This is a genomic window from Streptomyces sp. NPDC086147, from assembly GCF_040702165.1.
Taxonomy (GTDB): Bacteria; Actinomycetota; Actinomycetes; order Streptomycetales; family Streptomycetaceae; genus Streptomyces.
In genome coordinates this window covers 1-57,671 of sequence record NZ_JBFBJO010000004.1, presented here as the reverse complement: position 1 = coordinate 57,671, position 57,671 = coordinate 1, and the positions used below count along the sequence as shown (strand labels likewise).

Below are 57,671 nucleotides of genomic sequence, written 5' to 3'. Positions count from 1 at the left end.
CCCCTCACCCCCGCCCCGTTCGTGCTGCGCCTCTGTCTGCACCTGCTCATGGCGGGCCTGCTCGTCCTGGCGGCGGTGCGGGCGCACTCGGCCGCCGGGACGACGGCGGCGGCGGTGACGGGAGCGGTCTACGCGGCCGGGTCCTGCCTCCCGGCGGTACGGAACTCCCGGCGGGCGGCCGGCGTCTGGCTGGGGGTCCTGGGGGCGTCCTGGCTGGTGATGCTCTGGCTGACCCCGGAGGCGCTCTGGGTGGCGTTCCCGCTGTACTTCCTCCAGCTCCACCTGCTGCCCGCCCGCTGGTCGCTGCCTGCGGTGGCGCTCACGGCGGGCGCGGCGATCCTGGCGTACGTGGGGCACGGCGCCGCGCTCAACCCGGGGGCCTTCATCGGGCCGCTGCTCGGCGCGGCGGTCGCGGTGGCGACGGTCCTCGGCTACCAGGCCCTCTACCGGGAGAGCGAGCGGCGGCGCCGGCTCATCGAGGAGCTGATCGCGACGCGGGCGGAGCTGGCGGCGGCGGAACGGCACGCGGGGACGCTCGCCGAGCGGGAGCGGCTCGCGCGGGAGATCCACGACACGCTCGCGCAGGGCCTGTCCTCGATCCAGCTGCTGCTGCGGGCGGCCGAGCGGATGCTGCTACCGGGCTCCCCCGCCGCCGGGCACATCGAGCGGGCGCGGCGGGCCGCGCAGGACAACCTGGCGGAGGCACGGCGCTTCGTGCGGGCCCTGACGCCGTCGGACCTGGAACACGGTTCGCTCGCGGCGGCCCTGGAGCGCCTGTGCGAGCCGGGCGCGGAAGCCGGTCCGTACGGGCCGGGGGCAGGGCCCCGGGTCCGGTTCTCGGTGAGCGGGACGCCGGTGGAGCTGCCGACCCCGTACGAGGTGGCGCTGCTGCGGATCGCGCAGTCGGCCCTCGCGAACACGGTGCGGCACGCCTCGGCCTCGCGGGCGGAGATCACCCTGTCGTTCATGGACGCGTCGGTGACCCTGGACGTGGTCGACGACGGGAAGGGCTTCGAGCCCGGTTCCGTGCGCCCCTCGTCCGAGGGCGGCTTCGGGCTTCCGGCGATGCGGTCGCGGGCGGAGTCGCTCGGCGGCACGTTCACCGTGGAGTCCGCGCCGGGCCAGGGCACCGCCGTCGCCGTCTCCCTGCCGCTGTCCGACAGGGGTTCCCTTCCCGCCGGAGGTTCCGCATGACCATCCGCCTTCTGCTGGCCGACGACCATCCGGTGGTACGGGCGGGCCTGCGCGCGGTCCTCGACACCGAGCCGGACTTCGCGGTCGTCGCGGAGGCCGCCACCGCCGAGCGCGCGGTGGAACTGGCCGCCGCCGGGGGCGTGGACGTGGTCCTGATGGACCTCCAGTTCGGCGCGGGGATGCACGGCTCGGAGGCGACGGCGGCGATCACGGCGGCGCCGGGCGGTCCGAAGGTGCTGGTCCTGACGACGTACGACACGGACGCGGACATCCTGGCGGCGGTGGAGGCGGGTGCCTGCGGCTACCTCCTGAAGGACGCGCCGCCGGAGGAGCTGGCGGCGGCGGTCCGGACGGCGGCGGCCGGGCAGTCGGCCCTCGCCCCGGCGGTGGCGCACCGGCTCATGGACCGGATGCGGACCCCGGCGGAGGCGCTGACCAAGCGCGAGCTGGAGGTGCTCCAGCTGGTCGGCGAGGGTCTGTCGAACCTGCAGATCAGCAAGGCGCTGTTCCTGAGCCAGGCGACGGTGAAGTCCCATCTGGTCCACGTCTTCGCGAAGCTGGGCGTGGACTCCCGCACGGCGGCGGTGGCGGCGGCGACGGCGCGGCGGCTGATCAGGCGGTGATCTCCCGCTTCCGGCCGGGCGCTTGACGCCCCCTCAGTTCTCCGTGCCCCGCTCCGGCGGCGCGCCGAAGAGTTCGACGGCGCGGCGGACCCCGGCGAGGGCGCCGGAGAGGGCGCTGACGGAGCCGACGCAGCCCGCGACGATCAGCAGGGAGCGGCGCAGCCGCCGTACCTCCGGAGCGCCGCCGAGCGCCATGGCGTCGAGCGCCGCGAGCTCTCCCTCCGCGATCTCGCGGTCGGCGAACTCGGCGCGGTGCGCGGCCAGTTCGCGCCGGAGCCGGGACACGGCCGACCGCAGTTCGGTCACCCTGGGGTCCACGCCCTCACTGCCCACCGGCCTCTGCTCCACGCTTCGCAACATGGTTCTCCCCCTCGCACGACACTGTGCGCAGAACTCCACACCCCGAGCACGCGGAACGCCCCGGACCGCCCCCTCCGGACGACTCCGGACGGCGGTCGGGCGCCGCGAGTCGGGCCAGTTAACTCCTTCGCCACCCCCCGCGCCACCCCCCGCAAGGCTGATTCGGGCAACCGTGTGTTTCCGTCCGGATGCGGTATGCAGTCTCCATGACGACTCAGGAAGACCGAACCGACCCGCTCGCCTCCGACCGCGCCCCCGTCGTGGCCGGTCTGCTGCTCGCCGCCGGGGGCGGGCGGCGGCTCGGGGGCCGGCCCAAGGCGCTCCTCGTCCACCGGGGCCGGCCCCTGGTGGAGCACGCGGTGGGGGTGCTGCGCGCGGCCGGGTGCGAGGTGGTGCACGTGGTGCTCGGGGCGTCGGCCGACGCCGTGCGGGAGCGGGCGGAGCTGCCCGGGTGCGTCCTGGTGGACAACCCGGAGTGGGCGGCGGGGATGGGCTCCTCGCTCCGGGCCGGGCTCGCGTCGCTCGCCGCCGATCCGCGCGGGGTGGACGCGGCGCTGGTGTCGCTGGTCGACCAGCCGGGGATCGGGGCGGAGGCGGTGGCCCGGGTCCGGGGGGCGTACGGCTCGCGGGACTCGCTCGCGGCGGCCTCGTACGACGGGCGGCGGGGGCATCCGGTGCTGTTCGGCGCCGGGCACTGGGCGGGCGTCGCGGAGACGGCGGTGGGTGACCGGGGCGCGCGGGACTATCTGGCGGCGCACCGGGACGCGATCACGCCGGTGGACTGTTCGGACGTGGCCGAGCCCTATGACATCGACACCGAGGCGGACCTGAAGCGTCTGGAGTGAGGCCGGAGCGGGCATCGCGGAACGGGCGCCTCCCGGTGGGCGACCGGGAGTGAGCGGCCTGGCACTGAGCGCCGTGTTCTGTCGATCCGGAGAATCTCGACATCAACAAACCATTGAACTTCCACCATGAGGAAACTAGTATCCACTGTTCAGAAGCGCCTGCCAGCCCAGAAGGCGCTCGCGGCCGTATCTCGGCTTCGGTGGCACTCCGTGCCGTCCCGTGACGCCCGGCGGCCGCCTGGCACCGCCCGCGAAGTCCGCTGAAGGAAGTGACAGTTCATGTCCGCACCAGCGCCGTCCCCCCTGGCCGTCGTCGACGCCGAGCCCCTGCCGCGTCAGGAGGAGGTGCTCACCGACGCCGCCCTGGCCTTCGTCGCCGAACTGCACCGGCGGTTCACCCCGCGCCGGGACGAGCTCCTCGCCCGCCGGGCGGAGCGCCGCGCCGAGATCGCCCGCACGTCCACCCTGGACTTCCTGCCGGAGACCGCCGCGATCCGCGCCGACGACTCCTGGAAGGTCGCGCCGGCCCCGGCGGCCCTGAACGACCGCCGGGTCGAGATCACCGGTCCCACCGACCGCAAGATGACGATCAACGCGCTCAACTCCGGCGCGCGGGTGTGGCTCGCCGACTTCGAGGACGCCTCGGCGCCGACCTGGGAGAACGTGGTCCTGGGCCAGCTCAACCTGATCGACGCGTACACCCGGAACATCGACTTCACGGACCCGCGCTCCGGCAAGTCGTACGCCCTCAAGCCCGCCGAGGAGCTGGCCACGGTCGTCATGCGGCCGCGCGGCTGGCACCTGGAGGAGCGCCACCTCGTCCTCGACGGACGGCCCGTTCCCGGCGCGCTCGTCGACTTCGGCCTGTACTTCTTCCACAACGCCCGGCGCCTGATCGACCTCGGCAAGGGCCCGTACTTCTACCTGCCGAAGACGGAGTCGCACCTGGAGGCCCGCCTCTGGAACGAGGTCTTCGTCTTCGCCCAGGAGTACGTCGGCATCCCGCAGGGCACCGTCCGCGCCACGGTCCTCATCGAGACCATCACGGCCGCGTACGAGATGGAGGAGATCCTCTACGAGCTCCGCGACCACGCGGCCGGCCTGAACGCGGGCCGCTGGGACTACCTCTTCTCCATCGTCAAGAACTTCCGTGACGGCGGCGCCAAGTTCGTCCTGCCGGACCGCAACCTGGTCACGATGACGGCCCCGTTCATGCGCGCGTACACCGAACTCCTCGTGCGCACCTGCCACAAGCGCGGCGCGCACGCGATCGGCGGCATGGCGGCCTTCATCCCGTCCCGCAAGGACGCCGAGGTCAACAAGGTCGCGTTCGAGAAGGTCAAGGCCGACAAGGACCGCGAGGCCGGCGACGGCTTCGACGGCTCCTGGGTCGCCCACCCCGACCTGGTGCCGATCGCGATGGCCTCCTTCGACGCCGTCCTCGGCGAGAAGCCGAACCAGAAGGACCGCCTGCGCGAGGACGTCTCCGTCGCGGCCGGCGATCTGATCGCGATCGACTCGCTCGACGCCAAGCCCACCTACGACGGCCTGCGCAACGCCGTTCAGGTCGGCATCCGCTACATCGAGGCGTGGCTGCGCGGCCTGGGCGCCGTCGCCATCTTCAACCTGATGGAGGACGCGGCCACCGCCGAGATCTCCCGCTCCCAGATCTGGCAGTGGATCAACGCGGGCGTCGTCTTCGAGAACGGCGAGACGGCCACCCCGGAGCTGGCCCGCGAGGTCGCCGCCGAGGAACTGGCCGCGATCCGCGCCGAGATCGGCGAGGAGGCCTTCGCGGCCGGAAAGTGGCAGCAGGCCCACGACCTGCTGCTCCACGTCTCGCTCGACGCGGACTACGCGGATTTCCTGACCCTTCCCGCGTACGAGCAGCTGGTCGGCTGACCCGGCCCGCCAGACGCAGCAGATACGGCTGATCCGGCCGCCCGCACAGTCGTCGGACAGCTTTTCGGACGGGCCCCGCTCCCGGTGTCGCACAGCACCGGAAGCGGGGCCCGTCCCCTTTTCCCGGGCGTCAGGGCAGGGCGATGCCGAGCGGGCCGAGGACGTGTTCCGCCTCGTGCCGGTCCGCCTCGGCCATCGCGCGGACCAGGGCGGCGGAGCCGCCGGGCCAGGCGGCAGCCGCCCTGTCGAAGGCGGCGCGGCGGGACTCCAGGGGTCCCTTCTTGGCGGGCAGCGCGTCGAGGACGTGCAGGGCGCGGGCCGAGGTCGGCACCTGGATCGGGTCGGCCTCCTCGCCCCGGTCCTCCAGGACCCGGAGGGCGTACGCGCCGAGCACCGGGTCGCGGAGGGCGGCGCGCAGCACCCCGGGCGGGGCGGTGGCGGTGTCCAGGACGGTGAAGAGCCTCCGGACGGCGGTCGCTTCGGAGGTGCCGGCGTGGACGGTGCCGAGGGCGTCGAGCAGCTCGGTCCAGGCCCGGTCGGTGTCCACGCGCGCGTGGAGCCAGTCGCCGAGCACGCGCGCGGCGACGGACGCGGACCAGCCTGCGGCGGCGGCGACCAGGACGGACGCGGGCCAGGCCGCGGCCTCGGCGGCGTCGGGTGCGGCGACCCCGCGCACGCCGAGCAGGTAGCGCACGGCGCCCGCGCCGCGCGGGGTGAGCCCGAAGGCGTCGCCGCCGCGGAAGGCCAGGCCGGTGGCGGCGAGCCGGTCGAGGACGACGGCCAGGTCCCGGGCGGGTCCTTCGAGCCGGGCGCGGTCGGCCTCGTTCAGCTCCGGGGTGCCCAGGAGCCGGACGAGCTCCGGCACGGGCGGGACCGCGTACGCGTCGGGCGCGCCGTCCGGCACCGGGACGGGCAGGTCCTCCAGGGCCGGGTCGACGGTCCAGTCCTCGTACTCGGCGGCCTTGCGGGCGACGGACTCGGCGGAGCAGCCGCGCTGGTAGACCACGTAGAGCAGGTGGGGTGCCTCGCCCCCGTACGGTTCGAACTCCTCCTCGGCGAGCTCTTCGACGGCGGCGAGGAGGGTGTTCGCGTCGTCCTCGACGCCCTCGGGGGAGCCGGGCTCGATCGCGGGCGGCGGGGGCACGGGGGCGGCGGGGTCGCCGTGGTGGTCGAGGTGCTCGTCCAGGAGGGCGTCGGCCAGGACGAGATGGGGGAAGGCGTCGGGGCCGGGGGCGTAGTGCGCGTACGGCCCGGCGAGCTGCGCGGCGAGTCCGGCGGCGGTCCACCGGTCCTGGAGGGCGGTGGCGACCTGTCCGATGCCGGTCGCGACGGCGTGGTCCGTGAGCAGCGGCCCGACGGGCGGCGGCGCCTCGGCGTCCCGTACGTACGCGCGCGTGAGGGCCTCGGTGAGCAGGACGTCCGCGAGGGCGGTCCGCCCCATGAGGTCGGCCCGGCGCACGCCGTCGGGGAGGGGCGCGCCGTCGAGGGCGGCGAGCCTGCGCCGTACGTCCTCGGGGTCGGCGAGGTCGGCGCCGCAGGTGCGCAGGAGGGAGGCGTACCAGCGGTGCCAGGTGAGGTTCCCGGGGTCGTTCATGGCCCGTTCGAAGTCGGGCCCGGCCTCCGCGACCACCGCGGCGATCCGCTCGGCGCGGTCGCCGTCGAAGCGGGCGGCGAGCGCCCCGAGCACGGCCGGGTAGAGCGCGAGCTCGCCGGGCGGCACGTGCACGAACGTCGGCAGGTCCTCCACGAGGAGCTGCCGCGTCAGCTCGGGCGTCGGCTCGGGCACCCCCGTCCCCCGGTCGGCCCCCCGGAGCGCGAGGAGCCCGAGCACCGCCTCGGCGGCACGCGCGAACGCGGGGTCGCGGTGCTCGGGTGCTCCGTCGACGAGTTCGAGGAACCTATCCAGCCCGGTGTTGGTGAGAACGGTCTCGGCCACGCTTCCCAGGGTAGTTCCGGGTGGGTGGTTCCGGGCTGCAAGGAGCAGCGCGCAGGTGTGTCGCCGCAGTTCGGGGGCGTCTCAGCGCACGACCACCGTCCTCGGTGCCGAGAAGTCGCCCCAGGTGCCGTCGGGGAGCCGGGCGCGGAGGGTGAGGGTGTAGCGGGTGCCCGGGGGGTCGGTGACCGGGAAGGTGTAGGTGGCGCGGCCGGGGGGTGGTGCGGCGCCCCAGACGATGGTGGTGGCGAAGCGGCCGTTGAGGTGGAGTTCGTGGTGGGTGACCGGGGCTCCCGTCTGCGGCGGGGTCCAGGTGAGGGTGATCTCGCCGCCCTTCGCGGCGGTGGCGGCGAGGTCGGTGGGGGCGGTGTTGGAGGGGGCGCCCGGGGCCGGGGCGGTGGTGAGGTCGACCGCGTTGCTGTCCGGGGAGGAGTTCTCGGCGGCGTCGCGGGCGCGGACGGTGAACGCGTAGGCGGTGCCGGGGCGCAGGCCGGTGAGGCGGGCGTCGGTGGCGGTGCCGGGGACCGTGTGGACGCGGGTGTCGGCCTGGTAGACGTCGTACGCGGTGACCCGGGTGTCGTCCCGGGCCGGGGACCAGCGGAGGGTGGCGGCGCGGCCGCCGTCGGGGGCGACGCGGAGGCCGGTCGGGGCGGTGGGGGGCGTGCGGTCCTCGGCGGCGGCCGGGAGGGTGGTGGCGGCGACGGTGGCGCTGGGGGGCGAGGTGTTGCCGGCGGCGTCGCGGGCGCGGACGGTGAAGCGGTGGGGGGTGGCCGGGTCGAGGCCGACGACGTCGGTCATGAGGGTGGTGGCGGGGAGGTCCTTGACCTTGCGTCCGTCGCGGTGGACCTCGTAGCCGGTGACGGCGCGGTCGTCGGTGGCGGCGCTCCACATGACGTGGACGGTGGTCGAGCTGCCCGAGGTGGCGGTGACGCCGGTGGGCGCGGTGGGGGCGCGGGTGTCCTCGGGCTCGGCCCCGGCGGTGGAGCAGGCGGTGAGGGCGAGCGCGAGGAGTGCTGCCGGGGCGAGCAGGCGGCGTGGGGGGAACGGGCGTTGCACGGTACTGCCTCCGTCCGTCGGAAAGGTCCAGACCTATATCGCACAGTCGGGGCGGGCCCGACAAGGGGGCGTTGTCAGTGGGGTGCGCTTCACTGGAATCGTCACGTTCCGTAGTCGAGTTCTGGGGGAAACATGACGGACCGTACGACCTATGTGTCGCTCGCCGGGGTGCGCCGGCGCGGCTGGACCGACGCGATGGTCCGGGACCTGCTGGGCACGCCCGACGTGCAGGGCCGCGACCCGCGCCGCTGGTCCCTCGCGCCGGTGCGGCTCTATCTGCTCGCCCGGGTGAAGACCGTGGAGCGGACGCCCGAGTTCGCCGGGGCCGCGGAGCTCTCGCGGGTCCGCTCCCCCGCCACCGGGGCGTACGCCGAGCGGCGGCGGGCCGCCGTCCTGGCGGCGATCCGCGCGGAGCCGATCGAGGTGCCCCGGCTGCCCGGCCCCGAGCTGGAGCGCCGCGCCGTCCGCCACCGGCACCTGCTGGGGGCCCGGAGCCCGGGGGCGTCGGAGCCGGACGGCGGGGGCGGTGGTGGGAGCGCGGTGCGGACGGGCCGGACACCCGGCCCGGAGGGCGGGGGCGGGGTGCGGAGGGCCGGGGCGCCCTCCGGGACGCTCGTGCGGTGGCAGGTGAGCTATCTGCGGCACGCCCTCTCGCGGTACGAGGCGCTGCTCGACGGCCTATACGGCGAGACCGGGCGCGGCGAGGCCGAACGGCTGCTGCGCAGGCGCCTGTACGAGGCGATCGGCGCCGCGTACCCGCCCCTGGCCCGGGAGTGCCGGCGCAGGATCGCGGTGGAGGGGTGAACGGGGCCGCCGGGACGGGCCCGTTCGGCCGTCACTCCGTCAGCAGGCGGGCCAGCGACCGGCAGGCGGCCGGGACCGGGGCCACGATCCGGACGGCGCAGCGGGTCCGGAGCTCCTCGGCCGCCTCGCCGAGCGGGCCGCCGCCGATGACGACGGTGCGGGCCCCGTCGCGTTCGGCACAGGCGCGGACCGCCCGTTCCAGGCGGTCGAGGAGGACCGCCGGGTCGGCGGAGAGGCGTTCGGGGGCGCCGGCGGTGAGCCGCAGGCCCGTGTACCGGCCGGAGAGTCCGAGCTCGGCCACCCGGGCGGTGATGGCGTCGGCCAGGAGCGGGGTGGTGGTGGCGATGCCGAAGGGGGCGCCGTCGGCGGCGGCCTCCAGGAGCGCCGCCTCGCCGAGGCCGGCCACGGGGAGTCCGGTCGCCTCGCGCAGGACGGCCAGGCCCGGGTCCCCGAAGGCGGCGACGAGGAGGGCGGCGCAGTCGCCTCCGGCGGTGGCGGCGACTCCCGCCGCGAGGACCTCGGGGGCGGCGGCGCGCAGGGCGGCCGGGTCGGTGAGCATGCGCGGGCCCCGGGCGACGGTCACGCCCCGGACGGGGAGGGCGGGCCCCAGGGTCCGCCGGGCGATGGCGGTCATCATCGCGGTGGTGGTGGCGGAGGTGTTGGGGTTGATCAGGACGACGGTCCCGGCCGCCCTCTCGGCGCCGGCTGTCCTTCCCGCACCGGCCGGCGCTCCGGCCCCGGCCGCCCCGACCGTCCCCGTGGCACGCGGGGCTGCCCCGGGCCCCGCCGGGTGGGCGGGGGCCGGGGCGGCCGGTGGGGCGGGTTTCCGGTTCAGTGGACGTGCGCCGCCTTCGCGGTGCGGCTGCCGGAGATCTCCTCGCCGGGCTCCATCGGCGCGGTGACCTCGTCGTCGTCCCGGCGCCGGCCCAGGTGGTTGAAGACCACGTTGAGCAGGACGGCGGCGACGCAGCCGGTGGAGATGCCGGAGTCCAGGATGATCTTCGCGGTCTCCGGGAAGGCGTGGTAGAACTCCGGCGCGGTGATCGGGATGATGCCGACGGCCAGCGAGACCGCCACGATCAGGACGTTGTTGTCCTTCTCCAGGCCCGCCTTGACGAGGGTCTGGATGCCGCTGGCGGCGACCGAGCCGAAGAGGACGACGCCCGCGCCGCCGAGGACCGGTCGGGGCACGACCGAGATGAGCGAGGCGGCGACCGGCGAGAGGCCCATGAGGACCAGGAAGCCGCCGCCGCAGGCGACGACGAAGCGGCTGCGGATCCGGGTCATGGCGACCAGGCCGATGTTCTGGGCGAAGGCGCTGCACATGAAGCCGTTGAACAGGGGGCTGAGCGCGGAGCCGAGGGTGTCGGCGCGCAGTCCGGCGGCGATGGTCTTCTCGTCGGCGGGCCGCTCGACGATCTCGCCGAGCGCCAGCATGTCGGCGGTCGACTCGGTCATGGAGACCAGCATGACCACGCACATGGAGATGATCGCGGCGAGGGCGAACTGCGGGGCGCCGAAGTGGAAGGGGGACGGGAAGCCGACGATGTCCGCCTCGGTCACCGGGGAGAAGTCGGTGACGCCGAACGGGATGGCGATGAGGGTGCCGATGACGAGGCCGACCAGGACGGCGACCTGCTTGAGGAAGCCGCGGGTGAAGCGGCGCAGCAGCAGGACGACGACGAGGGTGATGCCGGCGAGGGAGAGGAAGGTCGTCGAACCGTAGTCCTTCGCCTGGGGGTTGGGTCCCTGGGCCCAGCCGAACGCGACCGGGAGGAGGGACACGCCTATGAGGGTGATGACGGTGCCGGTGACGACCGGCGGGAAGAACCGGACGAGCCGGGAGAACCAGGGGGCGGCGAGGAAGCCGAGGAGTCCGGCGACGATGATCGCGCCGAAGATCACGGGGAGCGCGTCGGCCTTGTTCTCGGTGGTGTCGACGATAGCGAGCATCGGGGCGACGCCGGCGAAGGTGACGCCGTTGACGAACGGCAGGCGGGCGCCGATCTTCCAGACGCCCAGGGTCTGGAGGAAGGTGGCGAGGCCTGCGGTGAAGAGGCTCGCACCGGTGAGGAAGGTGAGTTCGGTGCCGGAGAGGCCGACGGCCGCTCCGACGATCAGGGGCGGCGCGACGACGCCCGCGTACATGGCGGCCACGTGCTGGAGGCCGCTGGTGAGCATCTTCACTGGGGGCAGCGTCTCGTCGACCGGATGCTTCTCGCGGTCTTCGGGGGCGGAGCCTGCGTCTTGTGCATTGCGAACCTGGGGCTTGGCTGCCACGGCGGTTCCTCCGGTCGGTTACACGTCGGCGGTGACGCGGGTGTCTGGGAGGTGGTGCGATGCGGTGCGGGTGCAGGAGGTGCGGCTCGTTGCGGGAGGGCCGGGGGGCCGGCGGGCGGTTCCCCGGTGCGGAGTCCCGACGGGCGGGGCTCCGGGAGGTGGGGCGGTGCGGCCGCGGAGGGGACGCGGCGCGTGGCCGGGGTGCCCGGTGGGGGCACGGGCACGTGTCACCGTCCCGAGAGGTGCCGTAGGTCTTCTGCGTACGACACCTCCCGGTCGGGCTGCCGCGGATCCCGCTCGGATCCGCGGCGACCGGCCGAGGGCCGTCCCCCTCGGCCGGACTCCGTGGGGAGGGTCAGGCCTGGGCCGCGATGCGGGCCAGGCGCTGCGCCTCCGTGCGCGCGTCGCGCGCGATGGCGTCCTCGTCGACGGTCAGCAGGCGGTCGTTCTCGACGATCTGCTTGCCGTTGACGAAGGAGGCCGTGACCGGGGCCGCCGCGCCGAAGACGATGGCGGTGACCGGGTCGGCGATGGTCGAGTGGCCGAGGCCGTCGATCTTCCAGAGGACGAAGTCGGCGAGCTTGCCGGCTTCGAGGGAGCCGATGCTGTCGGCGCGGCCGAGGACCTGCGCGCCGCCGTGGGTGCCGAGGCGCAGGGCCTGGCGGGCGTTGAGCGCGGCCTCGCGGTGGGCGCCGAGGCGGTTGATGAGGAGCGCGTTGCGCAGCTCGGTGTGGAGCTCGCCGGACTCGTTGGAGGCGGTGCCGTCGACGCCGAGGCCGACGGGGACGCCCGCCGCGAGCATGTCCGGTACGCGGGCGATGCCGGCGGCGAGGCGCGCGTTGGAGGAGGGGCAGTGCGCCACGCCCGTCTTCGTGCGGGCGAAGGCGGCGATGTCGGAGTCGTTCATGTGGACGCAGTGCGCCATCCACACGTCCTCGCCGAGGAAGCCGGTGGACTCGAAGTAGTCCGTCGGGCCCATGCCGAAGAGCTCGTGGCAGAACTTCTCCTCCTCCACGGTCTCCGAGCCGTGGGTGTGCATGCGCACGCCCAGGCGGCGGCCGAGCGCGGCGCCCTCGCGGAGCAGCTCGGTGGAGATGGAGAAGGGGGAACAGGGGGCGACGGCGACCTGGGTCATCGCGTCGAAGGAGGCGTCGTGGTACCGCTTCACGGTCTCCTCGGTCGCGGCGAGCGCGCCCTCGGTGGTCTCGACGGCGAAGTCCGGCGGCAGGCCGCCGTCCTTCTCGCTGCGGTCCATGGAGCCGCGGGCGAGGGTGAAGCGGACGCCCATCTCGGAGGCGGCGCCGATGATGGCGCCGGAGAGGTCGCCGGAGTTCACCGGGTAGACGTAGTGGTGGTCCATGGCTGTGGTGACGCCGCCGCGGGCCATCATCGCCAGCGAGCCCCGGGCTGCGGCGCGCACCATCTGCTCGTCGATCCGCGCCCAGGTCGGGTAGAGCGCGACCAGCCAGTTGAAGAGGTTGTGGTCGGTCGCCAGGCCGCGGGTGATCCACTGGTAGAAGTGGTGGTGGGTGTTGACCAGGCCGGGCGTGACCAGGTGACCGGTGGCGTCGATGCGCCGGACCACGTTCTCCAGGCCTTCGGGGGCCTTGCCGGCGCCGATGGACTCGATCCTGTTGTCGGCGACGACGAGGTACCCGGAGGCGTACTCGGTGTCGTTCGCGTCGACGGTCGCGATCGCCGCGTTCTCGACGACGATCCGCTGGGGGGCTGCCGAAGGTGCTGCCATGGCGGTGCTTCCTTCATTCCTCGGGGGTGGTGTGGGCACGGCAGGACCCTAGGAGGATTTGAGTGCCGGGGCCGTCTGACGGCTCCGGGTGCCGAGATGGTGGAAGAACAGGTTGAGCAGGACGGCGGCGAGCGCGCCCGCGCTGATGCCGGAGCCGAGCACGGTCTGCGCCCAGGCCGGGAAGCCGGCGTAGAAGGTGGGTGCGGCGAGCGGGATGATGCCCGCTCCGAGCGCGACGGCCACCAGGATGATGTTGGAGCTTTCGTCGAGTCCGGCTTCCGAGAGGGTGCGGATGCCGCTGACCGCGATCGAGCCGAAGAGGACGATGCCGGCGCCGCCGAGGACGGGCATCGGGACCGTGGAGACGACCGCGCCGAGGACCGGGAAGGCGCCGAGGACGAGCAGGGCGCAGCCGGCGGCGGCGACCACGTACCGGGAGCGGACCCGGGTCAGCGAGACGACGCCGACGTTCTGGGCGAAGGCCGAGGTCGGGAAGCCTCCGAAGACGGGGCCGAGCAGGGTGGCGATGCCGTCGGTGCGCAGGCCGCGGGTGATGGTCCGGCCGTCGGTGCGCCGCTCGCAGATCTCGCCGAGGGCGAGCATGCCGGCGCTGGACTCCGTCATCAGGACCAGCATCACGATGCAGAGGGAGAGGATCGCGGCGGGCTGGAACTCGGGGGCGCCGAAGGCGAAGGGCGCGGGCAGGGCGGCGACGGGGGCCTCGCGCAGGGCGCCGAAGTCGGCCATCCCGAAGGGGATCGCGGCGAGGGTGCCGATGAAGAGGCCGAGGAGGAGGGCGATCTGCCTGACGAAGCCCTTGCCGAAGCGCTGGAAGAGCAGGATGACGACGAGGGTGAAGCCGGCGAGGGCCAGGTACTTCATGGCGCCGAAGTCGGCCGCGGTCCGGTCGCCGCCCTGGGCCCAGGCCACGGGCACGGGCATCAGGGTGACCCCGATGAGGGTGATGACGACACCGGTGACGAGCGGCGGGAAGAAGCGCAGGAGCCGGCCGAAGAAGGGCCCGACGGCGAGGCAGAAGACTCCGGCGACCATCACCGCGCCGTAGATGGCGGGCAGTTGGTGTCCGGGGGCGCTGGTCTCGGCGATGGCGAGCATCGGGGCGATGCCGGCGGACGAGGCGGCGTTGACGAACGGGAGCCGGTTGCCGGCGAAGCGTCCGGCGCCGAGGGTCTGCAGGACGGTCGCGCAGCCGGCGATCAGGAGGCCGGCGGCGATGAGCCGGGTCATGCCGGCGGCGTCCAGGCCGACGGCCTGGCCGATGATGAGCGGAGGGGTGACGACGCCGGCGTACATGGCGGCGATGTGCTGGAGCGCCGCGGGGACGAGACGCGAGGCGGGGAGCTTCTCGTCCACCGGGTGGCAGGGGGCCGGGGAGGACGAGGGGGTGGAACACGGGCCTTCGGCGGTTGCCGGCCCCTTTGCAGGCTGTGCCATGGGAAGGTTCCCTCCGGTCTGGTGCGGCCCCCGCCCGACTGCGGGCGGGCGGGGGCCGGTCACTCAGATGCCGCTTAGAGGTTGGTCATGTCGACCGGGATCTGCGCCGTGGCGCCGTCACGGAGGACGGTGGCCTCGATGAGGCCGTACATGCGGTCGGCGGCGTAGTAGACCTCGTTGTCGTTCTTCAGGCCGAAGGGCTCGAGGTCGACCAGGAAGTGGTGCTTGTTCGGGAGCGAGAAGCGGACCTCGTCGATCTCCGAGCGGTGGTTGATGATCCGGGTGGCCATCTGGTAAAGCGTCTGCTGGAGGGAGTACGAGTAGGTCTCCGCGAAGGCTTCGAGCATGTGCTTCCGCGTCTGCTCGTAGGACCGCTCCCAGTTGGGCATGCGCTGGTCGTCGTCGGTCCAGTTGAAGCGCCACCGGCCGGACACCTGGGTGGCCAGGATGCGGTCGTACGCCTCCTGGAGCGTCGTGTACTGGTCCTTGATGTAGCCCCAGAACTCCGAGTTGGTGGAGTTCATGACGACGAGGTCCTTGAGGCCGGAGATGACCTCCCACTTCTCGCCGTCGTAGGTGATCTGGGTGACCCGGGTCTCCTGGCCCTTGCGGGCGAAGGAGTGGTTGACCTCGTCGGAGCCGATGAACTTGGAGTTGGCGTCGGAGGAGGCGATGCGCTCCCAGCTGTACTCCTCGATCCGGATCCGGGCGCGCTTGATCGGCTCCTGGCTCGTCACGAAGTGGCGGGCGAGGTGGATGCCGAACTGCTCGGCGGACTCGATGCCGTACTCCTTGGCGAACGCGAAGACGGTGTTCTTCGTCGTGTCGGTGGGGAGGCAGTGGGCGTTGGAGCCGGTGAGGTGGACGTCGCTGAGGTCGCCGGAGAGGGCGACGGAGACGTTGAGGTCCTTGATGTGGTGGGTGGCGCCGTCCCGCGTGATCTTGACTACGCGGTTCTCTGCTTTGCCGTACTGGTTCTGGCCGAGAATCGTGGGCATGTCTGCTAGCTCCCTCGGTATACGGAGTAGCCGAACGGGTTGAGCAGCAGCGGTACGTGGTAGTGCTCGCCCGGTGTGACGGCGAACGTGATCGCCACCTCCGGGAAGAACGCACCGCTGTCCCTTACGCGGGGGGCGTCCTGCTGCGCCTCGGCTTGCTTCTTCGCACTGTGCTGGGTCGAGAAGTACGTCTCGGTCTCGAAGTCGAGGCGTACGTGGGTGGTTCCCTCCGGCAGGGCCGGCAGGTCCTTGCAGCGCCCGTCCGCGTCGGTGGCGGAGCCGCCGAGCGCGGTCCACTCCGCGTCGGAGCCGGCGCGGGCCGCGAGTGCGACGGCGACGCCCTCGGCGGGGCGGCCGATGCTGGTGTCCAGGATGTGCGTGGACACCGAGGCCGTGGTGTCGGTGCTCATTGCGGAGCTCTCTTCCTCTTTGCTCTTGCGGGACTCCTGCGAGTCCTTACGGGGCCTGCGGGCCCTCGGTGAGACGGGTCAGCCGGATGCGGTTGATCTTGCCCAGTTCGGTGCGGACGATCTCGCGCTCCGCCTCGGGCGAGTTGCCGATCCGCTCGCGGACCGCGTCGCGCATCTGTTCGCCGCTCCTGCCGGTGGCGCAGATGAGGAAGACATGACCGAACCTGTCCTGGTAGGCCAGGTTGAGTTCGAGCATCTCGGCCTTGAGCTCCTCGGAGGCGCCGGCCATCCCGCTCTGCTCGCGGGAGGAGGTCGGGTCCCCGGCCTTCGGACGACCGATCGGCGGGTGCCCGGCCATCGCCTCGGCCAGATCCTCGGCGGTCAGCTCGGCCATGGCGGCGTCACTGGCGAGGAAGAGGGCTTCGGCGGTGGCGTACGGGCGCCGGGCGAGGATCCTGCTCCCCCACGCCGAGCTGGAGCACACCTCGTGGAGCGCGGCGAGGGCCTCGCTGTCCGCCGAGGTGTTGAACCGGGCCAGGCCCGGTGTCGTACCTGAAGTCACGGGAAGCCTCCGTGGCTGTTTTTCGCTGTGCGTCGGACGGGCTGCGGATAGCTAACGCCCTCCACAACACAACGTCAACACTTTGTTGAAAAGTCGGTGACACAAAAGCCGTCGTCCCGACATGCGGACGACGGCTTGTGAACACACATGATCAACTAGTCGGCCTTGACGACCTTTTCCCTGTTCAGGGCGGTCTCGCGGTTGAGGTAGTTGTACACGGTGAAGCGGCTGACGCCGAGCGCGCCCGCCACCGTCTCCACCCCATGGCGCACGGAGAAGGCTCCGCGCGCCTCCAGGAGCCGGACGATCTCCTGCTTGGACTTGCGGTCGAGCTCCGCGAGCGGCGTCCCGTGCCGCCGTTCGAGCGCGGCCAGGATGTGGTCCAGGGACTCCGAGAGCTGCGGGAGGCGCACGGCGAGCACGTCCTCCCCCTCCCAGGACAGGACGACGTCGTCGGGCTCGGCCAGCTCGGGGTCCAGCAGCTCGGCGCCCATGGCGTCGACCAGGGGCTTCACCGCGGCGATCAAGGGGTGTTCGTTCACTTCCCGTCCTCCCCGATCACGTTGACCTGGAGCGAGACGCGCGTGGCGCCGGCCGCGAGCGACTCGCGGAGCAGCGCGTCGACGGCGGTGAGGACCGCGTCGGCGCCGCCCTCCGCCGTGTTGCCGAAGGGACCGACGTCGACCGCGTCCAGGTCGGCCGACTGGATGACCTCACGGGCCACGACCGCGTGCGCCGGCGCCTCGTCGAGGTCGAACGGCTCGGTCGTGAACTCCACTCTCAAACGCACCATGACCCCAAGTTACGGCCCTTCCCCGGGCCCGCGGGAGCCCCGGACCTGCGGGGACCTCTTGACAAGCGCGGCGACCTGCTTGCAACATTCCGTCAGACAGAAACTTACTTCCGCGATACGGAAGGAGCGCCTACCCCTCATGGGATACTCCGATCAGCGCTTCGATGTGAACCTGTCGATCCTCTTCACGGAACTCCCGCTCCTGGAGCGCCCCGCGGCCGCCGCCGCGGCGGGCTTCACCGCGGTCGAGCTGTGGTGGCCCTGGATCGACACCGCCACCCCCGAGCAGAGCGAGCTCGACGCCCTCAAGAAGGCTCTTGAGGACGCCGGCACCCAGCTGGTGGGACTGAACTTCTACGCCGGACAGCTCCCCGGCCCGGACCGCGGGGCCCTCTCCGTGCCCGGCGAGGAGTCGGACCGCTTCCGCGCCAACATCGACGTGGCCGCCGACTTCGCCGCCTCGGTCGGCTGCAAGGCGCTCAACGCGCTCTACGGCAACCGCGTCGAGGGCGTGGACCCGCAGATCCAGGACACCCTCGCCCTGGAGAACCTGGTCCTGGCCGCCCGGGCCGCCGACCGCGTCGGCGCGATCCTCTTGGTCGAGACCCTCAACGAGCCGGAGTCGCCGCTCTACCCGCTGGTGAGCGCCCCCGCCGCGATCAAGGTCGTCGACAAGGTCAACGCGGCCACCGGACTCGGCAACGCCAAGTTCCTGCTCGACGTCTACCACCTGTCGATGAACGGCGAGGACGTGAGCGCGGTCATCGCGCGGTACGCGGACAAGACCGGCCACGTGCAGATCGCGGACAACCCGGGCCGCGGCGCGCCGGGCACCGGCGACCTGCCCCTGGAGCAGCTCCTCGACGAGCTGAGGAAGGCCGGTTACGACGGCTGGGTCGGCCTGGAGTACAAGGCCGCCGACGCCGCCGCGTCCTTCGAGTGGCTCCCGGCCGAGGCCCGCGCGGCCCGCTGACGAGCGCCCCCTCCCCGTACCACCAGAGTTCCCCGAGAGGCACCCTCACATGAGCAACAACCTCCCCAAGATCGCCTGGATCGGCCTCGGCATCATGGGCTCCCCCATGTCCGAGAACCTCCTCAAGGCCGGCTACCAGGTCACCGGCTTCACCCTGGAGCAGGACAAGCTGGACCGTCTCGCCAAGGCCGGCGGCGCCGCCGCGGGCTCGATCGCCGAGGCCGTCGAGGACGCCGACGTGATCATCACGATGGTGCCCGCCTCCCCGCAGGTCGAGGCGATCTCCTACGGCCCCGAGGGCATCCTGGAGAACGCGAAGCAGGGCGCGCTGATCGTCGACATGTCGTCGATCACCCCGCAGACCTCGGTCGACCTCGCCAAGAACGCCGCCGAGAAGGGGATACGCGTCATTGACGCCCCGGTCTCCGGCGGCGAGGCCGGCGCCATCGAGGCCGTGCTCTCGATCATGGTCGGCGGCGAGCGGGCCGACTTCGACGAGGCCCTGCCGATCCTGGAGGCCCTCGGCAAGACGATCGTGCTGTGCGGTCCGCACGGCTCCGGCCAGACGGTGAAGGCCGCCAACCAGCTCATCGTGGCGGTCAACATCCAGGCCTGCGCCGAGGCCGTGGTCTTCCTGGAGAAGTCCGGCGTGGACCTCGCCGCGGCCCTCGACGTCCTCAACGGCGGTCTGGCCGGTTCGACCGTGCTGACCCGCAAGAAGGACAACTTCCTGAACCGGGACTTCAAGCCGGGCTTCCGGATCGACCTGCACCACAAGGACATGGGCATCGTCACCGACGCCGCCCGCAACGTGGGCGCCGCCCTTCCGGTCGGCGCGGTCGTCGCCCAGCTCGTCGCCTCCCTGCGCGCCCAGGGCGACGGCGGCCTGGACCACTCGGCCCTGCTGCGCGCCGTCGAGCGCCTCTCCGGCCAGCAGGTCTGACCCCGTCCCCGCTTCCACGGGGCCCCCGATTTCCGGTCGGCGGCGGCGCTGACAACTGTCCTGTCGCGCCCAGGCGCCGCCGCCGACCGGAACACCACACTTCATTTTCAACAAACTGTTGACGTTTTTCGGAGGGCGTACCTACGCTCCTGGCACCGTCACACAGTGCAGCTCCCGTACGGAAGGTCACGATGTCGCAGCGCGTGCTTACGACCGAGTCCGGCGCCCCCGTCGCCGACAACCAGAACTCCGCCACCGCCGGCGTCGGTGGCCCCCTGCTCCTCCAGGACCAGCACCTGCTGGAGAAGCTCGCGCGCTTCAACCGTGAGCGGATCCCGGAGCGCGTGGTGCACGCCCGCGGTTCCGGCGCGTACGGGCACTTCGAGGTCACCGACGACGTCACCGGCTTCACGAAGGCCGCGTTCCTGTCCGAGGTGGGCAAGCGGACCGAGACCTTCATCCGCTTCTCCACCGTGGCCGACTCGCTCGGCGGCGCGGACGCGGTCCGTGACCCCCGCGGCTTCGCGCTGAAGTTCTACACCGAGGAGGGCAACTACGACCTCGTCGGCAACAACACCCCGGTGTTCTTCATCAAGGACCCGATCAAGTTCCCCGACTTCATCCACTCCCAGAAGCGCGACCCGTTCACGGGCAAGCAGGAGGCGGACAACGTCTGGGACTTCTGGGCGCACTCCCCCGAGTCCACCCACCAGATTACCTGGCTCTTCGGCGACCGCGGCATCCCGGCCTCGTACCGGCACATGCACGGCTTCGGCTCGCACACCTACCAGTGGACCAACGAGGCGGGCGAGGCCTTCTTCGTCAAGTACCACTTCAAGACGAACCAGGGCGTCCGCAGCCTCTCCGCCGAGCAGGCCGCCGAGCTGGTCGGCAAGGACGCCAACTCGCACCAGACCGACCTGCTCCAGGCGATCGAGCGCGGTGTCAACCCCTCCTGGACCCTCTACGTCCAGGTCATGCCGGCCGCCGAGGCCGCGGACTACCGCTTCAACCCGTTCGACCTCACCAAGGTGTGGCCGCACGCCGACTACCCGCTCCAGCGGGTGGGCCGCCTGGTCCTCGACCGCAACCCGGACAACGTCTTCGCCGAGGTCGAGCAGGCCGCGTTCTCCCCGAACAACTTCGTCCCGGGCATCGGCCCCTCGCCGGACAAGATGCTCCAGGGCCGCCTCTTCGCCTACGCGGACGCCCACCGCTACCGCCTCGGCGTGAACCACACCCTGCTGCCGGTGAACGCCCCCAGGGCGACCACGGCGCAGAACTACGGCCGGGACGGCTTCATGGCCACCCGCAACGGCTCGCGCCACGACAAGAACTACGAGCCCAACTCGTACCAGGGCCCGGCCCAGACCGACGCCGCGCTCTCCGCGCCGCTCGCGATCCACGGCTGGACCGGCACCCACGAGGCGCCCGCGCACGTCAAGGACGACGACTTCTTCCAGGCCGGCGAGCTCTACCGCCTGATGTCCGAGGACGAGAAGGGCCGTCTGGTCGCCAACATCGCCGGCAGCCTCTCCCAGGTGGCCCGCGAGGACGTCGTCGAGAAGAACGTCGCGCACTTCGCCGCCGCCGACCCGGAGTACGGCAGGCGCGTGGCCGAGGCGGTCGCCGCCCTGCGCGACTGATCCACGGCGGCACCCAGACTGCGTACGGCACTTGACGGGAGGTCAGCGCCGTACGCGGTCCGGATCACCGGCCCGAATGAGGGGTGGCCGGTGAACCGGACAGCGTGAGGACCGCGGCGGCTCCGAGCCAGTGCGGTGGTAAGGGCGAGGGCCCCCTTCCTGACCTGAAGGAAGGGACGGCCGCTCGACCCGTCGGCACCGCCGCGGTCCCAACGCCTCTCCCTGTACAAGGGAATCCCGAGACTCCGCCCGGCGGCGCGAACGTCCTGTCGCGCCAGCCTCGCACCGTCGGGCGGTCATCAGACGGAAGAGCGCGGAACCAGGTTTACGGTCCCTGGTTCCGCGCTCTTCTTCTGTTTTCCGCGCCTGCGCGCCTCCTCGCGTGCGTGCCTGCGCGCCTCCGTGCCTCCGTGCCTGCGCCTTGGTCGGCCTGCCTCTCGGGCGGCCCGCAGCGGGAGGAGGCCTCGGGGCGCGAGGCGAGGGCGCCGGCGAGGGGCCGCACGTTCCCGTGTCCGCCGGAGCAGGGCCTCGGAGGCCGCGACGGCCTTCGCAGACGGGGGCCGGGCGTCCCAGGAGGGTACGGGGCACGGAGGAGCGGGGTTCCGCTTCAGTACGACGCCCCGTACAGCCCCAGGCCCCCGCCGCACGGCCCCCGCAAGGCCCCACATCCGCAGTACCCGCCCGCCCCGCGAGGCCGGTGCGGGGCGGGCACACGAGAAGGCCCCCGTCCCGGTGCTCCGCGGGACGGGGGCCTTTCGGCAGGGGTGGATCAGACCTGGAGGGCCTTGATCGCGGTCGGCGCGTGGCCGGGCTCGGTGGCCAGGTCCTCGAACTCGGTGACGTCGCTCATGTCGACCGTCTTGCTCATCGCGATGTTGGTGATGCGCTCCAGGATCGCCTCGACGACGACCGGGACCCGGTGCTCGACGGCCAGCTTCTTGGCCTGCTCCAGGGCCTCGCCCAGCCGGTCCGGGTCGGTGACGCGGATGGCCTTGACGCCCAGGCCCTCGGCGACCTTGACGTGGTCGACGCCGTAGACGCCGATCTCCGGGGTGTTGATGTTCTCGAACTCCAGGTTGACCTCGAAGTTGATGCCGAGGCCGCCCTGCGCCTGTCGGATGAGGCCCAGGTAGGCGTTGTTCACAAGGACGTGGACGTAGGGGACCTTGTGCTGGGCGGCGACCGCCAGCTCCTCGATCATGAACTGGAAGTCGTAGTCGCCGGAGAGCGCGACGACCGGGGTCTCCGGGTCGGCGGTGGCGGCGCCGATGGCGGCCGGGATGGTCCAGCCGAGCGGGCCGGCCTGGCCGCAGTTGATCCAGTGGCGCGGCTTGTAGACGTGCAGGAACTGCGCGGCGGCGATCTGGGAGAGGCCGATGGTGGTGACGTACCGGGTCTCCGGACCGAAGGCCTTGTTCATCTCCTCGTAGACGCGCTGCGGCTTCATCGGGATGTTCTCGAAGTGCGTGCGGCGCTGGAGGGTGGCCTTGCGCTCCTGCGCGGAGGCGGCCCAGGCGGTGAAGCCGGGGAGGCGGCCGGCGGCCTTCCACTCCTTCGCGATCTCCACGAAGAGCTCCAGGGCGGCCTTGGCGTCGGAGGCGACGCCGTAGTCCGGGGCGAAGATCTTGCCGAGCTGGGTGGGCTCGATGTCGACGTGGACGAACTTCCGGCCCTTGGTGTACGCGTCCAGGTTGTAGCCCGTGTGGCGGTTGGCCCAGCGGTTGCCGATGCCGAGGACGAAGTCCGACTCCAGGAAGGTCGCGTTGCCGTAGCGGTGCGCGGTCTGGACGCCGACCATGCCGGCGGCCAGCTCGTGGTCGTCCGGGATGGTGCCCCAGCCCATGAGGGTGGAGATGACCGGGACGCCGGTCAGCTCGGCGAACTCGACGAGCAGGTCGGAGGCGTCGGCGTTGATGATGCCACCGCCGGCGACGATCAGCGGGCGCTCGGACTCCAGGAGGAAGGACAGCGCCTTCTCGGCCTGGGCGCGGGTGGCGCGCGGCTTGTAGACCGGCAGCGGCTCGTACGTCTCCGGGTCGAACTCGATCTCGGTGAGCTGGACGTCGATCGGCAGGTCGATGAGGACCGGGCCGGGACGCCCCGAGCGCATGAGGTGGAAGGCCTGCTGGAAGACGCCGGGGACCTGCGCGGCCTCCAGGACGGTGGTGGCGGCCTTGGTGACCGGCTTGGCGATGCTGGCGATGTCGACGGCCTGGAAGTCCTCCTTGTGGAGCTTCGAGACCGGGGCCTGGCCGGTGATGCAGAGGATCGGGATCGAGTCGGCGATCGCCGAGTACAGGCCGGTGATCATGTCGGTGCCGGCCGGGCCCGAGGTGCCGATGCAGACACCGATGTTGCCGGCCTTGGCGCGGGTGTAGCCCTCCGCCATGTGGGACGCGCCCTCGACGTGGCGGGCCAGCGTGTGACCGACGCCGCCCACGTTCTTGAGCTCGCGGTAGAAGGGGTTGATCGCCGCGCCGGGGACGCCGAACGCCTGGGTGACGCCTTCGCGCTTGAGGATCTCAACGGCCGCTGCGGCGGCGGTCATACGAGGCATGGGAGTGCTCCTGCTTCGGCCGGGCGGAACCGGGCGGGCTCCTCGCGACTCGGAGGACTTACCGCTCGTTTCCGTAATACGGAAAAGCTGTTCTACTATGTGGAAGCAATGTAGGTGGGGTGGCGAAGAACCGTCAAGGGAGGTCCGCGTGCCGGAACGGTTCGGACGGCCCGGGGCCGGTTCCGGGACGTCCGAAGTGGCCGAACACCCTCCCTCCGGGCGGCCGATGGGTGGACGATGGGAGCGGACGACAGGGGGTTGGACCGTGGGCGATTCGGTACCGGTGCGCTGCCCGGAATGCCTGAGCACACAGGCGTACGCGGCACCCGTCTTCCCCTGTGCCTGCGGGAGCCCCGTGGCGGCGCCGGTGGCGGCGGGCGCGGTGGCGGAGCCGATCACGCACCGGAACTGGACGGACGAGTGGGTCACCGTCCGCTGCGGCGCCTGCGGCCGCGAGGGCGACTGGCCCCACCCGGAGCTCGGCTGCCAGTGCGGCGCGGTCCTGCGGGTGCCGGTCAGGACGGCGGACGCGGTACGGCCGGCGGACTCGGTACGGCCGGCGGGCGAGACGGGCGACCGGTCCGGCGGTACGGGTGACCCGGGTGGCCGTCCCGGTGTCGTCCCGCCGCAAACTGCGGGCCCGGGCCCGAATCCTCCCGGCCCGGACGGGGCCACCCCTGGCGGCACGGGATCCGGCAGTACGGGACCCAGTGGCACGGGCCTCGGCGGCACGAGTTCCGGCCGTACGGGACCCGGCAGCCCGGCCGGGGCCGATCGGCCCGGTAGCGGCACCCCCGACCGCACCGACCACGACACCCCCGCCGACCCCCGAGGGCCCGGCACCCCGCCCCGCCGGAGGCCGCCACACCGTACGTTCGCCGAGCGCTACCCCGCGCACATCCCGCTGCCGCCCACGGCCCCCCACCCGGCCCCGGTGCGGGGCGCCTTCCGGCCCGTGACGATCCGGACCGGGCGGGACGCGGTGGCCGCCGCGGCCGCGTACCTGCGCTGGCTCGGCTTCCGGGACGTCGTCCAGCCCGAGGAGCGGCCCGCGTCCGGGGTGGACCTGCGGGCGCCGGGGCTCGTCGCCCAGGTGGACCCGAGCACCCGCCCCACCGGGCTGCGGGTGGTCGAGTGCCTCTGGCTCAACGGGCTGAGCACGTCGGCCGTGAGCGTGTTCTTCTCGCTCGCCGGCTACACCCAGGAGGCCCGTGCGCGCGCCGCCGAGATCGGCCTCCCGCTCTTCGTCCTCGACCTGACCGGCACCCCGCAGCCGGTCAACCGCGCCGCCGACGACCTGGCCGCGAACGGCGCCTGACCCCGCGCCCCCACCCACGTCCGCGCGCACGTCCGCGCCCCCACCCGGCGCTCGGCCCCGGCGAAGCGCTCCCCCGCCCTCCCCCACAACACCTCGGCATCCGAAATCGGCCATTCACGCGTGAGGAACACGCTCTGCCGGGCACAACTCCCTTGGGGGGTGGGCGTCATGCCGACGGGGATGTGGTGGTTCATCGGAGCGGCCTGGGCCGAACTTCTGCTCGCCGCCGCGCTGTTGCGAACGTGCAGCCGGGAGAGCGGAGCGCCGGACGCGGACGCCCTGCCGACGCCGCAGGCGCTCGCGCTGCTGCGGGGCGGGCGGCGGGCCGTCGTCACCGTGGCGCTCGTGGCGCTGCACCAGCGCGGGGCGGTCGCGGCGGGCCGTAAACATACGATTCGGGCCAACGGCGGGCCGGGCCGGACCCGCGACCCGGTCCAGCTCGGGGTGCACGGGGCGCTCCGGCGGGCCCTCGCCCTCGGGGACCTCGCGCAGCGCCCCGAGACGCGGCGGGCCGTGGACGCACTGAGCGGCGAGCTGCGCGGGGCCGGACTGCTGCGGCCGGTCGCGCAGCTGTGGGTCGTGCGGGCGCTGCTCGGCTGCGTGCCGCTGACCGTCCTCGTCGGACCGCTCGCGACCGGGGCGTCCCGCGCGAACCTCCCGGAGGTGCTCGCCGTCGGCCTGCCGCCGGTCCTCGGGGCGGCGGCGGTGCTGCTGCGGCTGCCGGTCACGACCGGCGCGGCGCGGCGGCTGCTCGCCGGGCTGCGGGAGCGGTACCCGCTGCCGGCCCACCGCCGGGAGGTGACGGACGGGCGCCTCGTCCAGCTGTACGTGGCGCTGTACGGCGATCCGGCGCTCGCCCTCTTCCTGCCACACTTCTCGCGGGACGGCGGGCTGCTCGACCGGCCCGGGGACGCGGACCGGAACCGGCCGCCGCCGGGCGGCGCCGTCCGACGCTGAAGGCGCGCCGCGCCATACTGGCGTATGCGCATCAGAGCGGCCGTCGCCGCCGAACTCCCGCTGCTCCAGGACATCGAACGGGCGGCGGGCAAACCGTTCCGCGCCCTCGGCATGGCCGCGATCGCCGACGACGACCCGCCGCCCCTGGAGACCCTGGAGGCGTACCGCCGGGCGGGCCGGGCCTGGGTGGCGGCGGACGCCGCCGACCGTCCGGTGGCGTACCTGCTCACCGATCCGGTCGACGGCGCCGCCCACATCGAGCAGGTGTCGGTGCACCCGGACGCCGCCCGCCGGGGCGTCGGCCAGGCCCTGATCGAGCACCTGGCGGCGACCGCGGGGCGGGAGGGCCTGACGGCCCTGACCCTGACGACCTTCGCCGAGGTGCCCTGGAACGCCCCGTACTACGCCCGGCTCGGCTTCCGCCCGCTCGCGGACGCCGACCCGGCCCTCACGGACGGGCTGCGCGCGATACGCCGCGCGGAGGCGGCGCACGGCCTGGCGGCCTGGCCCCGCGTCTGCATGCGCCGGGACCTGGCCGACTAGCTTCCGGCGTACCGCTCCCGCAGCTCCACCTTCCGCACCTTCCCGCTCACCGTCATGGGGAACTCCGCGAGGATCTCCACCCGGTGCGGGATCTTGTAGTGGGCGAGGCGGTCGCGGCAGAAGGCGGTGATCTCCTCCGGGGTGGGCGGGTCGGCCGGGTCGCGGGGGATCACGCAGGCGAGGATCTCCTCGCCGTACCGCTCGTCGGGGACGCCGACCACCTGGACGTCCGCGATCTTGGCGTGCCCGTGGAGGAACTCCTCGATCTCGCGCGGGTAGACGTTCTCGCCGCCCCTGATGATCATGTCCTTGATGCGGCCGACGATCCGCACGTAGCCGTCGTCGCGCATCACCGCCAGGTCGCCCGTGTGCATCCAGCGGCCCGGGTCGATCGCCTCGGCGGTCTTCTCCGGCTCATCCCAGTAGCCGAGCATCACGCCGTAGCCGCGGGTGCACAGCTCCCCCGCCTCGCCGCGCTCCACGGTCAGCCCGCTCGCCGGGTCGACGACCTTCACCTCGACGTGCGGCATGACCCGGCCGACCGTGCCGGTGCGCCGCTCCAGGTCGTCGTCGCGGCGGGTCTGGGTGGAGACGGGAGAGGTCTCGGTCATGCCGTAGCAGATCGACACCTCCGCCATGTTCATCTCGGCGACCACCCGCTTCATCACCTCCACCGGGCACGGCGAGCCCGCCATGATGCCGGTGCGGAGGGTGGACAGGTCGTACGTCGCGAAGTCGGGGAGGTTCAGCTCCGCGATGAACATCGTCGGCACCCCGTACAGCGAGGTGCAGCGCTCCTCCTGGACCGCCCGGAGGGTGGCGGCCGGGTCGAAGGAGGGCGCGGGGATCACCATGCAGGCGCCGTGCGAGGTGGCCGCCAGGTTTCCCATCACCATGCCGAAGCAGTGGTAGAAGGGGACGGGGAGGCAGATCCTGTCCTGCTCGCCGTAGGCGATCATCTCCCCGACGAAGTAACCGTTGTTGAGGATGTTGTGGTGGGAGAGCGTGGCCCCCTTCGGGAAGCCCGTGGTCCCCGAGGTGTACTGGAGGTTGACGGGCTCGTCGCAGGAGAGCGGCTCCGGGCGGAGCTCCCCGGGCGTACGGGTGAGGAACGCGTCCCAGCTCGCGTCCCCGAAGTACACCGTCTCGCGCAGCCCCGGGCATTCCCCGCGCACCTGCTCGGCCATCGCCCGGTAGTCGCTCGTCCTGTGGGCGAGGGAGGCGAAGAGCAGGGAGACGTCCGACTGGTTCAGCACGTACGCCAGCTCGTGGGCGCGGTAGGCCGGGTTGATGGTGACCATGACGGCGCCGACGCGGGCGGTGGCGTACTGGACGAGGACCCATTCCGCGCAGTTCACGGCCCAGACGCCGACCCGGTCGCCCTTGCGGACGCCGCTGCCGAGCAGGGAGCCGGCGAGCCGGTCCACGTCCGCGCCGAACTCCGCGTACGTCCAGCGGCGTCCGGTGGGGACGTCGACGAGCGCCTCGCGGTCGGGCCAGGCGGCGACGGCCCGGTCCAGGTTGGCCCCGATGGTGTCCCCGAGGAGCGGGGTGTCGGACACGCCGTGGGCGTACGAGAGTTCCTTCGGCGTGCTCATGCGAGGTCCCCTTCCGTGTACTCGGTGCCGCCGCCCTCGGCGGTGAGGCGGCGCAGCTCCACGCGCCGGATCTTGCCGGAGACGGTCTTGGGCAGGTCGGCGAACTCGACGCGCCGGATGCGCTTGTACGGGGCGAGGACCGCGCGCGAGTGCGCGAAGAGGGCCTTCGCGGTCTCCGGGCCCGGCTCCCAGCCCGCCGCCAGGACCACGTACGCCTTGGGGACGGCGAGCCGCAGCGGGTCGGGGGCGGGGACGACGGCGGCCTCGGCGACGGCCTCGTGCTCCAGGAGGGCGCTCTCCAGCTCGAAGGGGCTGATCTTGTAGTCGGAGGCCTTGAAGACGTCGTCGGAACGCCCGATGTAGGTGATGTACCCGTCCGCGTCCCGCGCGCCGATGTCGCCGGTGCGGTAGTGGCCGCCGGCCATCGCCTCCGCCGTGCGCTCCGGGTCGCCGTGGTAGCCGGTCATCAGGCCCACCGGGCGGGCGGAAAGATCGAGGCAGATCTCGCCCTCGTCGACGTCCGGGCGGCCGCTGACCGGGTCGACGAGGGTGACCCGGTAGCCGGGGCTCGGGCGGCCCATGGAGCCCTCCTTGAGGCGCTGGCCGGGGCTGTTGGAGACCTGGACGGCGGTCTCGGTCTGGCCGAAGCCGTCCCGGACGGTGGTGCCCCAGGCGCGCCGGACGGCCTCGATGACCTCGGGGTTGAGCGGTTCGCCGGCGGCGACGACCTCGCGCGGCGGCGTCTTGAGCTGCCCCGGGTCGGCCTGGATCAGCATCCGCCAGACGGTCGGCGGGGCGCAGAAGCTGGTGATCCCGTTCCGCTCCATCTCGCCCATGAGGCGGGCCGGGTCGAAGCGCGTGTAGTTGTGGACGAAGACGGTCGCCTCGGCGTTCCACGGGGCGAAGAGGTTGGACCAGGCGTGCTTGGCCCAGCCGGGCGAGGAGATGTTGAGGTGCACGTCGCCGGGCCTGAGCCCGATCCAGTACATGGTGGCGAGGTGCCCGACCGGGTACGAGGTGTGGGTGTGCTCGACCAGTTTGGGGCGGGCGGTCGTGCCGGAGGTGAAGTACAGCATCAGGGTGTCGTCGGCGAGCGTGTCGCCGTCCGGCTCGAAGTCGGCGGACTCGCGGTCGGCGAGCCCGTACTCCAGCCAGCCCGCCCCGCCGTCGCCGACCGCGATCCGGGTGTAGTCGCCGGGGACGTCGTCGAACTTGGCGGTGTCCTCGGCGCGCACCAGGACGTGCCGGGCGCGGCCGCGGTCGACGCGGTCGCGCAGGTCGGCGGGGCCGAGGAGCGGGGTGGCGGGGATGACGACGGCCCGCAGCTTCATCGCGGCGAGGACGGTCTCCCACAGCTCGACCTGGTTGCCCAGCATCACGACGATCCGGTCGCCCGCGCGCACGCCCAGGGACCGCAGCCGGTTCGCGACCCGGTTCGAGCGGGCGGACATCTCCGCGAAGGACGCCTTCGTCTCGGAGCCGTCCTCCTCGACGATGTGCAGGGCGGTGCGGTCGTTGCCCTCCGCGACGACGTCGAACCATTCGAGCGCCCAGTTGAACCGCTCGGGCCGGGGCCACGCGAAGCCCTCGTAGGCCGCCGCGTAGTCCTCCCGGTGCTCCAGGAGGAAGTCCCGGGCGGCCCGGAACTCCTCGGTCGCACTGGTTGCCGTCATGTGTCCTCCTCGTTGCGGGACCGGTCCCGGACATCGTGTAATCAGTGACCCAGGTCTCACTACCCCCGTTCGGGGGTGAACCCGCGGACGTCAAGGGCTGACGGGGCCGGCGGCCACGAAGGAGAGCGCGGTGCGCGAGCACGTCGAATCGTCGGGGGAGCTGCGCGGCGCGCTGCTGAGGCTGCGCCGGACCACCGGGCTCCCGGTGGTCTTCGGGGGGCTGACGCACGAGACCCGGGGGCTGCGGATCGGGGAGCTGAACGGCGCGGTGACGCCGGCCCTGCGCGGGCTCGCGATCTCGGCGGGCTCCGGCCTGGGCGGGAAGTGCCTGGCGCTCGGCCGGCCGTGCGCGGTGACGGACTACCCGTCGGCGCGGCACATCACCCACGAGTACGACGGCCCGGTGTCGGCGGAGGGGCTGCGGTCGGTGATCGCGGTGCCGGTCGTCGTGCGCCGGAAGGTGCGGGGCGTGCTGTACGGGGCGCTGCGCGACGCGCTGCCGGTCGGCGAGCGGGTCTTCGACGCGGCGGTCGCGGCGGCCCGGGACGTGGAGCAGGCGTTGGCGGTACGGGACGAGGTCCGGGAACTCCTGGCCCCGCTCCCGCCCGGGCCCTCCTGGGAGGAGGTCCGCCAGGCGTACGGCGAACTGCGCGAACTGGCGCCGAAGGTCGCGGACCCGGAGCTGCGGGAACGCCTCCTCGCGGTCTGCGGCCGCCTGGAGACGGCCTCGGGCTCCCCCGCTCCCCTCCCCGGGGTGGCCCTGACCCCGCGCGAGACGGACGTCCTGGCGGCGGTGGCCTCGGGCGCCACGAACGCGACGGCGGCGGCCCGGCTCGGCCTGCGCCCGGAGACGGTGAAGGGCTACCTGCGCTCGGCGATGCGGAAGCTGGGGGCGCACACGCGCATGGAGGCGGTGGTGGCGGCGCGGAGGGCGGGGGCGCTGCCGTAGGGCGGCGCGTACGGGCCGCGCGTTCAGGGCGTGTCGGTGCCGGGCGCGCGGTCGGCGAGGAGGCCCGGCGGGGGACACGTCCCGTCGGAACCGGTGCCGTTGCGCGCGCGGAGTTCGGCCGGAGCCTGTCCGGTCCAGCGCTTCATGGCGCGGCGCAGGCCGCCGGGGTCGGCGTAGCCGACCTGTCTGGCCACGGCGTCGAAGGGCGTGTCGGTGGTGGTGAGCAGATGGAGGGCGCGTTCGCGGCGCAACGCCTGGAGCTCCTCCGACCAGGTGCTCCCGCGTTCCTCGATGCGGCGTTGGAGCGTGCGGGTGCTGAGGGCCATCCTCCGGCTCACGACGCGCAGGGAGGGGGTCTCGGTGTCCGCCGTGGCCCGGAGGGTGGCGCGGAAGAGGCTGAGCCAGTCGTGCAGGGGGATGGCCTCGGCGAGGGCCTGCTCGGCGTGGCTTCGCAGGAGGTCGGACAGGCCCGGGGCGTGGTGCTGGGGGGTGGTGAGGTCGGCGGCTTCGAAGGTGAGGGAGTTGACGGGGCTCTCGAAGTCGATGGCGCGCGTGCCGTAGAGCCGTACGAGGGCCTGGTGGGTTCGGGGGGCCCGGGCCGCGAGGGCGACCCCGGTGGGGACGACGGCGCGCCGGCCGGCCTCGCCGACGCGCTGCCGGAACAGGCCGAGCGAGTAGGCGCGTATGGCGGAGGCGACGTCGTCCGACAGGTCGGCCCCGTTGACGTGGCTGACGGTCACGTACCGCTCGGTCTCCTCGATGTGGATGACCTCGGTGCCGGCGTCCCCGGCGGTGGCCAGGTAGCGGGCGGCGTCGCGGAGGCCTTCGAGCGGTGTGGGGGCCTGGGTGATGAGGTAGTCCCAGATGCCGAGGGCGCCCAGGGCGCTCTCCTGGGCCATGTGCCAGGAGGCCTCGTGCCAGGGGACCCGCAGCGTCATGAGCTCCCAGATGCGGATGTTGGTGGACGCCGGGACGCGGTAGCGGTCGTCCAGCAGGTGCTCGGGGGCCATGCCGAGCAGGCCCGCGTACGCGGCCGGACCGACTCCGACGCGCTCGGCCCCTCTCGCGTTGAGGCGGGTGAAGGCGGCGGAGGTCGTTCCCGGGAGCAACGGGGTGCGCCCGGACGGCGGTTCCGCGGGGGTGTGGGCGCGTGCCGGGGCTTCGTGGCACGCGAGGCCCTGTCGGTGGCGTCCGGGGCCCTTGGGCGCGGGCGGGCGTCGCTCTAGCGTCATGTCCGTCCTTGTGCGGGTGGTGACGGGGGTTCGTGATGGACCACCGTACGAGGAGCTGTGTGCTGGGGACCGGCGGCCGATTGGGGACGGCCGCCGGTTGTCGGTCCTGTTGCCGCCGCCGGCGGCGGGCCGGGTTCCAGACCCGTCGATCATGCGACGAACACGTCAACCGAGTTCGTGGATCACGCATGCCCACGGGTCATCACTGAAAGTAGCCATGCGCAAGCATGCCGCACTCAGGAGAACGAGTTGTCCCACAGGGGAAGAAGCAGGGGAATCCACGGGGGGTCGAGATGACGACGCGTCACTCGTCACCGCCCGGACGGACGTCCGGTGGACTGTTCACCAGGCGGAGACTCACGGGCGTGGCTCTCGCGACGGCCGCGTTGATGGCGGTCGAGACCGCCGTCGTGGTGGGGACGACGGGGCAGGCGGTGGCGATGCCGTCACAGCGGCCCTCGGCGTCCGCCGAGAAGCCGTATCCGACCCAGGCGGCCGATCTGGCCTCCGCGACGGTCGCGGCCCGTCTGTCGGGCAAGCGGGTGGAGGCGCTGTCGGAGCGGACGGAGACGTCGACGACGTGGGCCAATCCGGACGGCACGGTGACCACCGACGCCGCGTCGGGTCCGGTCCGGTTCCGTGACAGGGCCACCGGCTCGTGGCGTGACGTCGACGTCGCCCTGACGAAGTCGGCGGACGGTTCGGTCGCCGCGCGGAGCCACCCGCTCGGTCTGAGGCTGGGCGGGAAGACGCCGGCGGCGAAGGCCGCGGGCGTGCGGGCGTCGGGTGCGGCCGGCGAGGCGGGGACCACTCCCGTACCGCTGGTGTCGCTGGACGCCGGGGACGGCCGGACGATGGACCTGTCGTGGCGCGGTGTCCTTCCGGAGCCGACGGTGTCCGGGCACACGGCCCGGTACGCGAACGCGCTGACCGCGACGGACCTGATCATCGAGTCGACCCGTACGGGCTTCGAGCAGTTCCTGGAGCTGAAGGACCGCTCGGCGGTCGGCGCGAACGGCTCGGTGACGCTGACGCTGAACGCCAGGGGCATCAGGGCGCGGGCGAACGCGGACCGTTCGGTCACCTTCCTGGACAAGAAGTCCGGCAAGCAGGTCGGCAGTCTGCCGGCGCCGGTGATGTGGGACGCCCACGTCGACCCGAAGTCCGGTGAGCACACCCGGCGGGCCGACGTGGGTCTGAAGGTGACGCAGAAGGGCGACGCGGTCGACCTGACGCTGACCCCGGACGCGAAGTTCCTGGCCGATCCGGCGCGTGTGTTCCCGGTGACGGTGGACCCGGCGGTGAACCTGGGGTCGAGCTTCGACACGTTCGTGCAGCAGGGCTACGCCGTCGACACCTCCGCGCAGACGGAGCTGAAGCTCGGCAACAACGGCTCGGGCCAGGTCGCGCGTTCGTTCCTGCACTTCCCGATGACGCAGATCCGGGGCAAGCAGATCCTGGGCGCGAAGCTGAACCTGTGGAACTCCCACTCCTGGTCGTGCGCGCCCTCCGGCTGGGAGGTGTGGGACACCCCGCACGCCTCGACGGCCACCCGGTGGACCAACCAGCCGGCCTGGGGCAACAAGTGGGCCACGTCCACGGCCACGAAGGGCTTCTCGTCCTCGTGCGCGGACGGCTGGGTCTCGCAGGACATCAAGAACCTCGCCGTGGCCTGGGCCGCCAACGGCAACAGCAGCAACTCGATGGGCATCAGGGCCACCAACGAGTCCGACTCCTTCTCGTGGAAGCGGTTCAACTCCGGCAACGCCGCCTCGAACACGCCGTACGTCTCGGTCACGTACAACACCGTTCCGGTGGTGGGCAACCCGATGTCCGTGACGCCGGGCCGTGCCAACGGCGGCAAGAACTGGGTCACCACGACCACGCCCGACCTGAAGTACACCGTCAGTGACGCCGAGACCACGTTCCTGCGCACCAAGTGGGAGCTGTGGGAGGGCACCACGAACCTGGAGGTGTACGACTCCGGCACCCAGGACCCGGTGGTGGGCAAGACGGCCTCCCACCAGGCGCCCGCGGGCAAGCTGGTCAACGGCCGCACCTACTGGTACTGGGGCCGGGCCAACGACGGCAACACGTGGTCGGACTGGACGCCGAAGGTGTACTTCACCGTCGACACCGCCAAGCCCGCCACCAGCACCGTGACCTCGGGCGACTTCCCGGCCAACACCTGGTCAGGCACCCCGGACGCGGACGGCAGGTTCTCCGGCTCCTTCACCCTCAAGCCCCCGGCCGGTGACGTGGCCGAGGTCCAGTACAAGCTGGACGGCGGAACCTGGACCAGCGCGGCCACCACCGGTGCCTCGGTGGACCGGACGCTGACCTTCACGGCGGGCAGGCACACCCTGGCCACCCGCACGGTCGACCCGGCCGGCAACGTCTCCGCCGAGTCCTCCTACGTCTTCCACGCCGGATCCGGCGCGGCCCTGCTGTCCCCCGCCCAGGGTGACCGCCCGGCCCGCCGTACGCCCCTGGCGGCCGAGGGCCTCTCCTCGTACACCGGTGTGACCTACCAGTACCGCCGCGGCGAGACCGACGCCTGGAAGAACGTCCCCCTCGCCGACGTGCGACAGGGCACCACCACGGTGTCCGCCTGGCCGGTCCCGGTCACCGGCGGCAAGCCCGCCGGGCTGACCTGGAACATCACGGACACACTGGCCGAGGACGGGCCCATCGAGGTCCGCGCCGCCTTCACCGACGGCACCGCCACCGCCTACTCCCCGGTCAACGAGATCACCGTCGACCGCGACGCGGGCACGGCGCCGTCGGAGGAGACCGGGCCGGGCTCGGTCAACCTGCTGACCGGCGACTACACGCTGTCCGAGGGCGACGCGTCGCTGTTCGGTCTGTCGGTCTCGCGTACGGCGTCCTCGCGGCGCGCGGACGCGGGGGCGAAGCAGGACGGACAGGTACCGATCTTCGGCCCGCAGTGGGTCTCCGGCACCGTCGCGGAGATCACCCGGTCCGACTGGTCGCACCTCAGGAAGACCTCCGCGACCTCGGTCGCCCTGGTCGGCGTCGAGGGCGAGGAGCTCGGCTTCACCGCCACCGCGGGCGGCGGCTGGAAGCCCGAGCCCGGCTCCGAGGACATGACGCTCACCGGCTCGCTGACCGGCTCGTTCACCCTGAAGGACACCGAGGGCACCCTCACCGTCTTCACCAAGCCGGACGCCGCCTCCCCGTCGTGGCAGGTCGCCTCCAGCGCCCTGGCCGGCCTGCCGCAGTCGACGACCACGGTGGTCTCCGAGACCGTGACCGTGGACGGGAAGAAGCTGGCGCGTCCGAGGCTGGTCGTCGCCCCCACCTCGGCCGTGTCGGCCACGACGTGCACGGCGACGCCGTCCACGAAGGGCTGCCGCGCGCTGGAGTTCGTCTACGCCACGACCACCACCGCGACCTCCTCCGCCCTCGGCGACGTCACCGGGCAGGTCAAGGAGATCCGCGGCTGGTCCACCGAGCCCGGCGCCGCCGCGGCCACCGCGAAGACCGTGCAGAAGTACCTGTACGACTCCGCAGGCCGCCTGCGCGAGACGTACAACCCGCTGATCGCACCCGCTCTGAAGACGCAGTACGCCTACGACACGGCCGGCCGGATCACCACCCTGACCCCGCCCGGCCAGCTTCCCTGGTCCTTCACCTACGGCAAGGCCGGCAACGCCGCCACCGCCGGCGAAGGCATGCTCCTCAAGGCGAGCCGCTCCGGACTGCAACAGGGCACCAAGGACGTCGAGTCGGGCACGGCGTCGACGAGCATCGTCTACGACGTCCCGCTCACCGGCACCGGCGCGCCGTACAAGATGGGCGCCTCGGACGTGGCCGCGTGGGGGCAGACCGACGCTCCCACGGACGCCACCGCCGTCTTCCCCCCGGACGCGGTTCCCGCCGCGCACGGAGGTACCGGCCTGTCCGCGGCGGACTACCGCCGCGCGTGGGTCACCTACACCAACGCCTCCGGACGCCAGGTGAACCTGGCCACGCCGGGCGGGAACGTCACGACCGCCGAGTACGACCGGTTCGGCAACACGGTGCGTGAGCTGACCGCCGGCAACCGGGCCCTCGCCCTGGGCGGCACACCGGCCGACCAGGCGACCCTGGCCGACCTCGGCATCGTCGGCCTGCCCACCCAGGACCGCGCCGACCTGCTCGCCTCGAAGTCCGTCTACGACTCCACCGGCATCCGAGAGACGGAGAAGTTCGGCCCGCTGCGCCGCGTCACGCCGGCCGGCACGGGCGCGTCCGCGGTGGCGCGCGCCTGGATGACCAACGAGTACGACGCGGGCCGTCCCACCGACGGCACCGCGAAGGTCGAGCACCAGGTCACCAAGGTCACCGTCGGTGCCCAGGTCCTCGGCACCACCGCGTTCACCGACGCGCGGGTCGTCCAGACGGTCTACGACTGGGTCAAGGGCCTGCCGACGAAGACGGTCAAGGACCCGGCCGGTCTCGCGATCACCGAGACCACCGAGTACGACGCCCAGGGCCGCGTCACCAAGCAGCTCCTGCCCGGCGCGACCGGCACCGACGCCGCCACCCGCACGACCGCCTACTGGACCGCGACCGGCACCGGCGCCTGCCAGGGACGCCCGGAGTGGGCCGACCAGCCCTGCTCCACCGGTTCCGCCGGTGCGGTCACCGGCGGCGGTACGAACCCGGCCGGGCTTCCGGTCACCACCACCGAGTACGACTGGTGGGGCAACCCGGCCAAGTTCACCGAGACCGCCAACGGCGTCACCCGCACCACCACGACGACCTACGACGACGCGGGCCGTCCGGTGAAGAACGTCATGACCGGCGGGCTCGGGCAGGCGGTTCCGGAGACGACGACGGAGTACGACCCGGCCACCGGCCGGACCGTGAGGACGGTCTCGCCGACCGGCGGGACGATCACGAAGGAGTTCGACGGGCTCGGCCGCCAGACCTCGTACACCGATGCCGACGGCGGGGTGACCCGCACCGAGTACGACCTGCTGGACCGTCCGGTCAGGACCTCGGACTCGGTCCCGTCCAGCGTCACCTACACCTACGACACCGCTCTCGAGCCACGCGGCATGCTCACGTCCACCTCGGACTCGGTGGCCGGCACCTTCGGCGCCACGTACGACGCCGACGGCTCCGTCGCCACCGAGCGGCTCCCCGGCGGATACACGCTCAAGATCGGCACGGACAGCATCGGCGCCGCCCGCTCGCGCGTCTACACCCGTGACAGCGACGGCCAGGTCGTCTACTCCGACACCGTGGAGGAGTCCGTCCACAGCCAGATCACCGAACACTCCGGCTGGTCCTCGCAGAAGTACGCCTACGACGACACCGGTCGTCTGACCGCTGTCGCCGACACCGCCGGCGACGTCTGCACCAAGCGGTCCTACACCTTCGACAAGCGCACCAACCGCACCTCCCTGACCACCGCGGAAGGCGCGGCGGGCGCCGCCTGCCCCACCACGGGGGGAACCACCACCACCCACGCCTACGACAGCGCCGACCGTCTCGTCGACGCCGGCTACGTCTACGACGCCTTCGGCCGCACCACCGCCCTGCCCGGCAGCCAGATCGGCTACTACGCCAACGACCTGGTCCACCGGCAGACCTCCGAAGGCCGGCGCCAGACCTGGAGCCTCGACGCCGACCGGCGCCTGCGCTCCTGGACGGTGGAGGACGACACCGACGGCACCTGGATCCAGACCGCGTCCAAGGTCAACCACTACGACGGCGACGGCGACAACCCCCGCTGGATCACCGAAGACGCCGGCAAGGGCACCGTCAGCCGCAACGTCGGCTCCGCCGGCGGCGGTTTCGCGGCCATCACCGGCGCGGGTGGCGGCACCGTTCTCCAGCTGACCACCATCCACGGCGGCATCGCCCTCCAGCTCCCGCTGGACCCGGCCGACGCCCCCCTGGTCCTGGACAGCGACGAGTACGGCAACCCCCGCACCGGCCAGCCCGCCGTCCGCTACGGCTGGCTCGGCGGCAAGCAGCGCTCCGCCGAGACCCTCAGCGGGCTGACCCTGATGGGAGTGCGTCTCTACGACTCCGCCACCGGACGGTTCCTCTCCAAGGACCCCATGTACGGCGGCAACGCCAACGCATACGACTACTGCTTCGGAGAGCCGATCAGCTGCACCGACCTGAGCGGAATGTGGTCGTACAGCACCTGGAGCCGCTGGTGGTCCCCGTACAAGCACCTGTGGCTCTACCTCAACAGCCGTGAGACCTCACGGGTTTCCACGGGTGCGGGAGCCGCGACCGGGTTCTTCTCCGCCATCCTGCCCGCGTTCTCGGGATGGGCGAAGGTGGCCCTCGAAATCTTCCGGGCCTACGCCTTCTACCTCTTCTACGTGGCCCGGAGCGCGCGGTGGAAGGGCAAGTGCATCGGGCTCTACACCTACGTGATCACCGGCATGGGGTGGGCCTCGGCGCCCAGCGCCTGGCACAGGAGGTGTTGAAACTGAGCGATGACGAGGCGAAGAGGAGCGGGACGCGTTCCGCCGTCGACCTCTGGGTCGCGGCGGTCGTGGCCGCACTCTGCCTGCTGTGCCTGGTCATGGGTGAAAGCGCACCCGCCCTGGGGTTCGGGCTGGGCACGCTCGTCGTGCTGGTCGTCGTCCTCGTCAGGAGGTTCGGAAGAACGGGATAGGTTCCCGCTCGATCGAGCGTGACGGTCCACGGACCGCGCTTTCGTGAAGGGTCACCGGCTTGCCGGTGGCCCTTCATCGGTTTCCGCCGGGCACGTGGTGCCTCAGAACAGGCCCTGGACCGCGTACAGCGCTCCCAGGGTCGTCGCCAGGGTGCCCAGGAGGAGGCGGAGGGCCGTTTCGGGGAGGTGGGGCTGGAGGCGGGCGCCGAGGTAGCCGCCGATCAGGCCGCCGAGGCCGCAGGCGAGGCCCAGGTCCCAGTCCGGGGCGGCGGCCTCGGTGGTGGTGAGGGAGAGCAGGGCGAAGGTGACGGCTCCGACGACGGAGGTCGTGAAGGTGGCGGCGAGGGCCGCCGGGGCCACGCGGGCGACGGGGACGCCCCGGCCCGCCAGGATCGGGCCGAGGAGGGAGCCGCCGCCGATGCCGTAGATGCCGCCCACCACCCCGACGGCCAGGGCGAGTCCGGTGACGGTGCGGGGCGAGGGCTCGGCGGCGGGCCGCTTCCGGGCGGGGCGCAGGGTGCGGACGCACAGCCACGCGCCGAGGGGCAGCAGCAGCGCGGCGATGAGGAGGCGGAAGACGGTGGGGCCCGGGAGGGCGAAGACGCGGACGACCGCGCCGACCACCACCCCGGGGAGCGTGCCCGCCACCAGGCGGCGGGTGAGCGGGCCGCGCAGGGCGCCGGTCCTGCTGTGGCGCCACAGGGCGCCGGGTCCCGCGACGACGTTGTACAGCAGGTTCGTCGGCGTGACGGAGGGGTTCGGCACGGCGAAGACGCTGAGCTGGACCGGGAGCAGGAACACCGCTCCCGAGACCCCGGCCGGCGCGGTCACCACGGAGATCAGCAGCCCCGCGGCCACCCCGCCCAGCAGCATCGCCCAGTCCATCGTGCCCCCGCCGTTCCGAGATCGTCCGGACAGTATCCGGCCCCGGTGCGGCGGGCCCTCCGCTACCCCTCCACCGCGTACGGCACGAACGTGCTCGCGTGCTCGTCGACGGCGAGGGTGCGGCCCAGCGGGGGGACCGCCCGCTGGGGGCAGTCGAGGCGTTCGCAGACGCGGCAGCCCATGCCGATCGGGGTGGCGGCGGCCCGGTTGTCGAGGTCGAGGCCGTCGGAGTAGACGAGCCGGGAGGCGTGGCGCAGTTCGCAGCCGAGGCCGATGGCGAAGGTCTTGCCGGGTTCGCCCCAGCCGCCGCGGTGGCGGGTCACCGTGCGGGCGGTCCACAGGTAGCGCTGTCCGTCGGGCATGGCCGCCACCTGGACGTGGATGCGGCCGGGGGCGGCGAAGGCCTCGTAGACGTTCCAGAGGGGGCAGGTGCCGCCGGCGCGGGAGAAGTGGAAGCCGGTGGCGGACTGGCGCTTGGACATGTTCCCGGCCCGGTCCACCCGGACGAAGGAGAACGGCACTCCGCGCAGGCGCGGGCGCTGGAGGGTGCTGAGCCGGTGGCAGACCGTCTCGTAGCCGAGGCCGAAGCGGTCGGTGAGCCGCTCGATGTCGTAGCGCGTCTCCTCCGCGGCGGCGTGGAAGGCGCGGTACGGCAGGACGAGGGCGGCGGCGAAGTAGTTGGCGACGCCGATGCGGGCCAGGGGCCAGGTGGGGGCGATCTCCTCGTAGTCCTCGGAGGCGTACGAGGAGAGCAGGGCGTCCTGTTCGAGCAGGGCGAGCTGGGTGGCCATGCGGAAGGCCTGCTGGCCGGGGCGCAGCCGGGGCGAGAGGTGCAGGATGCGGGCGGCGGGGTCGTAGCGGTGGAGCTGCCGGTCGGCGTCGGCGGTGATCCGGACGCCGTGGCGCTCGTCGAGCCGGGCGGCGAGGGCCCGTCGCACCTCGCCGGGGCGGACGCCGATCTCCTCCGCGAGTCCCTCGGCCGCGAGGTCGGCCTCGTGGAGGTAGTTGCGGCGCCGGTAGAAGAACTCGCGGATCTCCTCGTGCGGCGTGCGGGCGCGTGCCGCGTCCGGGGCGAGGGCGTCGTCGCGGCCGCCGGTCAGGGCGGCGAGGCGTTCGGTGAGGGCCTGGCGGCCCCGGCCGAGGTCGAGCAGGACGGCGGCCACGTGCGGCAGCCGGGAGGCGAGTTCCCCGAGGTCGGCGGCGGAGAGCGCGGAGCGGTCGAGCTCGTCGGCGAGGGTCTCGCGCAGGTCGGCCAAGAGCCGTCCGGTGTCCCGCTCGGAGAAGAAGTCGGGGTCGACGCCGAAGGACTCGGTGACCCGCAGCAGGACGGGGACCGTCAGGGGCCGGGTGTCGTGCTCCATCTGGTTCAGATAGCTGGGCGAGATCCTGAGCACCCTGGCCAGGTCCGCCTGGCTCAGCCGGCGCTCCTCGCGCAGCCGGCGCAGCCGCGCTCCCGCGTAGATCTTGCTCACGGCCGTTCTCCTTCGGGCGTACGTGGAGGTCAGCCTAAGCCACCTCTCCCGCCCCCGGGGCTTCGCAAAGTTGGCAAACCTTTGCCGGAAGATTCGCAGAAGTTGGCATTCGGCCATGGTTGATGGCACGGAGTGCCACTGCGAAAGTCGAACCACGGCCCGCCGTGCCCCACCAGGAGGCGGAGTTCGGGGCACGGCTCATGCCCTGACGTCGTAGGACCCGGTCGTCTCCGCCCGGGGCCCGGCGGGCCGCTCGTCACCTCGTACGGAGCTTCGCGAGCCTTCGCAGAGCTTCGCAAAGTTCGACACTCCCCGGGAGAGACCATCATGGCGCAGGCAGGAAACCAGGCGGCCGAAGAGCTGGCGCGGCAGTGGGCCACGGACCCCCGCTGGAAGGGCATCGAGCGCACCTACACCGCCGAGGACGTGATCCGGCTGTCCGGCAGCGTCCGCGAGGAGCACACCCTCGCCCGGCGCGGCGCGGAGCGCCTGTGGCGGCAGCTCCACGAGCTCGACTACGTCCACGCGCTCGGCGCCCTGACCGGCGGCCAGGCCGTGCAGCAGGTCCGGGCCGGGCTCCAGGCCATCTACCTGTCCGGCTGGCAGGTCGCCGCCGACGCCAACCAGGCCGGTCACACCTACCCCGACCAGAGCCTCTACCCGGTCAACTCGGTGCCGCAGGTGGTCCGCCGCATCAACAACGCGCTGCTGCGCGCCGACCAGATCGCCACCGCCGAGGGCGGCACGGACACAACCGACTGGCTCGCGCCGATCGTCGCCGACGCCGAGGCCGGCTTCGGCGGTCCGCTGAACGCCTTCGAGCTGACCAAGGCGATGATCGCGGCCGGTGCGGCGGGCATCCACTACGAGGACCAGCTCGCCTCGGAGAAGAAGTGCGGCCACCTCGGCGGCAAGGTGCTCGTGCCCACCTCCCAGCACGTCCGCACCCTCAACGCGGCCCGGCTCGCCGCCGACATCGCCGGCACCCCGACCCTGATCGTCGCCCGCACCGACGCCCTCGCCGCGAACCTGCTGACCAGCGACGTCGACGAGCGCGACGCCGAGTTCGTCACCGGCGAGCGGACCGCCGAGGGCTTCTACCGGGTGCGGGGCGGCATGGCGCCGGTCATCGCCCGCGGCCTCGCCTACGCCCCGTACGCCGACCTCATCTGGGTCGAGACCGGCACCCCGGACCTGGCGCAGGCCCGCGAGTTCGCCGAGGCGATCCACGCCGAGCACCCCGACCAGATGCTGGCGTACAACTGCTCGCCGTCCTTCAACTGGAAGGCGGCCCTGGACGACGACCAGATCGCCAAGTTCCAGCGCGAACTGGGCGCCATGGGCTACAAGTTCCAGTTCATCACGCTGGCCGGCTTCCACTCGCTCAACCACGGCATGTTCGACCTGGCCCGCGGCTACGCGGAGCACGGCATGACCGCGTACGTGGACCTCCAGGAGCGCGAGTTCGCCGCGCAGGAGCACGGCTTCACCGCCGTCAAGCACCAGCGCGAGGTCGGCACCGGCTACTTCGACCTGGTCTCCACCGCCGTCAACCCCGCCTCCTCCACGACCGCGCTCGCCGGGTCCACGGAGGAGGAGCAGTTCCACTAGGCCTTCACGGCCCCTCGGACCGCGGGGGCGGGTGTCCACGTCACCCGTCCCCGCACCCCTCTCCTTCCCCGCCCCCCTCTCCCCCGCACCACCCGCTCCCCCTCAGGAGACACCGATGACCACCAGCGCCGTCCCGACCCGCCAGGTCCGCGTGCTCGCGGCCCCGGGCGACCGCCACGACGAGATCCTCACCCCCGACGCCCTGGACTTCGTCGGCCGTCTCGCCGCCGCCTTCGGCGAGCGCCGCCGGTGGCTCCTGAAGGAGCGCCGCCGGCAGGCCATCCGGCTCGCCACCGGTTCGCCGCTCGACTTCCCGCTGACCACCTCCGCCGTGCGCACCGACCCGACCTGGCGGGTCGCCCCGCCCGCTCCCGGGCTCGCCGACCGCCGGGTGGAGATCACCGGTCCGCCGGAGCGGCGGGCGGCCGTCGACGCGCTCAACTCCGGCGCCAGTGTGTGGATGGCGGACTTCGAGGACGCCACCGCGCCCACCTGGGAGAACGTGGTCGGGGGCCAGCTCGTCCTGCTCGACGCGATCGAACGGCGCCTCGACTTCACCGCCGACAGGGGCCGGGAGTACCGGCTCCGCGAGGGCCGGCTGCCGACGATCGTGGTCCGGCCGCGCGGCTGGCACCTCGACGAGGAGCACCTGGAGTTCGACGGCGGCCCGGTGCCGGCCGCGCTGGTCGACTTCGGCCTGTACTTCTTCCACTGCGCGCGACGGCAGATCGACGCCGGGTACGGCCCGTACTTCTACCTCCCCAAGCTGGAGAACCGGTACGAGGCGCGCCTCTGGAACGACGTGTTCCTGCTGGCCCAGGAGCTCCTGGACATCCCCCGGGGCACCGTCCGCGCCACCGTCCTCATCGAGACGATCACGGCCGCGTTCGAGATGGAGGAGATCCTCCACGAGCTGCGGGAGCACGGTTCCGGGCTCAACGCGGGCCGCTGGGACTACCTGTTCAGCCTGATCAAGACCTTCGGCCACCGACCGGACTTCCTGCTGCCCGACCGGGCGAAGGTGACGATGACGGCGCCGTTCATGCGGGCGTACACCGAACTGCTCGTGCGGACCTGCCACCGGCGCGGCGCCCACGCCATCGGCGCGATGGCCGCCCAGGTCCCGGCCGGGGACCCGGCCGCCGACGAGGCCGTGCTCGCCACGGTCCGCCTGGACAAGGAGCGGGAGGCCGAGGACGGCTTCGACGGCTCGTGGGTGGCCCACCCGGGTCTGGTGCCGGTCTGCCGCGAGGTCTTCGACGGGGTGCTCGGAGACCGTCCGCACCAGCTCGACCGGACCCGCGAGGACGTGCGGGTGACCGCCGGGGAGCTGCTCGCGGTGCGCCGGGTCGGCGGACCGCCGACCGAGGAGGGCGTCCGCACCAACATCGCCGTGGTGCTCCGCTACTTCGACGCCTGGCTCCGCGGCCAGGGATCGGTCACGGTCGACGGCCTGGTGGAGGACGCGGCGACCGCCGAGATCGCCCGCGTCCAGATCTGGCAGTGGCTCCGGCGCCGGTTCCTCGAACGCGACGCCGTCCTGGAGCTGCTCGACCGGGAACTGGCCGCGCTCGGCGCCGAGTTCCCGTGGGCGGCGCTCGACGAGGTGCGGGAGCTCTTCGAGAGCACCGCGCTCGCCGCCGAACTGCCGCTCTTCTTCACCCCGGAGGCGTACTCCCGCCACCTCGTCCGAACCGTCGCGACCGCGGACGTGACGGTGTGAGCGGCGGCATCCGGCGCGTGGGCGTCGTGGGCGGCGGTCAGATGGGCGCGGGCATCGCGGAGGTGTGCGCGCGGGCCGGGCTCGCCACCGTGATCTGCGAGGCCGACCGCGCGGCGGCGCGCGCCGCCCGCGAGCGCGTCGCCGTCTCGCTGGAACGGGCCGTCCAGCGCGGCAAGCTGGACCGCCCGTCCGCCGAGGCCGCGCTCGACCGGATCACGGCCACCGCCGAACTGTCCGACCTCGCGGACCGGCAGCTCGTCGTCGAGGCCGTCGTCGAGGACCCCGCCGTCAAGACCCGGGTGTTCGCCGCGCTCGACAAGATCGTCACCGATCCGGCGGCGGTCCTCGCCACCAACACCTCCTCCCTGCCGGTCATGCGGCTCGCCATGGCCACCGAGAACGCCGACCGGGTCGTGGGGCTGCACTTCTTCAACCCCGTGCCCGTCCTTCCGCTCGTGGAGATCGTCACGACCCTCCACACGTCGGCGGCGACGACGGCCGCGGTGACCGACTTCGCGACCCGCACCCTGGGCAAGACCGCGATCGGCTCCCGCGACCGGGCCGGCTTCGTCGTCAACGCCCTGCTCGTCCCGTACCTGCTGTCCGCGATCCGGATGACGGAGTCGGGCTTCGCCTCCGCCACGGACGTCGACCGGGGCATGGAGCTGGGCTGCGCCCACCCGATGGGACCGCTGCGGCTCTCGGACCTGATCGGACTCGACACGGTCGCCTCCATCGCGCACTCGCTGTACGAGGAGTTCAAGGAGCCCCTGTACGCGCCGCCGCCGCTGCTCCTGCGGATGGTGGAGGCGGGGCTGCTCGGCCGGAAGAGCGGCCGGGGGTTCCATGTGTACGACCGGGCGGAGACGCCCGGACGGCCGGCCTGAGGGGGCCGGCGCCCGCCGCCGGGGAAGGGGCCTGTGGAGGGTCCCGAGAGAGGACCCGGCGACGGTACGGCGAGGGGCCGGGGACGGGTGGTGCCGTCCCCGGCCCCGCTGCCGTGCCGTGCGTTCCACCGGCCGCCTGTGCCGGGCACCCGGCGAGCCGCCCGCGGCCCGCGTCCTCGATTCTCACTCGCGCGTCCCACTTCCCTGCCCGAATGGCGAGATGCGCTCCCGCGCTCCGGCGGTCGACCCCGTAGTCTGACCGGGCAGCTGGTTCGCCCCCGTCCACCAGGCGGGAGACGTCGTAAGAGGGAACCCGGTGGGAATCCGGGACTGCCCCGCAGCGGTGAGCGGGAACGACCGCCGTCATACGCACTGGCCCCGGGAAGGGGCTGGGAAGCGACGGCCACTAGGTGTCCGCCGGACCAGTCTGGTGGGCGTGCCCGCGAGTCCGAAGACCTGCCCGTTGCCCGCACGCGGACGATTCCGCGCGCGGACATCCCGGTGACCTCGAGGGCGGGTCGGCGTACATACCTGACGGACGTCCGTGCCCGCCGCGCACGCGTGCCGTCCGGTCCGTCGCCCCTTCGCGCCCTCTCCCCGTCCCGGGACCTCAGGGATTCATCTCGCGAAGGAGATCTCCGTGACCACGAAGTCCGCAGCCGCGGCAGCACGGGCCACCGTGTACGGCTACCCGCGCCAGGGCCGGGACCGGGAGCTGAAGAAGGCGATCGAGGGCTACTGGAAGGGCCGCGTCACCGCCGACGCCCTCCGGTCCACCGCCGCCGAACTGCGCCGGACCAACTGGCGGCAGCTCGCCGGGGCCGGCGTCCACGAGGTGCCGACCGGCGACTTCTCGTACTACGACCACGTCCTGGACACCACCGTCATGGTGGGCGCGATCCCCGCGCGCCACCGCGAGGCCGTCGCGGCCGACGCCCTGGACGGCTACTTCGCCATGGCGCGCGGCACGCGGGACGTCGCCCCGCTGGAGATGACGAAGTGGTTCGACACGAACTACCACTACCTGGTGCCGGAGCTGGGTCCCGACACGGTCTTCGCGGCCGACTCCGCCAAGCAGGTCGCGGAGCTGGCGGAGGCCCTCGCCCTGGGCCTCACCGCCCGGCCCGTGCTCGTGGGACCCGTCACCTACCTGCTGCTCGCCAAGCCCGCGCCGGGCGTGCCCGCCGACTTCGACCCGCTGACCCTGCTCGACCGGCTCCTGCCGGTGTACGCGGAGGTCCTCGCGGACCTGCGCGCGGCCGGCGCCGAGTGGGTGCAGCTCGACGAGCCCGCGCTCGTCCAGGACCGCACGCCGGCCGACCTGAACGCCGCCGCGCGCGCCTACCGCGACCTCAGTGCGCTCACCGACCGGCCCAAGCTGCTCGTGGCCTCGTACTTCGACCGGCTCGGCGACGCCCTGCCGGTCCTGGCGAAGGCGCCGGTCGAGGGCCTGGCGCTCGACTTCACCGGCCCGGCGGCGGCCAACCTGGAGGGGCTCGCCGCCGTCGGCGGCCTGCCCGGCAAGCGCCTCGTCGCCGGTGTGGTCGACGGGCGCAACATCTGGGTCAACGACCTGGAGAAGTCGCTGTCCGTCCTCGGCACCCTGCTCGGCCTCGCCGACCGGGTCGACGTCTCCGCCTCCTCCTCCCTGCTCCACGTGCCGCTCGACGCGGCGGCCGAGAAGGACGTCGACCCGCAGATCCTGCGCTGGCTCTCCTTCGCCAAGCAGAAGACCACCGAGATCACGACGCTGGCCAAGGGCCTGGCGCGGGGCACCGACGCGATCGCCGGCGAACTGGCCGCCAACCGCGCCGCCCTCGCCTCCCGCGCGAACTCCCCCATCACCCGGAACCCGGCCGTGCGCGCCCGCACCGGGGCCGTCACCGACGCGGACGCCCGCCGTTCGCAGCCGTACGCCGAGCGGGCCGCCGCCCAGCGCGCCCACCTGGGCCTGCCGCTGCTCCCGACCACCACCATCGGCTCCTTCCCGCAGACCGGCGAACTGCGCACCGCCCGCGCCGACCTGCGGGCCGGGCGGATCGACACGGCCGGGTACGAGGAGCGCATCAGGACCGAGATCCAGGAGGTGGTCTCGTACCAGGAGAAGGCCGGGGTCGACGTCCTGGTGCACGGCGAGCCCGAGCGCAACGACATGGTGCAGTACTTCGCCGAGCAGCTCGACGGCTACCTCGCCACGCAGCACGGCTGGGTCCAGTCGTACGGCACCCGCTACGTCCGTCCGCCGGTCCTGGCCGGCGACATCTCGCGGCCCGAGCCGATGACGGTGCGCTGGACCTCGTACGCCCAGTCGCTGACCGCCAAGCCCGTCAAGGGCATGCTGACCGGTCCGGTCACCATGCTCGCCTGGTCGTTCGTCCGCGACGACCAGCCGCTGGGCGAGACCGCCCGGCAGGTCGCCCTCGCCCTGCGCGACGAGGTGGCCGACCTGGAGGCGGCCGGCACCTCCGTCATCCAGGTGGACGAGCCGGCGCTGCGCGAGACGCTGCCGCTGCGGGCCGCCGACCGTCCGGCGTACCTGGCGTGGGCGACCGAGGCGTTCCGGCTCGCCACGAGCGGCGTGCGGCCGGACACGCAGGTCCACACCCACATGTGCTACGCCGAGTTCGGCGACATCGTCCAGGCCATCGACGACCTCGACGCGGACGTGATCAGCCTGGAGGCGGCCCGCTCGCACATGCAGGTGGCCCGTGAGCTCGCCGCCCACGGCTATCCGCGCGAGGCCGGTCCCGGCGTCTGGGACATCCACTCGCCCCGGGTGCCGAGCGCCGAGGAGGCGGCGGACCTGCTGCGCACCGGTCTGGAGGCCATCCCCGCCGAGCGCCTGTGGGTCAACCCGGACTGCGGTCTGAAGACCCGTGCCTGGCCGGAGACCCGGGCCTCCCTGGAGAACCTGGTCGCCGCCGCCCGCACCGTACGGGAGGAGCTGTCCGGCTCGTGACGGGAACCGAGGGGGCCGGGGCCGCTCGCCTGGCCCCCTCGGCCGGACCCCGCACGGGCCGGCCGACCGGCCGCCGGGCCCCCGGCCGCCCCGTCGCGGGTGCGCGCGCGTAGCGTGGGGTACACGTCGGCTCCATAAGCCCCTGACCTCCGGAGACCCGCCTGTGTCCAGCGTCGCACCCACCCGCACGTCCGTCGTGGAGTCCCTCATGGAGCGCTTCCCGGGGATTCCCCGGGAGGCCGTGCTCAAGGAGGACCTGCTGCGCGGCGGGGTCGCCTTCGACCCCTCCGCCCTGTCCGGCAACGAAGGCGGTGAGGTGAAGCCGAAGTCGTACTTCATCTTCTCCTTCGACCACCGGACGCTGCCCGAGCTCGGGGAGGCGGCCCTGAACCGCCCGCCGGAGGAGATCGTGCTGACCGGCGGTCCGTACGGGCTGCGCCGCACGGTGGTGTCGGTGCGGGTGAACCCGTCCTCGCCGTACCGGGTCGCGCCGGACGGGGACGGGGCGCTCGCCCTCTTCCTGGACGGGGCGCGGATCGCGGACGTCGGCCTGCCGCCGATGCCGGAGTACTACCGGCACCCGCTGTCGAACGGCAAGTCCGTGATGGAGGTGGCGCCGACGATCCAGTGGGGCTACCTGATCTACCTGACGGTCTTCCGGGTGTGCCAGTACTTCGGCGCCAAGGAGGAGTGCCAGTACTGCGACATCAACCACAACTGGCGCCAGCACAAGGCGGCGGGCCGCCCGTACACCGGGGTGAAGCCGGTGGACGAGGTCCTGGAGGCCCTGGAGATCATCGACCGGCACGACACGGCCCGCGCCTCGACCGCCTACACCCTGACCGGCGGGGCCGTCACCTCGCAGGTCGGCGGGAAGGACGAGGCCGACTTCTACGGGCAGTACGCGCAGGCGATCGAGGAGCGCTTCCCCGGCCGCTGGATCGGCAAGGTCGTCGCGCAGGCCCTGCCCAAGGAGGACGTGCGGCGCTTCCACGACTACGGCATCCGGATCTACCACCCGAACTACGAGGTGTGGGACCGGCGCCTGTTCGAGCTGTACTGCCCCGGCAAGGAGCGCTACATCGGCCGGGACGAGTGGCACCGCCGGATCCTGGACTCGGCGGAGGTCTTCGGGCCGCGCAACGTCATCCCGAACTTCGTCGCCGGGGTCGAGATGGCGCGCCCCTCGGGCTTCCTGACCGTGGACGAGGCCATCGCCTCCACCCGGGAGGGCCTGCGGTTCTTCATGTCGCGCGGGATCACGCCCCGGTTCACCACCTGGTGCCCGGAGCCGACGACGCCGCTGGGCCGCGAGAACCCGGACGGCGCACCGCTGGAGTACCACCTGCGGCTCCTGGAGGCGTACACGGAGACGCTCCGGGAGAACGGCCTGACCGCCCCGCCCGGCTACGGTCCGGCCGGTCCCGGGCGCGCGGTGTTCTCGGTCAGCTCCTTCATGGACGCGCTGGACCCGGAGCCCGGCGAAGGGGAGTAGGACGGCCCGGCCGTCCCCAGGAAGCGGACGTGGGGACGGCCGCCGGGGTCCGGGTACGTCACGGCGGCCCGGACCCGGTAGACGTCCGCGATCAGCTCCTCGGTGAGCACCTCGTCCGGCGTGCCGCAGGCGACCACGCGGCCGCCGGAGAGGACCACGAGCCGCTCGCAGTACACGGCCGCGAGGTTCAGGTCGTGCAGGGCGACGACGGCGGTGAGGCGCAGCCCCGAGACGAGCTCCATGAGGTCCAGCTGGTGCTGGACGTCGAGGTGGTTGGTGGGCTCGTCGAGGAGGAGTTCGCGCGGCTCCTGGGCGAGGGCGCGGGCGATCTGGACGCGCTGGCGCTCGCCGCCGGAGAGGGTCCGCCAGGGCTGGCGGGCGCGGTCGGCGAGCCCGGTGCGGGCGAGGGCGGAGCGGACGGCGGCCTCGTCCGCCGCCGAGGGCGGGGCCCAGGCCCTGCGGTGCGGGACGCGGCCGAGGCGCACGACGTCGAGGACGGTCAGGTCGGTCTGGGTGTCGGACTGCTGCTCGACCGTGGCGAGGCGCCGGGCGACGGTCCTGCGGCCGAGTCCGGCCAGCGGGTCGCCGTCGAGGGTGACGACCCCGGAGTCGGGGGCGAGGACGCCGGCGAGGAGCCGCAGGAGCGTGGACTTGCCGGAGCCGTTGGGGCCGAGGAGGCCGGTGACGGTGCCGGGGACCGGGGCGACGCTGACGCCGTCGAGGACGAGGACGCCGCCGGCGGTGCGCGAGACCCGGTCGGCGCGCAGGCCCGCGTCCTTGCGGGTGGGGGTCATCGCGTGCTCCTCGTGCTGCGCGTGCGGTGGAGGACCAGGACGAAGGCCGGGACGCCGATCAGCGAGGTCACCACGCCCACCGGCACCTCCTGGGGGTCGAGGACGGTGCGGGCCAGCGTGTCGGCCCAGACCAGGAAGACCGCTCCGGCCAGGGCGGTGACCGGCAGGAGCCGGGCGTGCCCGGGGCCCGTGAGCGCGCGGGCGGCGTGCGGCAGGACGAGTCCGACGAAGCCGATGGCCCCGGCGGCGGAGACCAGGGCGGCCGTCAGGAGGGCGGTGACGCACAGGAGGACGAGCCGGGTCCGGGCGACGGAGACGCCGAGGGAGGCGGCGGCCTCCTCGCCGAAGGCGAACGCGTCCAGGGTCCGCGCGTGTCCGAGGCAGGTCGTCAGGGCCGCCGCGAGGACCGCGAGGCACACCCACACGTCGGTCCAGCCGGCCCCGGCGAGCGAGCCGAGCAGCCAGAAGAGGACGCCCCGGGTGGTCTCCGCGTCGGCGGCCGTCATCACGACGAACGAGGTGAGGGCGGAGAAGAGCTGCATGGCGGCGACCCCGGAGAGGACCACGCGGTCCGTCGAGCCGCCGAGGGTGTGGCTGAGCAGCAGCACGAGCGCGAAGGAGCAGACCGCCCCGAGGAACGCCCCGCCGGTGACGGAGAGGACTCCCCCGCCGACCCCGAGGACGACGACCGCGACCGCGCCGGTCGAGGCGCCGGAGGAGACGCCCAGGACGAAGGGGTCGGCGAGCGGGTTGCGCAGCAGCGACTGCATCACCGCGCCGCAGAGGGCGAGCCCGGCGCCGCAGACGGCGGCCAGGAGGGTGCGGGGCAGCCGCAGGTCCCAGACGATCCCGTCCCGGATCGGGGAGAGCGCCGGGGCGCCGCCGCCGAGGTGGGCGGCGACCGTCGCCCACACGTCGGCGACGCCGATGCGGGCCGGGCCGATGGTGATCGCCGCGGCGACCGAGGCGGCCAGGAGGGCGAGTCCGGCCGCCGTCCACAGCAGGGCCGCGGCTCCCTTCCGTACCGATGCGGCGGCCGGGGAGACGGTGGTGGTCACTTGGCGAGGCCGTAGGAGCGGAGCGCCGCCGCCACCTTCTCGACGGCCTCGACGGTGCGGATCGTGGGGTTGAGCGCCTGGCCGCTGAGGAGCACGTACCGCTTGTTCCTCACCGCCGTCATGGTGCGGGTGACCGGGTCGGACTCCAGGAACTCGATCTTCTTGGCGGCGCTCTCGGCCGACTGCGAGCGGCGGGTGAGGTCGCCGATGACGAGGACGTCGGGGTCGCGGTCGGCGACGGTCTCCCAGTTGATCTGGGGCCACTCCTCCTTGGTGTCGTCGAAGACGTTCTTCGCGCCCAGCTCGCGGGAGACGATGCCGGGGGCGCCGCAGCAGCCGGCCATGTAGGGCGCCTCGGCGTTGGCGAACCAGTAGAGGACCGTGGCGTCCTGGAAGTCTCCGCCCGAAGCGGCCTTCGTCACGCGGGCCTTGAGCTCCGCGACGAGCTTCTCGCCGCGCTCCGGGACCGCGAAGATCCGGGCCAGGTCGCGGATCTCGCCGTAGACCGTCTCCATGGTGAGCGGTTGGACGCGGACGCCGTCGCCGTCGCCGCTGTTGTCCTTGCCGACGCAGTCGGTGGGCGAGAGGTACGTGGGGACGCCGAGCTTCTCGAACCGCTCGCGGGCCGCCACCCCGCCCTTGCCGAGGGTGTACGTGAAGGAGGCGGCGGCGAAGTCGGGTTCGGCGTCGAGGACCTTCTCGAAGGAGGGGTAGCGGTCGGCGAGGCGCGGGACCTTGGCGTTCTCCTTCTCCAGCCCCTTGAGGACGGGGTCCGTCCAGGTGCCGGTGCCCACCATGCGGTCGGCGAGGCCGAGGGAGAGCATGATCTCCGCCGCGCCCTGGTCGAGGGCGACGGCCCGCTCCGGCGCGCGCTCGACGCGGACGGGCCGTCCGCAGTTGTCGTCGAGGGCGACGGGGTGTCCGGTCTTCGCCTCCCCGGCGCCGCCCGCGGGCCGGACGGGGGCGGGGGTGGTCCCCGCGCCGCAGCCGGTCGCGGTCAGGAGCAGGGCGCCGGTCAGGAACAGCACGGCGGAGCGGACGGGGGGTGCGAGCGGCACGAAAGTTCCTCTGCGGCCACGGCTCATACGCGGAGCCTGTCGTACGGTGCTCCCCGGGCGGGCGTGCGCCGGGGCCGCCAGCAGGTCTTCGGACTCGGGGTCAGCCGGACGGGGCGCCTTCCCGGGCCGTCGTCGCCGCCCAGTGGCCGATGCTCCGCCCGTCGCCCTCACCGCTGCGCGTCAGTTCCGGTCTCGCACCGGATTCCCCGACCCGTGTACGCACCCGTTCGGGTGCGTACAAAGGTGCGACTGGCCTCGGCACAGTATCACCGGGCCGGAGGCGTTCCCGGGGGCGCGGCCGGCGTCAGACGCGCAGCTCCTTGGCCTCGAAGCGGCCGTCCCCGAGGACCAGGACGAAGGAGACCTGCTGTCCCTCCGAGACGGTCCGGCTCTCGTCCTCGATGTCCTCCGCGCTGAACCAGACCTGGTCCTGGGAGCCGACGGGGACGACGAACCCGTATCCCCCGAGACGGTTGAAGGACCGCACGAACCCTTTGCTCCTGCCTTCCACGGCTGCCTCCTCCTCGGCGTCGGCGACGCGGGCGAGGGGTGTTCCGGCCCGGTCCGGCCGTGTCCGCGTCTCAGGGGACCGTGTCCGCGTCCCAGGGGAGGTGTACCCCGTCCGTCCGCGCTTCGCCCGTCGGCGGGCGGGCGGTGCGCGAGCACTCCCGGGGATCTCGTAGAATATTCAACAGAGGTCCGGTGTCGAAGATCCCCCGTGTTCGACACCGGGCCTCGTCGTGCGTCCGGCGCGTCCGGCGCCTTCCGGAGGGGCGGGGCGCCCCTCAGCGGCCGCCGGGGTACGAGATCCTCGCCGTGATCCTGGCGATGCGCGCCGCCGTCTCGGCGGGCGGGGCCACCGGCTGGACGATGTGGCTGACGGTGAGCCGGACGACCGTCTCGACGGCGAGCCCGCGCGACTCCTCGTCCACCTCGGGCCAGGCCTCGGTCGCGTACGCGTGGAGCATCGCCATGGCCGTGCCGAAGACCGGCTCCGCGCGGGTGGTGAGATAGGCCAGGAGGTCGTCCTCGCCGCCCCGCGCCGCGACCAGGACGCTCTTGATGAGGGGGTTGTCCACGGTCTGCTGGAGCGTGTAGCCGACTCCGGCCGCCGCCGCCGCCTCCAACTCGCCCCGGTGGGAGTCGAGTTCGCGCTCGATGCCGATCAGGAAGCCCTCCAGCTCGCGCTGGACCAGGGCGTTGCCGATGGCCTCCTTCGAGCCGAACTCGTTGTAGAGGGTCTGGCGGCTGATGCCGGCGGCCCGCGCGATGGAGGTCATGCGCAGCCCGCTCCAGCCCTCGGCGGCGACGAGGCGGTAGGCGGCGTCGAGCACCTGCTCGCGCAGCAGGGACCGGACGCTCTCGCGGAAACGTGTCATCGTGCCCCCACTTTATCCACGGGGAACCGCCCCGAGGAGGGGTGTGCGGGGGCCGGTCCGGGACCGGTCCCCGGGCCGGGGCGGGGCGGGTTCAGAGCGCGGTGCCGCCCGTCACGTCCACGTACTGGCCGGTGATCCAGCGGGCGTCGTCGGAGACGAGGAAGGCGACCACGTCCGCCACGTCGGCGGGCGTCCCGAGCCGGTTGAAGACCGAGAGCGCGGCGAGGGCGGCGCTCGCCTCGGGCGTCGCCCGGCGCCGCGCGTTCATGTCCGTCGCGATGTAGCCGGGGGCCACGGCGTTGACCGTGATGCCCCGGGGCCCCAGCTCCTTGGCGAGGGCGAGGGTCATCGTGTCGACGGCCCCCTTGGTCATCGCGTACGTGACGGAGTCGGGGAAGGCGTGCCGCGTCGCCGCCGAGGAGATGTTGACGATTCGGCCGCCGTCGCGCAGCCGGTCCAGGCCCTGCTGGACGAGGAAGAGCGGGGCCCTCACGTTGATCGCGAACAGCCGGTCGAAGGTCTCGGTGGTGAGCTGGTGGATGCGGCCGGAGCCGCTCGCGCCCGCGTTGTTGACGAGGACGTCGAAGCCGGGCCCCTCGCCCAGCTCCGCGAGGCCGGCGTCCAGGGCGGCGTAGAACACGTCGACGGCGTCCGGCGCCGCCAGGTCCGCGCGGAAAGGGAAGGCCCGGCCGCCGTTCTTCTCGACGGTCGCCACCGTCTCGCGGGCGGCCTCCTCGTCGCTGCCGTAGTGCACGGCGACCAGGGCGCCGTCGCGGGCGAGGCGCTCGGCGATGCCCCTTCCGATGCCGCGGCTCGCTCCGGTGACGATCGCGGTCCTGCCGTCCAGCGCGGACATGTCGGTGGCGCCTTCTCTCTGTTCGTTCGGGTCGTTCGGGTCGTTCGGTCGGGGTGGTGCGGTACGGGCCGGGGGCCTGCGGTGCGTGCGGTACGGGCCGGGGCCCGCGGTGCGTGCGGTACGGGCCGGGGCCCGCGGTGCCGTGCGGTGCGGAGGGGGTGGCGCCGGTCAGGAGGTGCCCGGTGCGGCCGTCCGGGCGGGGCCGAGCGTGCTCCGGTACCACTCCAGGTGGCCGGCGATCCCCTCGGCGAAGCCGGGGCCCGGGTCGCAGCCCAGCTCCTTCCAGGGCCGGTCGTCGGAGAACCAGTGGTCGACGGCGAGCATGTCGAGGTGGTGGACGGCGAAGGGATGGGCCGCCAGGAGAGCACGCGCCTCCGCGACGTCGAGGGCCGGTCCCCGGCGCGGCCCGGCCCGGTGGGCGAGCAGTTCCTCGCCCACCGCGAGGAGTTCACCGGCGGGCACCGGATCGGGATGGTCGACGTGGTACGGGCCGGCCTGGGTGTCCGGCGAGAGGGCCGCGGCGAGCAGGACGCGGGCCAGGGCGCCCACCTCGGTCAGGGAGTGCAGCGAGGTGCCGCCGTCCAGCGGGCCGGGCAGCGCGCCGAGGAGCCTGACGATGCCGGGCACGAGCTGCCGGTCCCCGGTCCCGTACACGAGGTGGGGGCGCAGGACGGTCCCGCCGGCCTCCATGACATGCCGCTCGCCCGCCGCGCGGGTGCGGCTGGTGGCCGAGACGGGGGCGATCGGCAGGGTGCCGGGGGCGGCGGCGCGGAAGGGGCCCCGGCCGTGGACGGAGGCCGTGCTCAGGGCGACGATCCTGGTCACCCCGGCGCGTACGGCCGCGTCGACCAGGGCCCGGGTGCCCTCGTCGTTGACGGCGCGGGCCGTCTCCTCGTCGCCGCCGATCGCGGAGGCGCAGTGGATCAGCACGTCGGCGCCTTCGCAGGCCCGGCGCAGGGAGTCGGGGTCCCGGAGGTCGCCCGGGACGGTCTCGGCCGCCGGAGCGCCCTCCGGTCCGGCGTCCGCCGGCGGGGCGAGCGGGCCGCGGACGAGCAGGCGTACGGGCCCGGCCGCCGCCGCCGTCGCGGCGGCGGCCACCCGGCCGCCGATGAAGCCGGACGCGCCGGTGATCAGGATGCGGGGAGCCATCGTCGTCCGGCCCTTCAGCCGGCCAGCCGGGCGCCGGCGCCGGGACCGGCCACCGCCGGTTCCCGGGGCGGGGAGGCGAGCGTGCAGACGAAGACGGGCAGGCCGTCCTGCTGTCCGGTGACGCGGACGGTGGTCGCCGGGTCGCCGGGGGCGGCCACGACCTCGGCCTCGACCCAGCACGGGGTGTCGAGTTCGGCGTAGCGCGAGAAGGAGAGGTCCACGACGGTGGGGAGGTAGACGGTGTTGCCGGTCACCAGCATCGCCGCCTGCCGGGCCGCTTCGAGCAGGACCATCCCGGGCACGTGGTCGTTCGGGCGGCGGAAGAGCGTGGGATGGGCGGTGTTGATCCGCAGCTGCCACCGGTCGGAGCGGTCGCCGGGGCCCAGGACGACGTCCTTGGCGTCCTCGCGGCCGACCAGGTGCGGGGCCACCGCGGGTATCAGGGGGACCGGGCGGCCGAGGGCGGCCATGCGCTCGCCGCGCATCCTGCGGTACGCCGGTGCCGAGGTGCAGCGGATCGTGCCGCCGCCGGTCGAGATCCGGCGCCCGTCGCGGGTCAGCACGACGTCGACGCGCAGGTTGCGCATCCGGCCCGCTCTCCCGTCGTAGTCGGGGAAGGTGATGTCGACGGCGATCTCCGGGGAGGAGCCGTCGAGGACGAGCTGCTCGGGATCGGCGGTGTAATCCAGGTCCCACATGACGAACTGATCGTCCACGGGTACCCCGAACCCGGCGTGAACCACGAGCATGGTGGCCTGACGCATCGTCTCGGCCACCAGGACCGGGTCGTGCCGGCCGCCTGCCGCCGGCGAGAAGAAGGGATGCGAGGCAGGCCAGCGGGCGGAGACGGAATACCGGTTCTCCTGCGATCTCGTCCAGCCCGTGGGGATGATGTCGGCCGGGTCGTGCCGGTGGACGAACTCCCCGGGTACGGGTGTCGTCGCTTCTCGGTGGTGCTGTTCCATGGCTCCCCCTCGTACTTCACTGCACACCCCGGACGGCAATTCCGCCCGGCGTAGGGTACTTAGAGCACGGTTTTCTTTTCAATGCTTCGAGTCACACGGCGAGCACAGACAGCGAGACAGCGGGAGGCGCCTTGGCGCAGCAAGCACGTGCAATTCGGACCCGGCAGACGATTCTGGAGTCGGCCGCCGCCGTTTTTGCCGAGCGAGGCTACGAGCGGACGACCATCGGGGAAATCCTGGTGCGCGCCGGGGTGACCAAGGGAGCCCTGTATTTCCACTTCACCTCGAAGGAGGACCTGGCCGTCGGCGTGCTGGCCGCCCAGATGCTCGACGAGCCGCTCACCCCGCAGCCCATCAAGGTGCAGGAACTCGTCGACCAGGGGTTTCTCCTCGCCCACCGCCTCCAGCGCGACCCCCTGGTGCGGGCGAGCGTCGCGCTGGCGCTGGACAGCGGCGCCATGGGAATCGACCGGGCCGCTCCTTTCCGGGCCTGGATCGACCAGGTGTCGGAGGCCCTGATGGCGGCGAAGGCGCAGGGAGAACTCCTCGTCCACGTGGACGTGACGGACACCGCCGAACTCTTCTCCGGCGCTTTCGCCGGAATCCAGACGATGTCCCAGATCCTGCGCGACCGGAATGACCTGACGCATCGCGTTCTCGTCCTGCTCAGGCACGTCATGCCGACGATATGCACCCCGGCCGTACTGATTCGACTGGAGATGACCGAGAGCCGCGCGAAGGAGCTGGCCGCCGAATACGACGCGAACCGGCTCCGCCGCAACGAGGAGAACTTCGCGGAAAGCTCCCGCCCGTAGAGCCGGCCGTACGGTCCGCCCAGCGCCCCGACGCGTCACGCGTCGGGGCGCTCTGGCGTTTGTGGCACTGAGTGTGCTTTGCTGAGGGTACTCAGTGCCACAAGCGTCTAGGGGAGCTCCACATCATGGGCAAGGACTTCGACCTGTATCGGCCTTCGGAGGAGCACGACATGCTCCGGGAGTCGGTGCGTGCGCTGGCGGAGGCGAAGATCGCGCCGTTCGCGGCGGAGGTGGACGAGGAGGGGCGTTTCCCGCAGGAGGCCCTGGACGCGCTGGTCGCCAACGACCTGCACGCGGTGCACGTGCCCGAGGGCTACGGCGGTGCGGGCGCGGACGCGCTGGCGACGGTGATCGTGATCGAGGAGGTGGCCCGGGTCTGCGGCTCGTCCTCGCTGATCCCGGCGGTCAACAAGCTGGGCTCGCTGCCGGTGATCCTGTCCGGCTCCGAGGAGCTCAAGGCCCGCTTCCTGGGCCCGCTGGCCAAGGGCGACGCGATGTTCTCCTACGCCCTGTCGGAGCCGGACGCCGGCTCGGACGCGGCCGGGATGAAGACCCGCGCGGTGCG

The 57,671-nt window shown here is 73.0% G+C and carries 47 protein-coding genes and 2 riboswitches (1 of these 49 running past the window's edge); of the genes, 21 read left to right on the top strand and 26 right to left on the bottom strand.

Annotation, left to right across the window (positions count from 1 at the left end; genetic code table 11):
* Both AB0398_RS10975 and AB0398_RS10970 read left to right on the top strand, forming a co-directional pair.
* On the top strand, positions 1-1,194 hold the 3' portion of the coding sequence (locus AB0398_RS10975) for a sensor histidine kinase (RefSeq protein WP_366373804.1). The gene continues 36 nt to the left of window position 1, outside the view; the window shows 1,194 of its 1,230 coding nt (coding positions 37-1,230); the start codon falls outside the window, past its left edge; the stop codon is at positions 1,192-1,194.
* On the top strand, positions 1,191-1,817 hold the full coding sequence (locus AB0398_RS10970) for a response regulator transcription factor (RefSeq protein ID WP_366373802.1): 627 nt from the start codon (positions 1,191-1,193) through the stop codon (positions 1,815-1,817). The genes AB0398_RS10975 and AB0398_RS10970 overlap by 4 nt, the downstream gene beginning before the upstream one ends.
* Before the next feature lie 33 nt (positions 1,818-1,850).
* Here the strand turns inward: AB0398_RS10970 and AB0398_RS10965 are convergent, their stop codons facing one another.
* Positions 1,851-2,177, bottom strand: coding sequence for a DUF5955 family protein (locus tag AB0398_RS10965; protein WP_366373800.1), 327 nt, complete (start codon positions 2,175-2,177; stop codon positions 1,851-1,853).
* Between the two features lie 206 nt (positions 2,178-2,383).
* On the opposite strand from AB0398_RS10965, the gene AB0398_RS10960 reads away from it, so the two are divergent.
* The gene (locus AB0398_RS10960) at positions 2,384-3,022 is read left to right on the top strand and encodes a nucleotidyltransferase family protein (RefSeq protein ID WP_366373799.1); all 639 of its coding nucleotides are present in this window, start codon (positions 2,384-2,386) and stop codon (positions 3,020-3,022) included.
* 279 nt (positions 3,023-3,301) lie between these two features.
* Entirely contained in the window at positions 3,302-4,924 is a 1,623-nt protein-coding gene (gene aceB, locus AB0398_RS10955) for a malate synthase A (RefSeq protein ID WP_366373797.1), read from the top strand.
* A 130-nt stretch (positions 4,925-5,054) separates the two neighbouring features.
* On the opposite strand, the gene AB0398_RS10950 is transcribed toward aceB (AB0398_RS10955), so the two are convergent.
* Together AB0398_RS10950 and AB0398_RS10945 are read right to left on the bottom strand one after the other, a co-directional pair.
* Positions 5,055-6,860: a hypothetical protein gene (locus tag AB0398_RS10950; RefSeq protein WP_366373795.1), complete on the bottom strand. Its 1,806-nt coding sequence runs from the start codon at positions 6,858-6,860 to the stop codon at positions 5,055-5,057.
* Positions 6,861-6,941: 81 nt separating this feature from the next.
* A complete protein-coding gene (locus tag AB0398_RS10945; protein ID WP_366373794.1) occupies positions 6,942-7,913 on the bottom strand; it encodes a fibronectin type III domain-containing protein in 972 nt (323 codons plus the stop codon).
* Positions 7,914-8,045: 132 nt separating this feature from the next.
* On the opposite strand from AB0398_RS10945, the gene AB0398_RS10940 reads away from it, so the two are divergent.
* Entirely contained in the window at positions 8,046-8,717 is a 672-nt protein-coding gene (locus tag AB0398_RS10940; protein ID WP_366373792.1) for a hypothetical protein, read from the top strand.
* A gap of 31 nt (positions 8,718-8,748) precedes the next feature.
* Here AB0398_RS10940 and AB0398_RS10935 read toward each other — a convergent pair whose 3' ends face one another.
* The 9 genes from AB0398_RS10935 to AB0398_RS10895 form a co-directional block, all read right to left on the bottom strand.
* Positions 8,749-9,387 carry an aspartate/glutamate racemase family protein gene (locus AB0398_RS10935; protein WP_366374501.1) on the bottom strand — a complete coding sequence of 213 codons (639 nt, stop codon included), beginning with the start codon at positions 9,385-9,387 and terminating at the stop codon, positions 8,749-8,751.
* Positions 9,388-9,548: 161 nt separating this feature from the next.
* Positions 9,549-10,898 (bottom strand): nucleobase:cation symporter-2 family protein, encoded by a 1,350-nt coding sequence (locus tag AB0398_RS10930; protein WP_366374500.1) that lies wholly within the window; start codon positions 10,896-10,898, stop codon positions 9,549-9,551.
* Positions 10,899-11,352: 454 nt separating this feature from the next.
* Entirely contained in the window at positions 11,353-12,744 is a 1,392-nt protein-coding gene (locus AB0398_RS10925; protein WP_366373791.1) for an 8-oxoguanine deaminase, read from the bottom strand.
* Positions 12,745-12,792: 48 nt separating this feature from the next.
* A complete protein-coding gene (locus AB0398_RS10920) occupies positions 12,793-14,199 on the bottom strand; it encodes a nucleobase:cation symporter-2 family protein (protein WP_366373790.1) in 1,407 nt (468 codons plus the stop codon).
* A gap of 74 nt (positions 14,200-14,273) precedes the next feature.
* Positions 14,274-15,197, bottom strand: a complete 924-nt coding sequence (gene pucL / locus AB0398_RS10915; RefSeq protein ID WP_366373789.1) for a factor-independent urate hydroxylase — start codon at positions 15,195-15,197, stop codon at positions 14,274-14,276.
* 5 nt (positions 15,198-15,202) lie between these two features.
* Entirely contained in the window at positions 15,203-15,607 is a 405-nt protein-coding gene (gene uraH, locus AB0398_RS10910; protein ID WP_366373788.1) for a hydroxyisourate hydrolase, read from the bottom strand.
* Positions 15,608-15,653: 46 nt separating this feature from the next.
* A complete protein-coding gene (gene uraD, locus AB0398_RS10905) occupies positions 15,654-16,169 on the bottom strand; it encodes a 2-oxo-4-hydroxy-4-carboxy-5-ureidoimidazoline decarboxylase (RefSeq protein WP_366373787.1) in 516 nt (171 codons plus the stop codon).
* A gap of 155 nt (positions 16,170-16,324) precedes the next feature.
* Positions 16,325-16,663 (bottom strand): helix-turn-helix domain-containing protein, encoded by a 339-nt coding sequence (locus AB0398_RS10900; RefSeq protein ID WP_366374499.1) that lies wholly within the window; start codon positions 16,661-16,663, stop codon positions 16,325-16,327.
* A gap of 44 nt (positions 16,664-16,707) precedes the next feature.
* Complete coding sequence (locus AB0398_RS10895) at positions 16,708-16,959, bottom strand: hypothetical protein (RefSeq protein WP_366374497.1); 252 nt, start codon at positions 16,957-16,959, stop codon at positions 16,708-16,710.
* Positions 16,960-17,101: 142 nt separating this feature from the next.
* On the opposite strand from AB0398_RS10895, the gene AB0398_RS10890 reads away from it, so the two are divergent.
* From AB0398_RS10890 to AB0398_RS10880, 3 genes are all read left to right on the top strand, one after another.
* The gene (locus AB0398_RS10890) at positions 17,102-17,935 is read left to right on the top strand and encodes a TIM barrel protein (protein WP_366373785.1); all 834 of its coding nucleotides are present in this window, start codon (positions 17,102-17,104) and stop codon (positions 17,933-17,935) included.
* A gap of 49 nt (positions 17,936-17,984) precedes the next feature.
* The gene (locus AB0398_RS10885; RefSeq protein WP_366373783.1) at positions 17,985-18,878 is read left to right on the top strand and encodes a 2-hydroxy-3-oxopropionate reductase; all 894 of its coding nucleotides are present in this window, start codon (positions 17,985-17,987) and stop codon (positions 18,876-18,878) included.
* Positions 18,879-19,069: 191 nt separating this feature from the next.
* Entirely contained in the window at positions 19,070-20,524 is a 1,455-nt protein-coding gene (locus tag AB0398_RS10880) for a catalase (RefSeq protein WP_366373781.1), read from the top strand.
* A 769-nt stretch (positions 20,525-21,293) separates the two neighbouring features.
* Here the strand turns inward: AB0398_RS10880 and gcl are convergent.
* Complete coding sequence (gene gcl / locus AB0398_RS10875; protein ID WP_366373779.1) at positions 21,294-23,081, bottom strand: glyoxylate carboligase; 1,788 nt, start codon at positions 23,079-23,081, stop codon at positions 21,294-21,296.
* Between the two features lie 355 nt (positions 23,082-23,436).
* On the opposite strand from gcl, the gene AB0398_RS10870 reads away from it, so the two are divergent.
* The 3 genes from AB0398_RS10870 (at position 23,437) to AB0398_RS10860 (ending at position 25,899) form a co-directional block, all read left to right on the top strand.
* A complete protein-coding gene (locus tag AB0398_RS10870; protein WP_366373777.1) occupies positions 23,437-24,399 on the top strand; it encodes a hypothetical protein in 963 nt (320 codons plus the stop codon).
* 168 nt (positions 24,400-24,567) lie between these two features.
* Positions 24,568-25,356 (top strand): TIGR04222 domain-containing membrane protein, encoded by a 789-nt coding sequence (locus AB0398_RS10865; protein WP_366373775.1) that lies wholly within the window; start codon positions 24,568-24,570, stop codon positions 25,354-25,356.
* A 24-nt stretch (positions 25,357-25,380) separates the two neighbouring features.
* Positions 25,381-25,899 carry a GNAT family N-acetyltransferase gene (locus tag AB0398_RS10860; protein WP_366373773.1) on the top strand — a complete coding sequence of 173 codons (519 nt, stop codon included), beginning with the start codon at positions 25,381-25,383 and terminating at the stop codon, positions 25,897-25,899.
* On the opposite strand, the gene AB0398_RS10855 is transcribed toward AB0398_RS10860, so the two are convergent.
* Positions 25,896-27,497 carry an AMP-binding protein gene (locus tag AB0398_RS10855; RefSeq protein WP_366373771.1) on the bottom strand — a complete coding sequence of 534 codons (1,602 nt, stop codon included), beginning with the start codon at positions 27,495-27,497 and terminating at the stop codon, positions 25,896-25,898. The genes AB0398_RS10860 and AB0398_RS10855 overlap by 4 nt on opposite strands.
* Positions 27,494-29,170 carry an AMP-binding protein gene (locus AB0398_RS10850; protein ID WP_366373770.1) on the bottom strand — a complete coding sequence of 559 codons (1,677 nt, stop codon included), beginning with the start codon at positions 29,168-29,170 and terminating at the stop codon, positions 27,494-27,496. The genes AB0398_RS10855 and AB0398_RS10850 overlap by 4 nt, the downstream gene beginning before the upstream one ends.
* 130 nt (positions 29,171-29,300) lie before the next feature.
* Between AB0398_RS10850 and AB0398_RS10845 the strand changes: the two genes are divergently transcribed.
* On the top strand, positions 29,301-30,119 hold the full coding sequence (locus AB0398_RS10845) for a helix-turn-helix transcriptional regulator (protein WP_366373768.1): 819 nt from the start codon (positions 29,301-29,303) through the stop codon (positions 30,117-30,119).
* 23 nt (positions 30,120-30,142) lie between these two features.
* On the opposite strand, the gene AB0398_RS10840 is transcribed toward AB0398_RS10845, so the two are convergent.
* Positions 30,143-31,351: a helix-turn-helix domain-containing protein gene (locus AB0398_RS10840; RefSeq protein ID WP_366373767.1), complete on the bottom strand. Its 1,209-nt coding sequence runs from the start codon at positions 31,349-31,351 to the stop codon at positions 30,143-30,145.
* A 389-nt stretch (positions 31,352-31,740) separates the two neighbouring features.
* On the opposite strand from AB0398_RS10840, the gene AB0398_RS10835 reads away from it, so the two are divergent.
* The gene (locus AB0398_RS10835) at positions 31,741-37,809 is read left to right on the top strand and encodes a DNRLRE domain-containing protein (protein ID WP_366374496.1); all 6,069 of its coding nucleotides are present in this window, start codon (positions 31,741-31,743) and stop codon (positions 37,807-37,809) included.
* Entirely contained in the window at positions 37,806-38,000 is a 195-nt protein-coding gene (locus AB0398_RS10830; protein WP_366373765.1) for a hypothetical protein, read from the top strand. The genes AB0398_RS10835 and AB0398_RS10830 overlap by 4 nt, the downstream gene beginning before the upstream one ends.
* Before the next feature lie 102 nt (positions 38,001-38,102).
* Here the strand turns inward: AB0398_RS10830 and AB0398_RS10825 are convergent, their stop codons facing one another.
* Complete coding sequence (locus AB0398_RS10825; protein WP_366373763.1) at positions 38,103-38,885, bottom strand: TSUP family transporter; 783 nt, start codon at positions 38,883-38,885, stop codon at positions 38,103-38,105.
* Positions 38,886-38,947: 62 nt separating this feature from the next.
* Complete coding sequence (locus tag AB0398_RS10820) at positions 38,948-40,357, bottom strand: short-chain fatty acyl-CoA regulator family protein (protein WP_366373762.1); 1,410 nt, start codon at positions 40,355-40,357, stop codon at positions 38,948-38,950.
* 327 nt (positions 40,358-40,684) lie between these two features.
* On the opposite strand from AB0398_RS10820, the gene aceA reads away from it, so the two are divergent.
* The 5 genes from aceA (at position 40,685) to AB0398_RS10795 (ending at position 49,032) form a co-directional block, all read left to right on the top strand.
* On the top strand, positions 40,685-41,968 hold the full coding sequence (aceA, locus tag AB0398_RS10815; RefSeq protein ID WP_366373761.1) for an isocitrate lyase: 1,284 nt from the start codon (positions 40,685-40,687) through the stop codon (positions 41,966-41,968).
* A 115-nt stretch (positions 41,969-42,083) separates the two neighbouring features.
* Positions 42,084-43,691, top strand: a complete 1,608-nt coding sequence (aceB, locus tag AB0398_RS10810) for a malate synthase A (protein WP_366373760.1) — start codon at positions 42,084-42,086, stop codon at positions 43,689-43,691.
* Positions 43,688-44,578 carry a 3-hydroxybutyryl-CoA dehydrogenase gene (locus tag AB0398_RS10805; RefSeq protein WP_366373759.1) on the top strand — a complete coding sequence of 297 codons (891 nt, stop codon included), beginning with the start codon at positions 43,688-43,690 and terminating at the stop codon, positions 44,576-44,578. The genes aceB (AB0398_RS10810) and AB0398_RS10805 overlap by 4 nt, the downstream gene beginning before the upstream one ends.
* 302 nt (positions 44,579-44,880) lie before the next feature.
* Positions 44,881-45,036, top strand: a riboswitch (cobalamin riboswitch).
* Positions 45,037-45,218: 182 nt separating this feature from the next.
* Positions 45,219-47,537 carry a 5-methyltetrahydropteroyltriglutamate--homocysteine S-methyltransferase gene (metE, locus tag AB0398_RS10800; RefSeq protein ID WP_366373757.1) on the top strand — a complete coding sequence of 773 codons (2,319 nt, stop codon included), beginning with the start codon at positions 45,219-45,221 and terminating at the stop codon, positions 47,535-47,537.
* Between the two features lie 208 nt (positions 47,538-47,745).
* A complete protein-coding gene (locus AB0398_RS10795) occupies positions 47,746-49,032 on the top strand; it encodes a radical SAM protein (RefSeq protein WP_366374495.1) in 1,287 nt (428 codons plus the stop codon).
* On the opposite strand, the gene AB0398_RS10790 is transcribed toward AB0398_RS10795, so the two are convergent.
* From AB0398_RS10790 to AB0398_RS10755, 8 genes are all read right to left on the bottom strand, one after another.
* A complete protein-coding gene (locus AB0398_RS10790; protein WP_366373756.1) occupies positions 48,945-49,826 on the bottom strand; it encodes an ABC transporter ATP-binding protein in 882 nt (293 codons plus the stop codon). The two genes, AB0398_RS10795 and AB0398_RS10790, sit on opposite strands and share 88 nt — an antisense overlap.
* A complete protein-coding gene (locus AB0398_RS10785; protein WP_366374494.1) occupies positions 49,823-50,830 on the bottom strand; it encodes an iron chelate uptake ABC transporter family permease subunit in 1,008 nt (335 codons plus the stop codon). The genes AB0398_RS10790 and AB0398_RS10785 overlap by 4 nt, the downstream gene beginning before the upstream one ends.
* Before the next feature lie 50 nt (positions 50,831-50,880).
* Positions 50,881-51,942 (bottom strand): ABC transporter substrate-binding protein, encoded by a 1,062-nt coding sequence (locus AB0398_RS10780; RefSeq protein ID WP_366373754.1) that lies wholly within the window; start codon positions 51,940-51,942, stop codon positions 50,881-50,883.
* An 82-nt stretch (positions 51,943-52,024) separates the two neighbouring features.
* Positions 52,025-52,150: riboswitch (cobalamin riboswitch) on the bottom strand.
* A 96-nt stretch (positions 52,151-52,246) separates the two neighbouring features.
* Entirely contained in the window at positions 52,247-52,453 is a 207-nt protein-coding gene (locus tag AB0398_RS10775) for a cold shock domain-containing protein (RefSeq protein WP_366373752.1), read from the bottom strand.
* A 274-nt stretch (positions 52,454-52,727) separates the two neighbouring features.
* Positions 52,728-53,321: a TetR family transcriptional regulator gene (locus AB0398_RS10770; protein ID WP_366373750.1), complete on the bottom strand. Its 594-nt coding sequence runs from the start codon at positions 53,319-53,321 to the stop codon at positions 52,728-52,730.
* A gap of 91 nt (positions 53,322-53,412) precedes the next feature.
* Positions 53,413-54,177 (bottom strand): glucose 1-dehydrogenase, encoded by a 765-nt coding sequence (locus tag AB0398_RS10765; protein WP_366373748.1) that lies wholly within the window; start codon positions 54,175-54,177, stop codon positions 53,413-53,415.
* 168 nt (positions 54,178-54,345) lie between these two features.
* Positions 54,346-55,326: an NAD-dependent epimerase/dehydratase family protein gene (locus AB0398_RS10760; protein ID WP_366373746.1), complete on the bottom strand. Its 981-nt coding sequence runs from the start codon at positions 55,324-55,326 to the stop codon at positions 54,346-54,348.
* A gap of 14 nt (positions 55,327-55,340) precedes the next feature.
* On the bottom strand, positions 55,341-56,291 hold the full coding sequence (locus AB0398_RS10755) for a ScbA/BarX family gamma-butyrolactone biosynthesis protein (RefSeq protein ID WP_366373744.1): 951 nt from the start codon (positions 56,289-56,291) through the stop codon (positions 55,341-55,343).
* 131 nt (positions 56,292-56,422) lie between these two features.
* Between AB0398_RS10755 and AB0398_RS10750 the strand changes: the two genes are divergently transcribed.
* Positions 56,423-57,106 (top strand): ScbR family autoregulator-binding transcription factor, encoded by a 684-nt coding sequence (locus tag AB0398_RS10750; RefSeq protein WP_366373742.1) that lies wholly within the window; start codon positions 56,423-56,425, stop codon positions 57,104-57,106.
* 125 nt (positions 57,107-57,231) lie between these two features.
* A partial coding sequence (locus AB0398_RS10745; RefSeq protein WP_366373741.1) for an acyl-CoA dehydrogenase family protein occupies positions 57,232-57,671 on the top strand: 440 nt, incomplete at its 3' end.

Coding starts and splice junctions, on each gene's coding strand:
- AB0398_RS10890 (WP_366373785.1), top strand. CDS start 17,102: ATGGGATACTCCGATCAGCGCTTCGATGTGAACCTGTCGATCCTCTTC.
- AB0398_RS10940 (WP_366373792.1), top strand. CDS start 8,046: ATGACGGACCGTACGACCTATGTGTCGCTCGCCGGGGTGCGCCGGCGC.
- pucL (WP_366373789.1), bottom strand. CDS start 15,197: ATGCCCACGATTCTCGGCCAGAACCAGTACGGCAAAGCAGAGAACCGC.
- uraH (WP_366373788.1), bottom strand. CDS start 15,607: ATGAGCACCGACACCACGGCCTCGGTGTCCACGCACATCCTGGACACC.
- aceA (WP_366373761.1), top strand. CDS start 40,685: ATGGCGCAGGCAGGAAACCAGGCGGCCGAAGAGCTGGCGCGGCAGTGG.
- AB0398_RS10900 (WP_366374499.1), bottom strand. CDS start 16,663: ATGGGCGCCGAGCTGCTGGACCCCGAGCTGGCCGAGCCCGACGACGTC.
- AB0398_RS10860 (WP_366373773.1), top strand. CDS start 25,381: ATGCGCATCAGAGCGGCCGTCGCCGCCGAACTCCCGCTGCTCCAGGAC.
- AB0398_RS10855 (WP_366373771.1), bottom strand. CDS start 27,497: ATGAGCACGCCGAAGGAACTCTCGTACGCCCACGGCGTGTCCGACACC.
- AB0398_RS10865 (WP_366373775.1), top strand. CDS start 24,568: ATGCCGACGGGGATGTGGTGGTTCATCGGAGCGGCCTGGGCCGAACTT.
- gcl (WP_366373779.1), bottom strand. CDS start 23,081: ATGCCTCGTATGACCGCCGCCGCAGCGGCCGTTGAGATCCTCAAGCGC.
- AB0398_RS10790 (WP_366373756.1), bottom strand. CDS start 49,826: ATGACCCCCACCCGCAAGGACGCGGGCCTGCGCGCCGACCGGGTCTCG.
- aceB (WP_366373797.1), top strand. CDS start 3,302: ATGTCCGCACCAGCGCCGTCCCCCCTGGCCGTCGTCGACGCCGAGCCC.
- AB0398_RS10885 (WP_366373783.1), top strand. CDS start 17,985: ATGAGCAACAACCTCCCCAAGATCGCCTGGATCGGCCTCGGCATCATG.
- AB0398_RS10920 (WP_366373790.1), bottom strand. CDS start 14,199: ATGGCACAGCCTGCAAAGGGGCCGGCAACCGCCGAAGGCCCGTGTTCC.
- AB0398_RS10880 (WP_366373781.1), top strand. CDS start 19,070: ATGTCGCAGCGCGTGCTTACGACCGAGTCCGGCGCCCCCGTCGCCGAC.
- AB0398_RS10960 (WP_366373799.1), top strand. CDS start 2,384: ATGACGACTCAGGAAGACCGAACCGACCCGCTCGCCTCCGACCGCGCC.
- AB0398_RS10835 (WP_366374496.1), top strand. CDS start 31,741: ATGGCGGTCGAGACCGCCGTCGTGGTGGGGACGACGGGGCAGGCGGTG.
- AB0398_RS10925 (WP_366373791.1), bottom strand. CDS start 12,744: ATGGCAGCACCTTCGGCAGCCCCCCAGCGGATCGTCGTCGAGAACGCG.
- AB0398_RS10770 (WP_366373750.1), bottom strand. CDS start 53,321: ATGACACGTTTCCGCGAGAGCGTCCGGTCCCTGCTGCGCGAGCAGGTG.
- AB0398_RS10965 (WP_366373800.1), bottom strand. CDS start 2,177: ATGTTGCGAAGCGTGGAGCAGAGGCCGGTGGGCAGTGAGGGCGTGGAC.
- AB0398_RS10825 (WP_366373763.1), bottom strand. CDS start 38,885: ATGGACTGGGCGATGCTGCTGGGCGGGGTGGCCGCGGGGCTGCTGATC.
- AB0398_RS10755 (WP_366373744.1), bottom strand. CDS start 56,291: ATGGAACAGCACCACCGAGAAGCGACGACACCCGTACCCGGGGAGTTC.
- AB0398_RS10795 (WP_366374495.1), top strand. CDS start 47,746: ATGGAGCGCTTCCCGGGGATTCCCCGGGAGGCCGTGCTCAAGGAGGAC.
- AB0398_RS10840 (WP_366373767.1), bottom strand. CDS start 31,351: ATGACGCTAGAGCGACGCCCGCCCGCGCCCAAGGGCCCCGGACGCCAC.
- AB0398_RS10765 (WP_366373748.1), bottom strand. CDS start 54,177: ATGTCCGCGCTGGACGGCAGGACCGCGATCGTCACCGGAGCGAGCCGC.
- AB0398_RS10970 (WP_366373802.1), top strand. CDS start 1,191: ATGACCATCCGCCTTCTGCTGGCCGACGACCATCCGGTGGTACGGGCG.
- AB0398_RS10930 (WP_366374500.1), bottom strand. CDS start 10,898: ATGCTCACCAGCGGCCTCCAGCACGTGGCCGCCATGTACGCGGGCGTC.
- AB0398_RS10760 (WP_366373746.1), bottom strand. CDS start 55,326: ATGGCTCCCCGCATCCTGATCACCGGCGCGTCCGGCTTCATCGGCGGC.
- AB0398_RS10850 (WP_366373770.1), bottom strand. CDS start 29,170: ATGACGGCAACCAGTGCGACCGAGGAGTTCCGGGCCGCCCGGGACTTC.
- aceB (WP_366373760.1), top strand. CDS start 42,084: ATGACCACCAGCGCCGTCCCGACCCGCCAGGTCCGCGTGCTCGCGGCC.